Here is a 55,188-nt window from a genome sequence, read left to right as displayed (position 1 = left end):
GGGTTGCTCTCCAGCAGAGCCCTATCCCCCTGGCAGATAAGAGCCATTTATAGTATTACCAAAACAAAGTTACAATTTACACTACCCGAAGAGTCATTCTTGTCTTAGTGCATTTCAGATATATCGTTATGAAAGCGTTCCTGATATCTCTTTTCAAGGATTGTCCGCCATTCATCCTTGATGAGTGGTTCCGGCCACATTTCAGGATTCATGATGGTCTGAAAATAAACCGCATATCCAAGGTCGTCAAAATCGTACTTTAGAATCCATTTTAAACTATAAAACAGATAATCCGAATCAGCCACGAATTCCATCGGTTCTATCATTTGATTATAAAACCACTGCCATTTGAATTCATCAAGGTTATCACAGTAGCGCCTTACATAGTTTGGCACTTGCGAACTGCACATATATTCCTTGAAGATATCCAATGATTTCATTAACTTTTCCATAAGCTATATAGATATGATTTATGAATAAAAGCACTGGAAATTGTATCCGCAGGGATGCAACAACCAGTGCTTTTGTCATATCTCCTCCTTATCAGGAGTGTATATGAAACATCTTGATTTTATAATGCCCCTTTTTCAAAATGTCCTTGACATGGGGACCACTTTAAAACTTAGTTTCGATACGGCCCCTTCTCTTAGATAATAGCGAATGGATACTATTAAAAACAGAGCTGACACCTCTAGCGATGAGGCATCGGCTCTGCGCATGAACTATTATCGTGTGATTCCTCTTTGAATATATGGGTCCCTTCAAACAAGTTTGTTACAGCTTTTGCTAGAAGTCAGCCTGATAAAAAGTATCTGGGCGTATATCTTTAGGGAGTTTATCTGGGCAGCATTCTTTATCTTGGATGGTAATCCATTCTTTTATTCTATGGCAATGGTCAAACTCAACAAAAATTCTCGTAGCCCCCACTATTACTTCGGAAAATATCTCCATAAACTGCGGTGAAACTTCTCTAAAGGCAATAGCACCTGTTTTGCAAAGCTGAACAACCCAGAAAATTCTATGCCGTCTAACAACAAACAAGCTGTCTTCAACAAGCCCTTGACCGCCCTTTGGACAGGGACAAAAAACCCACTTTGGCTTACATTGTTTTACGCAACCTTGTATTTCTAGAAGGAGCTCATCGTCTGATCCTATCCCTTGAAATTCTAGTTCCGACATTATTTTTCCTCCTTTTTTTTGACTGAACAGCTCTTGAGTTGTCCATCTGCTCCATTATATGCTTAGCTTTATCAAAGTGTTCATAACTGCTGTAAAGATCCTCTCTCTACCCTCGTTCAACTATCTTACTCATTCTGGAAAAGTACAAATTCTAATTATCTAAATCTATATTACTGTTGAAAGTACCATGTCAGAAATCCCGCAGTCCTGTTTAAGGAAGCTTTAGCTCCTTGAACACCTCTTTCGCCTTTTCAAGATCAGCCGGTGTCCCGATGTCAAACCAAAGGTCTTCACTATCATAGCTTACAACTTGTGCATGTTCAGAAAGGAGCGCTTTAACTAGATCCGGCATATCAAAGCGTTCATTTTCAGGAATTAATGATAGAACTCGCTTATTGATGACGTATATCCCCATGCTGGCCCAATAATTGAGGGTTGGTTTTTCAGAATAGGCGGTCACTTGACCATCCTTAATCTCTAAGACCCCGAATGCTGAATAAACGGCCTTTTTGTGTACAGCGACCGTCATGTCTGCTCGGCTCGCAATATGGTGTCCATACAGCGCTCCAAAATCCAAGGTGGTTAATTCATCTCCATTGACCACTAAAAAATTATCTTCTAAATCTGCAACAATTTTCAAAGGACCTGCCGTACCTAAAGGTGCAGTTTCAATCGAATAACGAATATTAAGGCCAAAGTGACTGCCGTCCTGAAAGTAAAGCTTTATAAAATCTGCGAGATATCCTAAACACATTACTATTTCAGTAGCACCCGCGCATTTTAGTTGATGCACAAGGATATCCGCTATAGGTTTATCCCCAATGGGAAAAAGGGGTTTTGGCAAAATTCGGGTATAGGGATCTAGTCGTGACCCTCTGCCCCCAGCTAGAATAATAGTCTGCATAATCTCCCCCCTTACCTTCTAAATCTGATATTTCCCAACCTGGAAACGATTCATATGGCTGGCAATCCAGGCGACAGTTCTTTTGACCCCTTCCTCCAGTGACACCCGAGGTACCCAACCGATCGTTTCTTTAGCCAAACGATTATCCGCTAAAAGACGGTTAACCTCGCTTCGGCTCGGGCGAACTCGCGCCTCATCCACTACGATTTCTGCCGTACTCTGAATGGTCTTTATAATAATCTCGGCTAGTTGACCAATCGAAATTTCCCTTCCCGAACCAATATTTATTACCTTTCCAAAGCCCTCTTTACTCTGCGCTGCTTTTATAAAGCCATCTGCTGTATCCGTGACAAACGTAAAGTCACGCAGGGTTTCTGTGTTGCCAAGACGAATTTCTTTACACGCCAGAGCCTGAGTAATCAACGTGGGTATGACGGCCCGAGCAGATTGTCGCGGTCCATAACAATTAAACGGTCTTACGGTTACTACCGGCAAATCGAAAGAAGCGTAAAAACTCTCGGCTAACTTATCTGCCCCGATTTTGCTGGCTGAATATGGGGACTGACCTTGAAGAGGATGAGACTCGTCAATTGGGACATAGAGTGCAGATCCATAAACTTCACTCGTTGAAGTGTGTACGATTCGCTCCACTCCACGGTCGCGTGCTGCCGTCAAAATATTAAACGTTCCCATAATGTTTGTTTCAACAACCTCTCGAGGATTTTTATAGGAATACGGAATTCCCACCAAAGCACCAAGATGGAAAACTGCGTCACACCCCTTAACCGTTCGTTCGATTACATCTGCATCACGTAAGTCTCCGGCAATTATTTCGATCTGGTCGAGTAACTTTGGCTCTAAATCCTCTAGGTTCCCACGTCCATCTCTAGAATTATATCTAATAAAAACACGAACTTTTGCTCCCGCTTTGACCAAGGCCTCCGTCAAGTGGCTGCCAATAAATCCCCCTGCTCCTGTGACCAAGACCTGCTTTCGCTCCCACATTACGCTTTCCCATCCCCTCTTATTCAGTAATTCATATATGGTATGTCAGTTTTTGTCTATCTGACACCGTAGTTATTTTCCCTTAACACGCTCCAAGAGGGCAAGATATCTAGGCGCAAGCTGAGACCACTTAAACCTTAATGCATTCTCACGACCTTTGATGGAGAGTGATTTTTGAAGAGATGGGGTATCAATTAGGTTTGCTAGAGCTTCTGACAACTGAGCGACATTGCCTGCTTCAAAGGTTAAGGCGCAAGCGTTTGGTACAACTTCTGCCAGACCCCCAGCATTTGAGGCTATGATAGGAGTCCCAATCGCCATTCCCTCTAAGGCCACTAATCCATAGGCTTCACGTCGACTAGGAACAACAAGAGCCGTAGAACTCGCCATCCATCTCCGTACCTCTAAACTTGGTGTTCGACCGTGAAAATGAATGTAAGCCTCTAGCTTCAAGGACTTAACAAGCTGCTTTAGATAACTTTCATAAGAATCTGTTCCCTTACCCACAATATTCAGAAGAATTTTCCGACCACTTCTCTGCCGAATTGAAATGGCCTTGATCAGATCCTCAATCCCTTTATAATCTATTAACCTTCCAACATACAAAAGCTCATTGATACTTCCTGGCCGCCAACGTTCCAAAGGTATGGTTATACCGAGCGGTAAAACCTCTGTTTTGGCAAGATATTGAGGAAGATAATTTGCCAAATAATGTCTTTCGCTCTGACTTATGAGTTGAATCCGTTGACAACGCATGAATAGCTCTTCCTGTATCTTAAATTGTGCCTGTAACTCAGACTCTGGTGAGTCTCCTAACTCTTTGCGTAAAAAGGAATATACCGAATATAAAATTGGAACGACCTCTTGGGACAGGGTATAGGCCAAAGGTGTAAAATTGATGGCATGACTATGAATTATATCCCATCCTTGACAAATCTCCGGAAACTCCTGACACACCACATCTGCCTTAATCATCCCCAGGTAACCGAAATAATGACTGTTACGAGGCAGCCACAAAACTTTAATCTGTTGTCCTAATAAAGCCCATCTCGGCATATTCCAATCACTGCGTGGTACTATCACGGTTTGTTGTACACCCATACGATCAAGCACATGCACCATTCCAGTAACTGCTGTTCCCGCGCCACCAAAACTTTCATCTTCAAATTCGTTAGTTAAGGTTAAGATCTTCAAAGAATCACCCCCCTATCTTTTGGCGGTGTCAACAATTCTCAAGGTTGACTATTTGTAATACTTTATGCACAAGCCTTCCGACTTGTTAGAGTTATTATTTCAATTACCTTAAAACTTCTTTTCACGCAGACACGGGGACGGTTCTCTTGTCTAGCCCTGAGCTTAGACAAGAGAACCGTCCCCGTGTCTGCTTTTCCTGAAAACCTATTTTTGAAAGCAAAAAAATCTGCCTGTTGCTATACTGGCAGACTTCTTTTGCTTTTAAGTTTCCTGCTTATACTAATGGTTCCAAAGAACATTCACTATTGTCGCAAATGCTCCGGCCAAGGCTATGACAAAACCCGACCACCAACGACGGTTATTTTCAGTTCCCTTTTTATAATCCTCAAAGTCCTGTTTTGTAATATAGTTACCCGCTAGTAGCACACGCATATCGTTTACGACTGTTGATACGTCCTTAACCGCCTCCTTGATTTCCGCAATATCCTTCTTAATCGTCTGGACCTCCTCTTCCATAACCCACCCCCTGCTCAAAACAAGGACATCCCTTTACTTTATAATATGATCTCATTTAACAAATGGTACAAGACTTTCATTCCCGCTTAATCTCTTTCTGCATATCCTGATACTATGTACCGACCATTTTCGGTAAACGGTCAACGAGGAGGTTACAAATGCCTACGATTATTTACCCTCCCTCAATTCCCTGGAATTGGATGTTTCAACGCCCACAACAGTTATTCGGTAGATTTTCTGCATCCGGCCAAACTGTTCTTTATGAAGACCTTGGCAACTTTTCAAACCCTAAAATCACCCTATTATCTCCGTCTCTTCTCATCTGCCAAGGATCGCCAGCAATGGCTGTTCCCCACCCCAGGCCGCGAATCCTTTGGTTGACTGTTCCTTCTCATATCAATTTAATACAAAAATATGACCCAGACCTTGTTATTTATGATGCGGTGGATGAGCCTAAAGAGGAGTTTGCCAGTTGGGCACCCTATTATCCCACGATCATTGAAAGAGCAGATCTAATCTTTTGCAGCAGCAGCAGTATTTATGAATATTTTCTTAACCGGCATCCTCATGTCTACCTAGTCCCCAATGGTGTAGACTACGTCCATTTTTCGCCCGCCCCTCCTTACCGCCCAACAGATCTTCCATCGGGTAAGCTCGTTGTTGGATATAGTGGAGCAATTGCCCCTTGGGTAGATTGGGAGCTTCTTGAGGTAGTGATCCAACAAAATCCGGAAATAAACTTTGTTTTTCTGGGGGCTCTCTTTCAGCTTAATAAGTTCCCATTAAAGTTTAAAAATGTTTTCTATCTAGGACTAAAATCTTATCAGGAACTTCCAAATTATCTCCATAACTTTGATTTGGGTCTGATTCCCTTTCGTCAAACAGAAATGACCAAAGGGTGCAATCCGATCAAACTTTATGAATATTACGCAACGGGAATACGAGTTTTGGGGACACCACTTCCTGAACTGCTTACCATTCCCAAAATCAATCTTGAAAGCAGCCCTCAACTTTTCTCTCTGCGCCTGCGACATCTATTAGAAGAAGAAGATTTGAACAAAGCAGAAAGAATGGCCTTCGCTCAAGCAAACGATTGGAGCGAACGGGCCGGCCGAATGCTTCAGTATATTTTTATTAGGGCTTATACAATCAAGAATAGCGTGTAACACCCTAATCGACGAGCGAATAGTATACGTTGAAGCTACTAAGTCTTACTCGTTTCTCGAATTAAAAAAGGGGGGAATACACACATGCTATTTGAAACCCATGCTTGGGTAACACTCGACAACGCAGTCGCCATATATAATGTATACAGCGATGTGCTAGTCGCTACCATTCCCGTAGGGATCGCGCCCGCTTTCCCAAGACGTACGCCGGATGGTACCAAGGTTTTAGTCCCTAATTTCGGTAGTAACACAGTCTCCGTCATTTGCACCGCCGGAAATCTAGTCTTAGCTACGATCCCAGTAGGTCTTGCCCCAACGTCGGTCGCTATTGACCCTACTAGTACTACAGCATATGTGACAAACTCTGGAAGTGGAACTGTTTCCGTTATTAGCATTCCAACTCATACTGTAGTAAGCACCATTACGGTTGGCTCAGGGCCGATCGATGTCACTATTGCCCGTGATGGCAGTCGTGTCTACGTAAGCAATAGCGACAGTAATACAGTCTCTGTCATCAATCCAGTAACCAATACCGTCATCGCAACGATCCCAGTAGGAACTTCACCTAATGGTCTGGCTGTTAGTTTAGACAATACTAAGCTCTTCGTAGTCAACAGTGGCAGCAACAATGTCAGTGTCATTAACACCGCAACAAATGCTCTATTAAGCCTCATCCCGGTCGGCTCGAACCCGCAAAAGATTGCTGCGAACCCTGTAAATCCTGTTTTCATGTATGTAAGCAACTTCGGATCCAACAGCGTAAGCGTGATCTCGACCACAGGACTTAACGTTATAACTAATATACCAGTTGGGATAAACCCCCTCGGGCTAGATGTTACTGGTGATGGCACACAATTATGGGTTGCTAACGAAGGCGACAGCTCAATAAGCATCATCAACACTCTAACCAACACCATCGCCGCTGCATTACCAACATCATTCCCACCACGAGGTGTTACCGTGGGAAGAGTGGGTTCAGCCTTATCACCTAGTGACCCCATCGATTTGACGGACCCTTATCAACTTGAGGAAATAACCGAATCTGTCTGCATTATCGTTGAAAAAGTTTATGCCAGCTGTTTGCAAAGGGAATGCTTCCCTGCCTTCATCGTTACCTTACCAATTGGTGGTGTTCCTCCTTTCACCTTTGTAAGCATGACCTTTTCTACTGGTGTGATTGTTCCTGGCAGTGTCGTTATTACACCCATTCCTGCGCGGCCAAACTTCTCCAGAGTTCAATTCACAATTCAAATTCCCTATACGTTAACTTTAAGGGATTCAACCGGAGTCTTGTTTACAGTCACAGGCACCCTTCCAGATATCAACAAAGATATCGTCATGTACTTCCCACCAACACGACCAGAATTCGACTTTAATTTGCGCGTTGAAACAAGAACAGAAGTATTAACGAGCCCACTTTTTACAACAACAACAATTCAAATTGCCATTGGAAGCTTTGTCATCACTAAAGTTACAGGCCTCGTTCAACTTCTCATTCCAGCCTTTGGATTCTGCCCTGAACCTCCTATTTGCGAGGAATTCCCTGATATTCCAGAAAATCCATGTGTCAATTTCTTTGATACAACCCTTACCCCATTCCCAAGTGATTTCTTCCCACCACAGCAGGATACTTGTCGGTAACCGCTCTTGATGTGTTATTCACCCTCTTCTTATAAATCATTGCCCTTCTTAAAGAAAGGGTCGTCCATAAACGGCCCTTTCTTATACTAGTCAGAAAGTTGAGCTTATCGTTATATACTTTCTAGAAGGTCCTTCATGCCATCCTTGGCTACTGGGACACTCGGCCCATCACGGCGCCTTGCATCCGTGGCAACGCTCTAATCTCGAACGTCCTGTAGAGTCATGGCCAGCGCATAAGTTCAACTAAGGCGATCTCCGGCGACCAAAATCTTGGCGCTAGCCAAGTTTTCTATACACGGGATGGATCACTTAAATAATGAAAAAAGGAAGTGATCGTATTGGCTTTCTTAACTCGAAACACTTTTAACCCCCTCCTCTTAACCTATGAAAGTGAATCTTCATACTTACATATCGACTCTCAGGGCTGCGCGCTGTTTAATGCACACAGTCATGAACCCTCTTATCGAATCCAGGAACCTCTTCTTTTGGCTCATGGGATTATGACTGATTCTAAAACCGTTCATCTTGTTATACTCAAATCTAGTGGAGATCTGTGTTACACCCTTATTACTGGAGCAGGTACACCCCAGACAACCTTAATTGCTAAACTGGATGTACGTGGCAAACGCTATCGCAGGCTCTTTCTGTTTCCACAAGGTAAGGTAATACATATCTTTTACGCTTCCACGCACCAATCCATACCCGAACTTTGGCGTATTGAACACCGATTCTGGAATGGAAACTCTTGGCACAGTAATCATATGGGTGAGGTCGTTCACCCCCGAGAACCTCTTTATCACGTTAACTTAGATAGTCAAGGCAATCTTCATCTTTGCACCGTAACATTCCAAGGACGACATTCTCTTCTCTTTACAAATCGCTTTAATGGAACGTTTCACATATGGGGATCTCCAACCGAAACATTGAAAATACCCGGTGAGGTCGTGGATATGGCTGCACTTATGACAACCGACAATGTTCATCATCTCTTTTGGGTCGTTAAAACATCCACAGGTCAGTTCGAACTCCGTTCAGCCCAGAAGTTGGATGCCCACGAACTAGCTAATAATTGGCATCCGTCACTAGCCCCAATTAAAACGTTCAATTTACCTTGCAAAAGTATCGGTGCTTTAGAGATAGGAGGAGTATTGTGGCTCCTTGTTTCTACTGGAGAAGAAATACTTATGCAAAACGATGGCAAAGGGTGGAAAATGCTCGCTTCCCACACCCCTTTTAAACAAATCCTACAATGGGTTCATAATGACAGAAAATATTTTCATCAGACTTACTGGTTAGAAGATCAAATACTGAGGCACACTCCGGCATATTACCGCGAATTAGGATTCATCGTTAATTTTCAGACTCCGTCACCTACACCCCATTACACTATTTCTAACCAGGTTAACTCTCCGATTTCTTCTCCCACGCCTACTCCACCTCCCGTACCGGCCTTCTATCCAGACCAACTCTCTTCACATAGTGACCCTCTTACGGGCATCCCTGCAACAATACACTTGCGTGAACTAAATTCACCAAGCCAGCCAGAAAAACCACCGTTACCTGATGTAATCGAATTACCCGGAATACCTGAAGCCGTAGCGGAAATACCTAAAACCTCTGAAACTCCCGAAAGCCCTGAAGTACCCAAACTATTTGAAACACCCGAAACTCATGAAACATCTCAAATATCCGAACCATCTGAGAAGTCTGAAGTTCTCGAAGAAACTCTAGTTCCTGAGAACCTTACCGAGGAGGTCCTTCATTCGATGCCAAGTAAAGAACCAGATCAACTCCAATCTTTGATCAAAACAGTCGCCCATCTCGAACAAGAAAACACACTCCTCAGTCTTGCAGTTCAAAATATGCTCTCCAAGTTTGACCAAGTAATAGAAGTAATTTCCGAAAATGCTCTTCAATCCAAACAAGAAGATCCACCACCCTTTGATGAACTTGAACCGGTCAAGGAAGCCATGTCCAATCTGGAAAAGGAAACCCAAAGTCTATCACAGGTTCTCCGTGTCATGCTTGTTAAACAAGAAGAGAGTGACTCATCACTTGAAAAACTAGAAACACAGATTTGTCAACTTCAATCAGAAAAGGACGATGCTAAGAACAAAGGAGGATTTTGGAATAAATGGATCACTTAGATTTAACCACCAACATCGCGGATATTCTATGTAAATATCCTCAGACAGCTAAAACACTTCGTAAGTTCGGAATACTTTCATCTGGTTGAGGGGCGAAAAGCTTACTCAATATGAGTGTTGAGCAGGCTGCTCAACAATACCGAATTAACTCCGCAACCTTGATTAAAACCTTAGAAGTTGCGATTGAACAATCTAAACATCAATGGAGACACTATTAATGAATGTTCTCTTTTTGAATAATTCATCTTTGTTGTGCCAAGGACTGGCCTCAGGTTTTTCCCCATTAGATGACATTCGATATATTCCCGTTCACCAATCGGGTTGGGAAGACCGTTTGACTAATTTATTAAAGACCTGGAAGCCTAAATTTGCTTTAGCTGAAGGAGTTTCGATCTCCACAGTGGCCCAAAAACTTTTCCCACTTTTACGCCGACATTCCCTCCCATTAATCTATTGGGCCATTGATGATCCCCCAGACTGGCGCCTTATGTCTCGTCCTTTGGCACGAGGGGCTAGTCTGGTTCTTACACCCGCCAAGGAATGTCTACCTCTTTATCAGCGGGATAAAATACCAGCTCTCTATTTTCACTTTGCCTGTAATCCTTCTTTCCATCGGCCGACAGAACCATCACTTCAGTATTCTTGCGATTTACTTCTCGTTGCCAATTACTATACTTCGTATCCTCAAAGGAGAATTGGACTAGAAACAGTCCTTTCTCCGTTGCGGTCAGGACCATTTGATTTAAAGGTTTTCGGGAATAGGGACTGGATAGCAAACAAAGATCACTACACTTTGGAACCCGAATTGTATCAAGGCTATTTACCCTATGATCAATTACCATGTGCTTATTCTTCTGCTAAAATTGTATTAGGCTTAAATTCTGTGATTGACTCTCCTACGATGATGAGCATGCGAACTTTCGAAGCCTTAGGTTGTCGAGCCTTTTTTCTAACCCATTGGACGCCTGCCGTTGAAAACCATTTTAAAAACCATGTCCATCTCGTCTGGAGCCGTCATCCTGATGAAACGTTAGAGCTTGTCCGTTTTTACTTAGGCCGCGAAGACCTAAGAGAAAAAATAGCTCGCCAAGGTCAAGAAGAAGTTTACCGTAACCATACTTATCAACACCGTATCCAGTCTGTCCATAAGTTTCTACAAAAGCTATAATTCGTCTTACTCATTTATAATTTTTAATTCCTATAGTTCTTAGTTAGTAGTTTTTTATCTTGATTTTTTTATATTCTAATATTCTTCACACCTTTACATTTCTTATAACGAGTTATCTTTGGGGAGGATTCTTTATGAAAGTACTTTTCCAAGCTCGCCCGGACTTTCTGAAAACCCCTGCCGGTGATACTGTGCAAATAGTATTGACCGGGCAAGAGCTAAAAAAGCTTGGCGTTGAAGTGCATCTTTCCGCTGATCCTAATCTTGATCTTACTCCCTATGACTTAGTTCATATTTTCAATATCACGCGTATTAAAGAAAGTTATATGTTCTTTCTTAATGCCCAAAAGCAAAGAAAAGGAATTATCCTCTCTCCCATTTATTGGCCTCCAAATGCTTACTTTAAGCGAGAAGGTGCAAGTCCCAATGCTCTAGCAGCCTGGAAACATATGCAACCCATGCGTGCTCGACTCGTGGGCGAATGTGATCTCTTACTCCCCAATAGTCAAATTGAGATGGACGTTCTCCAACAAGATTTTCTCAAATCTGCATCCTATCAAGTGGTTCCGAATGGGTTTCCAGATTCATTCATCGGCGCAAATCCTAAGCTATTCCGGGAACAGTTCCCTAATCTTCCCAAAGATTTTGTGCTCTGTGCTGCAAGAATTTCCCCACGGAAAAACCAACTTTGGTTGGCAAAGGCTTGTCAGAATCTTGATCTTTCTCTCGTTCTCCTAGGGCCTGTTAATGACCTAAATTATTATAAAAGTGTAGCATCTCATTCAAACGTCACCCATATTGGCACTCTGCAGGGAGCACTACTTGCTTCGGCTTATTCGGCGGCCAAAGCACATGCCTTACCCAGTTGGTTTGAAACCCCAGGATTGTCGAGCTTAGAGGCTGGAGCGTGCGGGACTGTCGTGATCTCAACAGACCAAGGAAGTCCTAAGGAGTATTTCCGGGATATGGCCCTTTATGTGCACCCGCAAGACGATCTAAGCTTACGTACTGCCCTTGAACAATCCTTTAATGCCTCTCCCCTGCCCTTAATGCAGCACATACACAACCTATATACTTGGTCTAAAGTTGCAGAGATCACATTAGAAGCTTATAAAACAGTCATTGGTAGAGAGAGTATGTACAATGTAAGAACGGAGGAAATATCCCCTCCACTGGCATAAAACAATTGTCCTTACAAGTCCGTCTATGACTATCCCTATTTCAGAATACGATCAATCTAAAAATATAGGGAAGGATTTCTCCCTCCCTTTTTTAAAACAGGTCGCCGTGATGATGTTCGGTGGTTAGCCCCACTGCGCAGGCATATCTCAAAAAACTATTAACACTGGCAATTACGATACGAAGATCGACGGTTAAAAGTTCTATACCGACTAGAGAAACCCTCACATATCCGTCGATGACTACTCCTTTTTCCAAAATACGGTCAACAACTTCTGCTAAGCTTGAGGAATCGACGTCCTTTTTCATGCATTTCCCCTCCTCTCCCTGTCTTACCATAGCATATGTCCAACAACGGACAAGGGTGATTAATAATCTTTATTCTTTCTCATAAAGGAAACTTTGAGCTGAATATATCCACAAACGTTTAGTCATGGATAAAATTAACATAGTGAGAAAAGGGAAGGCTTTCACCCTCCCTTTTCTCACTATGTTAATTTCGATATTTTGGTCTTTTAAATATCGATTCTTTCTCTTCTCTGGGCATTGTGCAATCTTCCGAGACCTCATCCGATTGAATCTGAACTGGTTCTGCATTTACAGCAATCGCTTGTTGCTCAGATACTCTCGCGCGTGATGAAAGATAAGGATCATGCGCCCACCAGTCAATTCCCATTTCTTTAGCTTTGTCCACGGATGCCACTAGCAAGCGTATTTTGATATTTAATAACTCAACATCAGCCAACGATATTTTTATATCCCCGGCGATTACGATCCCCTTGTCCAATATTCGTTCTAAGAGATCTCCCAAACCACTACTGTTGTTCGAATGTTGAATTGCCACGTTTCTCCCCACCCCTCCCTACATAAGATTTCCCAAAGGCCCTAGATCCAGGTTTAGATCATCCTCTTTTAGTCCAAATATCTCACGCATTTCAATCATTTTGTTATCCAGCTTCAAGAAAGTTTCTCCCATTTCTTCTATTTCTCTTTCCGTTAAAGTCCCACCATCAATGCGCCGCAAAGCTTCATGCTCCATAACTCTCCTTAATAATTCCACCAAAGTGAGTACAAGCTTCGCGAGCCCCTGATCCGCATTATCTTGATTAGCATTAACACGCCCAGCAGCACTTTGTCCTTCAAAACCTATAACGCACTCTGCGATTTTTGCACCTGATTCGTCTTCCTCGATCATGAGGTAACCCTCCCTTTGCCCCAATTCAAAGATTCGTGAATAAGGAACCTTTCCGGTTTTAAAGTAAATGAACTGAAATGAAAAGGAAGCCACGGTCCCGTCCATTTATCCGTGACATTAACTTCAGCCAAAAGTAGTTTCAATTCATTGATAAACTCTTGTTGACATGCATTAGGCACTAAAAAGCTCAAATTAATTCCTTCCCCCTGAGTTTGAGGGGTTTCAGACCAACAGTCTTTAATCCACGGGGTTAACCGTAAGCAAAAATTTAAAATTACCTCTCTAGCCTGCAATACTTCCCTTTCCATCATCTGATGCCACATCCTTACCCGATCAAGGTACTCCTTTCCACTACTCACATTTTCTCGCAACGAAGCATATGATAAATGAGCGTAGCCCTGATCCCTCTGAATGATGGTCAAACAATACTCCGAGCACCCTTCCACTTTGTCAAAACATAGATCCAATTCTCTTTTATAAATTCGTAGAAGCCCTTCCAAGTAGCCCTCATTTAAAACACTCACCCCAGACTGTATCGGTAGCACCGTTAATTCAAGATGTTGGATTTTCTCAAACCACTGCAACATAGCCAATAGAAAGTCCTGTTTTGTGGTAAAAGTCTCCATTGGGGACTTACACCAAATTACACTGTGCTTTCCTACTGTTGTCAATCTTGTGAACAATGGTGGCTCGCTGGGTAAATCGACACAATTACGTACAAAACCCAAAAGATAGGGCAGTTTCATAGATTCACATCTTTCTTTATGGCGTTTCCTTCGAGCATCGTCTGTACAGAGGTGAGAATAAGTTTTAAATTCAAATACACTAAATCGACATTACCACAGCTAAGAATAAGATCACCAGAGATAACGACTCCTTTATCGAGCAATTTCTCCACAACTTCAAGGAGCGTAACTTGTTTTGAATTTGCAATATCACCCACTCATAGTTTCCTCCTTAATTAATTGAGAAAAATGATAGGGAGGCCAAGGACCTGATACATCTAAAATAAACCCTAATGAATCAGCCGCTTCGTCAAATTCTTTAAGCTTTTTATCCCATTCTTCTCGGCTTTCCTTAGCCATTAGGTATTGCACCGCAAAGACAACCTGTTGTCCCTCCGGCGCAACAACTCCCGCCTTATCTAAGAGGATTACTTCCGCAGAAATATCGTTTAAATCTTGATAAAGAGATTCGCCATAGTCATTCATGACTCGTTCCATTTCCTCTTCGATCTTTTTCTCCCATTGACGTTTTTGAAAATACCCCCCTCCGCTTTGCTCACCTGAATAAGGTAGCTCTTCATGTAGCTTTTCTAAAAGCTGTTTACGATCGACAAAGAGTTTAACATGCATCTCATTGTGGTTTCCTAGCCTTTGCAAATCAGCTTGAATCTCCTCCGCGTTCTGTGCTAATTGTCTTTTGATATTTTCCTCATCGGTAAATATGGTGCAAAATGGAAGGGGGATGATAGACCTACCTTCCAATGTTTTCAATAAAGTTTCTTCGTGACGCCGCGCATGACTCTCCACCCAGGCCATATCCTCCATATAAAGATGGAGGGACTCTTCACTATACTCTTTTTGAAGGACTGGGCAGACAAGCATACCCAGGTTTCCATTTTCAACAATACGACAGGGTCTGTCTTCCATGCCAAGTAAATCACCCATGCTCTCTTGATTTACCTGAATAATGCCAAATGCGTATAAAACCTCTTCATCCAATCGTGAGACTCCTACTTCTACAAGTGGGAGCGGTACCCCGTACTCTGCTTCGGAGGGGGTAGACTCCTCCTTCGCCGCTAAGAGTTCTTTTTGGGACGAGCGGCTTTGGCGAAGCCCTCCACTGGAGGCTTTCGTCACCGAAGTCTCGATGTTTAACTTTGGTTGAACGAGTTCACTAGCTAATGGTGCGTAACCAGCTTTGCTAAAATCACGCACCTCGTTGACTTGACTAGTATTCTTGACATCAATGGGAATACTTCTTGGGTCCTCTTTATCCTCCTCAAAGTCTTCTCTTTGCTCAATTCCTGAAAACCCTATCTTCACTGGAGCCTCAAGAAGACCTTGGATGACAGTTTCACCTGCCTCTCTCAAACGAGCCATAATGATTTCTTCTAATTCTAGGATAACCTTGTCCTCGCATTGATTGATAAGCCTTTCAACTTTCTGTTCCCACCCTTGAGGGGACCACTTCATTCTTCTATCCCTCTTTCCTGACCCTCCATCAATCGTGCAAATAGTCGCTTTTCATGTTCGCGATATTCCTCTGGGGTAATCTCTTTATTTTCTAGCATATACTGCCGTTGGCTGAGTTCTCGCCGTATGGCTTCAGGACTATAGTACTCTGCTTCTGCATGTTCAATAACTTGTCTGATTGCCCAAATCGGAAATCTAAACATACCTTATCCGTCCTCCAGGCTGAGATTAACCTACCATTTATTTTTCTTCTACAAAGTGGTGTGGTGCCCAAGGGCCTGTATATTTAAAAATCATCGTTGCAGTATACTTTTCGTAAAGAGTTCCAACGGCTTGATCAAAGTCCTCTTCCTTTTGGCGTTCGACCAAAAATACTCCATCAAAGGCTTGGAATTCATCCATTGGATCTTTGACCAACCACTCGTCGGCTAAGGGACGAAGCGTTGCGATAAATATCTTTTCTACTTCTTTACGCTCATAATCCGCCACTTCCATAATTGCCTTGCCAAACTCTACAACATCGTAACCCTGGCCTTCTCCTCTTTCGATCGCTTTTTTCCGACGCCCTAAGCGTTTGTTTTTCAGCATTGTTTCTTGGAAACTCTCTTTTTTCCACCAAACCTTGAGTTCGACTTCTATTTTGTTGTCTAAATTAGTGAGAAACCTCAAATAACGCTTTTTCTCTTTTTTAAGAACTCTATGAATTTCTTCTTCTTGATCAAATAAGGTTCCGAAACGCAAAGGAACTACCGTGGTGTGCTTAATAACTTGGCAAAGTACTTCCGTGTAGCGACTCATACTCTCTCTCGTCGCTGTTGTCATCAAATCACCTTCAATCTTAGCACAGAGCATCCCAAGATCCCCTTCCACTATGAGGCAGGGAGGCTCTTGCTCAGGGCCTAATTTCAGCAATTCAACTTCCATAGAGTTTGCTCGAATGATACCGTAACAGTAATACAAATTTCCCTCCCCCTTATTTAGAAAACCTGGCCAGCGCCCGAAGACACTGTCTTCGCACGTGTTAACTTAGCGGAGAAGTCTTCAAGCGCAGTCGGTAGCCTTAGTTGCACTTAAGCGCTACCCATGACTCGAACAGGACGTTCGAGATTAGAGCGCCGCCACGGATGGCAAGACGCCGTGATGGCCGAGTGTCCCTGCAGCCAAGGATGGCGAGAAGGGACTTTCCAGAAAGAATACAACGATAAGTTATACTTTCTGACTACCCTAAAAACAGCCCATTTTCAATACTTTATTGGTACCGTTAGCGGCATGGGGGTCTAGTATAACGAAAACTTGGCTAGGGGTTAAGCCTTTTGAAGACGACCGCCTAGTTGCACCGATCTGTTGGTCATGCCCCAAACGAGGTTGCTCAGAATAGAACACCGCCATAAAAGGCATGCTGTCGTGATAGGGATAAAGGCCGAGCCGAAATTAGACTTTCTGATTGGTGCCTAAAAAAGAAAGTCATGTCACCCACACGACTTTAACTCCCTATTCCTCGTCATCTATTTGACCAATTTCGTCTCGTTCACGCAATCCGATCCTTTTGTACCCTAAAATTTCTAAATTTCCACTGACTTCTACCTCGTAAAGCCCGACAACGTCGTCAAGTGCTCTGCGCCGCTGATAGTCTGAATCCTCGATCGTTTCAACTTGTACTATCCAACCGTTTTCTCGCCGCCTAACGCCAATGACACTTGCCTCCTTTTCCAAAACACTTTGAAAGAAGGTTTTTACGTCATTAACCAATTGTTGAATATCCATGCTTCATCTCCTCCTTTAATTCCTCATTATCGAGGAAGAGTCAGCAAGGGTAAGCCCTATGGCGGAAGCGTATTTTAAATAGGTATCCACTGAAGCGATCACAATACGCGCTTCAATGGTAATGAGTTCGATTCCAACCAATGAAATTCTGACAAAAGCATCAATAACTATTCCCTTGTCAAGAATACGGTCAATGACCTCCGCTAAACTACTTGACTCTACGCTTTTACTTAATGCCATGATCTGACCCCCTCCCTAACCTTGCCTATGACATATATATGATAGGGATCAGAAATCATGACAAAAGTTAAAAATTCATGTTTTATTTTAAGGCCAACAGTAATGCTCAAAGCTACCTCACGAGTGATGCACTTCTTTTAAGCATCCGCTCTATTTTGAGTAATTCCTTCTGAACGATCTTTACTCTTTCCTCTATCACGTTAACTCTTTTAGCTATCTCAGCTCGCTCTGCCACGAGTCGTTGTAATTCCTGGTCGTATACATGCATCTGAAAGTAGCTAGGTTTATGATCGCGTATTGGAGGTCGTATTAGCTTCGGCCTTAAAGGTAAAGGCTGACGCATCATTTTCACTTCCTATTCTCTGGGGTGTATTTATCTAATTCCATTTCAATACGTTTAATTAGTAAAGAATTGTTTTCGCCGTCATTTTCATAAGAAATTTCTGAACCAATGACATCCATTAAAATCTGATAGAATAATGGGTTTGAGCTGGAAGGTTTTGATCCTTTTGTAGCCAAGATTGTAGCGACCATGATCGCAGCACGAATACTAGGCTTCTTGATATCATTTCCTCGAATTCCTCGAATGATATCAACGATTCTAGCTGCTTCCCGCCAGGGCAAACCTGATCGGCCTGCAACAATAGCCACCTCAGATTCACGATCTAAACCTTTTATCGCTATAGTGATAACACGGTCTTTCAACGCATCCTGAAGCACGTGTACCCCTGCATATTCTGATGGATTACTGGTAAAAAGTACTGAAAAATCCGGGTGGACAGTTAACCTTGTTTCTCCTTTTTGAATTGCCGATAAATCTAGAGTCTTTTCCTGTAAGACAGAAAGGAGTACATTATTGGTTTCTGGTCTGGAGCGTGTGAAGTCGTCATAGACAAAAGTATGACCGTTTCTGCAGGCATGAGTTATTCTTCCGTCATACCAAATACTATCCATGGATTCTTCAGCCTTCCAAACAGAATGAACATAGTTATCGAGCAATTTCTTCCTGCGCATTCCCGAGTTCCCTCCTACCAAGTCAGAGGGTTTATACTCGTCGTTGCCCTGAAGTGTTACTACCGGGCGACCCAAAAGCTCAGCGACATGCATTGCCAGAGCAGTCTTTCCCGTTCCAGCCGGTCCACAAAAATGAACGGCATAACCGGCTTGGAGATAGAGCAAAGCGCGGTTCGTAAGGTCCTTGAAATATGCGGTTTCAATAAATGCATCCGGCAATTGCCTTACCTCCCTGTACGCTTTCTTAACAGATGACCTTCCGCTTTATACCCGCCCTTTGATTCTTTAGGCTTTCTTGACATATAACCTCCCGCTTCATACCAGCCCTTCAATTCTTCTCCCCGCTCATTAATCCAGGTTTTTATTTCATTGATTTGCGAAACTCTTTCAGCCTTCAAACCCTGCACCATGGTCTTCCTGTCAGCTCTGTACTTATCTAGCAAACCACTTGCATCTTCCAGAATTTGTTTTTTTGCTATCTGTTGATTATCACTATCAACATTTCGCAACTTAACAAGTTCTTTTTGTTCGTTTATTACCTTTTTCCGAACTTCCGTATGGAGTGTGTTCAATTCCAGCTGCCTTTGGTCAAACTCCTGACATAACACACGTCCTAATTCGGCAAGATTTATGCTCATCATTTTTTCTCCTTTGCTATTAATTATAGAAAACTTAGCTGGAGCTGAGCCTTAGATAAGGCGGTCCCTTCTCGCAATCCTTGGCAACAGACTGGTATAAATAAATGGGAGGGAGTTTCTCCCCCTCCCTAACAAAATTCATCCAGTTTAGAAGTCGTGATGAAGCTCTGTTAAGCCAACTGCTGCTGCATATCTCAGCCAGGTGTTTACACTCGCAATAACTACACGAGCATCGATCGCAAGAAGTTCGATTCCCACAAGAGATACACGGACATAAGCGTCAATAACAATACCTTTGTCTAAGATGCGGTCCACAACTTCTGCTAAGCTTGAAGAATCAATGTCTTTTTTCATTCTGTTTACCTTCCTTTCTAAATTAAAAAGAGTTTTTGGAGAAATATCGCGTCCAGTGCTCTTCTACTCTTCTCTACTCCCAATTTATGTCTCTTTTGAGTGAGTTGTGCAAGCTTTTCAGCAATTAAATTCCCCTCTCTGTTTCCTTACACTGTATGTGTCAAAGAGAATCGCTGTTACAAAGTCCAAAATTAAATATTAATCTCCCCTCAAGAATTGATTTTTCAATAATAGACATATATAGAAAACTTGTTAAATTCTGTCTCAATGGTTTTTGCCGGTCCCAGAAAAATATATATCTACTAAACTAACAACAAACAGAAGAAATCTAACTAGTTTAGAAGGTTGTACTTATTCCATTTTTGTATTAACTTATTTGCAACTTCTATAAAATCTGATTTTGTAGTAAAAACAACTTCATGCTCACCATGTTCATCCTTAACCTCAATGCAAAGATATTGTTCGTCTACTTCAGCTACAGCAGTTTTTCTACCATTGTTTAATTTGATAGGCAACTGAGAGATAATCTTAATTGAACTGATCTGGGAAAATAGAAAAACTTTGCGATTGAAAGCTATTGCATCCTTGGGATGAAGTGAAATAGCCATCGACCCTCTTTTTAGGTCCGGGTGACCACCGATTATTTTTACTATTTTCGAAAAATATGGTTTTCCAAACTTTTCATCAACCTCGCCAAATCTAGCACGTACTTTTTTGAGAATAATAAGTATTAACAATAAAACACCACAGAAACTAATAGTAGCAACACCAGCCACCTCTACCTTACCTCTCTTTCATATAAATTATTTCTTCAGCTTTGAGTTTAGTAGGCTTATCCAGGGGGCTAGCGCCACTTATCTCCTATAAAGAAAATGGAAGCAGTTTTGCCCATTGGATAAACCTTAAATATAAAGTCTCCCATTATCTTATTTTCCAAATTAATAATTTGCTACCGAAATTGAGTACATCCAATCTTCTATCACCATAAACGTCAAGATACCAAGCAAAGAGGGGCTGCCTTTTCATGAATGTCCTCAGACATCATTATGAGACAGCCCCTCTTTACTTGGTATCATTTATTCGATCCAACACTTTTTCAGCCATCATTCTCAGATCATTTTTCATGCGTTCTGCTTTCACGCTAATATTATGAAAATCTAGTACCCCGACGACCGATCCGCAGTCTGTGCACTGAACGAAGAGCACGGCTCGAGTAGTTCCTTCGAGGTTATTGGCGTGGACAACCTCAAATCTGTTGCCTCCACATTTTATACAGCATGATTGTGCCATACTCCCACCCCCTCCTTTACAGTAATATTCTATGTCTCTGTGCCCAAAATGTATCGGCATCTAGCATAAACATTACTCCAACTAATTTGCTTTGAAAATTCACTCTATTAAAGGTAGTCGACAGCAAAGGAGACGTGAATTTCCCGTCTCCTTGCGTGGTATCTACAATTCTCCCTGGAAGAAAACATTTAGAGTGACTGCACTTGCTGCATTCACAGCACTATAGTAGACTCGCGCATACTTTAAAAACACTGATGAGATAGTTATTGTGGATACCGGGTCCATTGATGATACCGTCAGCATTGCTCAGCGTTATACCAAAAATGTATTTTTCTTTCCTTGGGAAAACGATTTTAGTGCCGCTCGAAACTTTGCTATTAAACGCACTTCAGGTGATTGGATCTTGGCAGTAGATGCCGATGAAGAAGTTGAGTGGCAAGATATAACCTCCTTTCATACCTTTTTAAATCTAGAAAAGGACAAGGAAGCTTTCTTGCTCCCTCTTCTTAACCCTCTCTCAGATTCCACGAACGAATATAATACGTTTTACGTGCTCAGGTTGTTTAGAAACAACGGGAGTTATCAGTATGTGGGCCAGATTTATGAACAGGTCCCCCTACCGAGACGATACATTTTGGCAGGCTCACCAATGGTATCTTCCCTTTATCGTGCGTAATATTCCCGGTTTTCAAGCAAAATGGCAAGAAACCCCGCAACATTGTGGGAGGTTTCCCAAAAATATTACAGACTTGCGTGGTGGCACCAGTCCTCTCCGCATCAAACACCTTAGCTGGGTTAGACCCCAAGACCGCTTGGCGAAGTATTTCCGATATAAACTACTCGATCCCAACGCACTTATGGTAATTTGGAACAATATCGCTCGATCTTAGATCCCAGCCCAAATCTAGTCGAATGGGGATGGGGAAAGTGAAGGCGATTCCTTATAGTGTAGTTGGAAACAGGAAGTAAAAGTGAAAAACTGACTGACATTAGACTTGACTAAAACAATAGCGCGATATAATATAACCCTAAATAAATAAAAAAAGCACAAAATGGGGTACACCACCGAAAGGGTGTATAGTTTATTTTGTGCTTTTTTATATGAATTTTTAAGGAGGCAGACAATGAAAGTAAATGGTACTATCATTTTATTAGCTGAAAATACAACTTTATTGAATTTTTTAAAAGCCCAAAGCTTTGATATTAATACTATTGCTGTAGAACGAAATGGGGAGATTATTCCGAGATCAGCTTACAAGAATGTTATCCTTTACGACGAAGATACTCTCGAGATTGTTAGATTTGTGGGTGGAGGCTAATATGATAATAGAAATCAATGGAAAAAAGATGGACCTAACTTATCAGACAGCATTTGAGGCAAGAGAACAAATCGGGAACGAGACAGATATCGTAATCTTAAATGGTTTTCAAATAGAAAACGACTGCAAATTATCTGCGAATGATACATTAACCATCATTCGCAAAGGTACCATGCCTAAAAAGGCAGAACTCGAGAGCATGATGATGGCCAGGCATACGCCAACTGTACACAAAAGAATAAAAAAAGGCAAGGTAGCCATAGCTGGATTAGGCGGCCTCGGGTCCAATATTGCAGTTATGCTTGCCAGAATTGGTGTGGGAGAGTTGCTTTTAGTAGACTTTGATATTGTTGAGCCAAGCAACTTGAATCGACAAAATTATTATATCAGTCATTTGGGAATGCCAAAGACTGTGGCACTAAACAAGCAACTTAAGGAAATTAACCCCTTTATTAAGATAGAAACTCAAAATAAAAAAGTTACAGAAGCAAATATTCTGGAGCTATTCAATGGTTATGATATTATCTGCGAAGCATTTGATCAACCGGAAGCGAAATCAATGCTGGTGAATTTAGCCTTAAATCAGCTTCCTAATATCAAAATAGTCTCAGCTTCCGGCATGGCAGGATATGAAAGTTCCAATTTAATTAAGACGATGAAGCCTATGAAACGTTTATATGTTTGTGGAGATATGGAAAACGGTGCAGAAATCGGAAAAGGCTTGATGGCGCCTAGAGTTCAAATCTGTGCCGGACATCAGGCTAATTTGGTTCTTCGCTTATTGTTAGGTATTGAAGATATTTAAGAAAGGGTGTTTTGGAGTGAGCGAAAAATTAATGATTGGCGGACATGAGTTTCAATCAAGATTTATCCTTGGATCAGGTAAGTTTTCTCTGGATTTAACAAATGCAGTTATTGAAAATGGAGGAGTTGAAATAGTAACTCTTGCCTTGCGTCGTGCTAATTTAGACGGTCAAGAAAATATCTTGGCTTATATACCAAAAGGAATAACATTATTACCAAACACCTCCGGTGCAAGAAATGCTGCAGAAGCTGTTCGAATTGCACGTCTGGCAAGAGAAATCGGCTGCGGAGATTTTATCAAATTGGAAGTGATTCATGATTCCAAATATTTAATGCCGGATAACTATGAAACAATAAAAGCAACAGAAATTCTCGCTAAGGAGGGATTTATTGTTATGCCCTATATCTATCCAGATTTAAATGTTGCTAGATCATTGGCAAATGCCGGTGCCGCATCCGTGATGCCTTTAGGTGCGCCCATCGGAAGCAATAAGGGGTTATGCACCAAAGATTTTATACAAATCTTAGTCGATGAAATAGATTTGCCGATTATCGTAGATGCTGGTATAGGTCGGCCATCTCAAGCCTGTGAAGCTATGGAAATGGGGGTCGATGCTATTATGTGTAATACTGCAGTCGCAACAGCAAATGATGTTGCTTTAATGGCTAAAGCATTTAAACTGGCTATAGAAGCAGGTCGAGCAGCTTTTCTGGCAGGCTTAGGAAGAGTATTAAATTATCGAGCAGAGGCATCCAGTCCTTTGACTGGATTTTTGGAGGACTAGTTATGAAATCAGAGCATGTAAATCATCTGAACTATTTAGATGGAATGGAAGCCATTGATTCAGATATTATGGAAAAAGTATTAGCACTAGTAAATAAATATGATTATCATCAATATACAAGTAAAGATGTAGAAAGAGCACTGATGAAAGATCTGCTAACGCTAGAAGACTATGCGGCAATATTATCTCCTGCAGCTATGCCCTATTTAGAAGATATGGCGAGTAAAGCTACAACAAAAACAAAAAGGCATTTTGGTAATTCTGTTAGCATATTTACTCCATTATACATTTCTAACTATTGTGAAAACCATTGCATATACTGTGGATTCAACTGCCATAACAAAATAAAACGAGGGATGCTTTCCTTTGCAGAGATTGAAGAAGAACTTAAAGAAGTAGCGCGGACAGGTTTGAAAGAAATCTTGATTTTAACAGGAGAATCTCGACATAAATCTGGGGTAGAGTATATTGGCGAAGCAATTAGATTGGCAGCTAACTATTTTTCTACCGTTGGCATTGAGATATATCCTCTAAATACTGATGAATATTCATTGCTAAAAGCCTGTGGTGCAGATTTTGTGTCCGTTTACCAGGAAACCTATAATACGGATAAGTATGAACAAGTACATTTAAGCGGGCCAAAAAGAATTTTCCCCTATCGTTTCAATTCACAAGAACGTGCCTTATTAAGTGGAATGAGAGGAGTTGCTTTTGGAGCACTGCTTGGGCTGGATAACTTCCGGAAGGATGCCTTTGCTGTAGGCCTGCATGCATTTTTCATTCAGCAAAAATATCCCCACGCTGAGATCTCCTTCTCAACCCCACGTCTAAGGCCATATATCAATAACGAGAAAAACAACCCCAATGATGTCCATGAAAAGCAACTTTTACAGGTGATGCTTGCCTATCGCTTGTTCATGCCCTTTGCCGGTATTACAATTTCCACCAGAGAAAGAGCGGGTTTTCGCGATAACGTCATAGGAATGGTGGCTACAAAAATATCTGCAGGCGTATGTGTCGGGGTTGGAGGACATAAAGAAGATGAAAAAGGGGACGAACAATTTGAAATTTCCGACTCACGAAGTGTGAGCGAAGTACATCAAATGATTCTCAACCGAGGGCTACAGCCAGTTTATACAGATTATATAAGGGTTTAGAGAAAACATATGTTAATTTGTGTAACCAATCGAAAAAATTGCAAAGATGATTATTTAAGTCGAATAAGTCAATTGGCTAAAGGAAAACCCCATGCCATCATGTTGAGAGAAAAAGACTTGGGCTTGACAGAATATGAATACCTGGCTTCTAAAGTAAATGAAATCTGCAACTTGCATGATGTCACCCTTATGATCAATAATAATATTACTACCGCCACTAAACTGAAACTTAAAAATATCCATTTATCACTCTCTGACTTAAGACTCTATAAAAGCGAAGTCAGCGAACTTACATTTGGCGCCTCAGTGCACTCGGTGCCTGAAGCCAAGGAAGCACAAGCATTAGGTGCTTCCTACATAATTGCAGGGCATATATTCTCTACAGACTGTAAAAAAGGTGTTCCTCCAAGAGGGCTTTCATTTCTTAAAGAAGTCTGTGCTTCAGTCACGATCCCTGTTTTTGCTATTGGCGGAATTACAAAAGATAAAATAGAGGATATTAAAAAAACAGGGGCAAAAGGAGTATGTGTTATGTCCGAATCTATGACTTGCACAAATCCAGTTAATCTTACAAACGACTTTCGATTCTAAGAAAATATCGGAGGTAAGGCAACGTCTCTAAGAAAGTCGCTTAGCAAACTTCCAGTTAAGCGCGTTCCCAATAAGACATCCATTGACGATGCACATGAAATGCCTTCACCCAACCCTTCCGTTCTCAGGACCCAAGCCCGGGACGCAGTATGACACGAGCGCGACGTCTTTACGTAAGCAGCTTAGCAAACTTCCGTTTAAGCGACCGACCCGAAACACGGGGCAGTGTACAGGGATGTACGCTGCGGCCAGTGAGCCACGGCCCTTTCTCGCCGTCCTGCAAGAAGGCTAATCCGTGCGAAGACAGTGTCTTCGGGCTACAGGGGCACTAGACCATCCATGGTCGTCGGATGGCTCATCTGACGGCACCCCGCTCCCCAAAGCCAGTCGCTTAAACGGTTATTTTGCTCTGTGTCGTATGACCGAGCGCTGTGTCATACAAGTCCCCTCTATCGCTTATTACCCTTACTAAACGAATGGAAAAAATCATGTGCAAAATTTGCTCCCTTTCCTATAACAAGTCCGGTAATCACAATACCTACCCCGGGGTTAGAGATCTTAACATCTAATAATTCTAAGGCATTAATATCACTCTGAAATGCAAGAAGAACCCCACATGCTAAACTCAAAAGTTCCAGAGTAAGGGGCCTAAACTTATCCGGGAAAAAGGGAATAGCATAAACTATATCTTTAAAAATCTCAACGACTTTCTCCACCAGAACCGCTAACATAAAAACCAAAGCTAGTCCGTCCATAAAAATCTCTCCTCCAAATCAACTTCCCTCCACATCTCCATAATATTCCTACTCCCTTGTAATGTTCTTAGGAGAAGCGAGGGACGGTCCTTTGAAGTGAAAACGCCTATCCTTGGGCCTGAAACCATACAATTAAAGGGTTGGGCGATTGAGAGCGATAAATAAGGCGGACATAACGAAGAAAACGATTTGGGGTAAAAGCTGAAAGTGCTCCCGGTAATATTTTGCATTCCAAATCATCTGCTGTCCAGATTGCTCCATCTGGGCTTATTTGTAATTGTACCACGACGACTTCTGTTCCCGTATTATGAACCGCATAGGAAAAGACAGTTACCTCAGACACATCCTTTGGCATGGTTGCAATAGAAACATTAGCTGAAGTCACTGATTCAACACTTTGGAGATACTTTCTTCCAGACATTTTAACTTGCAAGGAACCATCCAACGTTGACTCAATAGAGTCTCTATTACTGCTGTAGATTTTTATACCCTCACGGGAAGGTATCAAATTACGTACATCAGCTTTAATGGGAGTTTTTATATCTACAGGCATGGGAAGCGGACTAACCAGGTATCACAACATTATTCTCAAGAATAATCCCCGCTCTCGGTCCCGACGGATGCATAATCTTTATAGCTCTTGAACCATTTGGGGTGCAAACCCACTCCCACTTAGTTGCACCGTCTCCACTGGTTTGAGCCCATCCATCTGGAAAATAGGGATTACTCTCTTGTTCTAATAGGAAATGACTATTATAAACTTGGTTTTTATCAGTCATTTCCGTCCCACCTTAAATGCATTTATAATCTAAAATTAAGAATCTGATAGTATGACATATTAACAGGTTATGTGAATATTGTTAGTTTTGAGCTTGAACCCAAATTCTCAAGGAAGTTAAATTCTCTGCCTTGTACGTTAGTCTCGTATATCGCAAAAACTTTTTTGGGGAAATGATCACTAGTTTTCCGGGGCCGACCTCGTGTGGATTATCCTCTGCAGTCCAATGGATTCCGTCAGGGCTAAGCTCTGCATCTACATATGCGAGGTTGCTTCCAAAATTGCAAACAGCAAAGGAGCAACGAAGAAGTGCTGAAATATCGCGAGTAATGGTTGAGGATATTGTATCACTAGCGGTAACATCTTCGAGGCTTTCATAAAATCCATGTCCGTTAATCTCCACTTGAACTCGTCCGGATGCTGATGTCGCTATTGGAACTTGGCTATTTCCGAAAATCTGCACTTTGTCTCGAATCGGCGTCAGGTTTCGTACATCAGCATTCACATGTGCTTGGACATTGACCGGAATCTTCAGGGGAATTGGGGTAGCAAGTTGAATCGGTTTAATTATTTCTCCAATCGTCTGTATAGAATTTATATGCAGGATCTCTTGCTTAGGCTTCTTCACGCGCCTTTTCATACGGTTCGGAGAGAGAGAATATGCAATTATTTTGTATATACAGAGAGACCCTTCCCCTAAAATCCCTGTCTCCAGACGTAAGAAATCCACGTCATAATCAGCACTAATGACTTGCTGAAACTGTTCCTGCTCCACCCCGGCTCCAAAGCAATACTCCCAAGGCTTAGCTACATCCCCTTTTGAAGAGATGGGATAAATACGTAAATAAGCTTGTGCATTAGGCCTATCTGCTTTTAGGATAATTTTAATGATCCATTCCTTAACGTTATCAATCCCTAGAGAAGCCTCCGGACTTTGGATGATCCCAGCGCGAATGGCAGTATTATTACTAATCTTCAAAGCTGACATATCCCAAGGTTCATGCTTGAAATTCCAACTAGATTCCTTATTTCCACCGATTTGAAACCAAGCTTCTGGAAAATAGTCTTTAGTTTCGCTTTTTTTTAGGAAATTACCATTAGGTACTCTATTGAATGTCCCTTTTATATTTCGTTTCATACTTAACCCTCCTATGATTGGACGATTAATAAAGTACTGTCAACTTATCCTATAGTGTAAAGTTTAAAAATATCACTAAACTGGAAAACCCAGAAAACAGTGAACTCGTTCAGCTAGAGCTGAACATCGAGACTTCGGTGGGGGAGTCTACCTCCTTCGCGCCAAGTGTTCCTATTGGGAAAGGCGCCCGGCGATACTCTCCACTGGAGACTATCGCCACCGAAGTAAAATAAGGAAGGAACACCCACTTGAAAAAGTGGGTGTCTCGGAATTGATAAACCCTAACCTCCTACGCTCAATAAGGCAAAAAGTTGCTTTTGAACACAAATAAAGGGATTAGCTTAGAATAGCTAATCCCTTTAACTTATGTTGGGGCTTATGATTAAGTATTACTGGATTCCTCTGTTCGATTAAACGGCGTACCCAGTTGCTTTTGCGTCTGCGCCAGAACTTGTTTCAAAACCGCCAAATCTGAACTTTTAAGATAAGGATCCTTCCCCTCCTGCACCTTGCGAATTGCATCTTCGACCGCTACAACGCGAAAACGACGGCGCCCTTTATCCAGATAGCTATGTGAATAGGTTGGAGTATACGATACATTTTTCAGAACGGTTTGTCCTCCCGACATGTCCTTTTGAAAGTTTAAGTTTAAAATAACTCCACTGTTCCTTTCAACTCCACGTTGATCTCCTATAAAATTGCCCATTGAGTAAATAACAAACTTATCTTGATTATTGATTTTCATAACTTCCATAGGCTGAATTACATGTGGATGACTGCCAAGGATGACATCCACTCCGGCCTCTAGAAATATCCGTGCCAATTCTCGCTGTTCCTCAGTGGGCTGGAGGCTATACTCAACTCCCCAGTGCAATACGAGAACGAGAACATCCACTTTCGGTCTTAATTGATTAATTTCCTTTAAAACAGTCTCTTTATTGATGAAATTAAAAAAATAGGGATGTTCTTTTGGTACAGGGATACCATTGGTCCCATAACTATATGCTAAATAACCGACGCGAATTCCGTCTAGATCCTTAATTAAAAAGCTTTCCTTCTCTTCTTGGCTTTGATATGTCCCAACGATGTCTAAACCTGCATTTCTTAACACGCCCATGGTCCGGATTGCTCCCAAGTAACCCCTGTCTAATATATGGTTATTCGAAGTAATAACTACGTCATATCCTGCTTCTTTAAGAGTCGCAGCCATTTCATCAGGACTATTGAACTTGGGATATCCGGTGTACCCAGAACCTCCACCAGCCATTGCCGCTTCAAAGTTAGTTGAAGCATAATCTCCATACTCAATCAAGGATCTAACAGGTTTGAAAAAGGAATCAAATTGGAATGATCCATCAGCCTGTTGCCCTGATGCAATTTGAGTATTATGCATCAGAATGTCCCCAGTCGCTACTAGGGTAACCGTTTTTTTGACAGGGGGTTTAGCTTTTGTTGCGTCGGATAACTCTCCGACTTCATCAGCGCCTTGCTTTGAATTTTGAATTGGAGTTGATGAAATAACCGATTGGACCCCACATCCCATTGATGCTAAACATAAAAATCCTATAATAAGAAGAATAAGTCTCATGCGTTTCAGAAAATATCACTCCTTTACAATAATTTCTATATGCAACAGATTGTCTCCTTCCTATTTCTAGAATTTATATAAAAAAGTCTTTAAAGTTCGCTTAACCAACAAATTAACTGCCTTTATTGAAAACTCCTAAAAACTGGGCATTGATTCCTCCTTCAATTCGTGCTAAATTTGTATTGTACCAGTTATATAAAAGAAATTTAAGACATTAGCGCAAAAACTTAAACCTCCCGACGGGGAGGTTTCTTTCTTTGTGTCTTTAAATTTAATTTAGAAATTTTGTCTAGACACCAAACCATTAGCGACGGTCATGACTCAAAAGGGATGATCGAGATTAGAACATCCCTGGTCGGCTTTATGCGATGATGACTTAGTGTCATAGTAGCCAAGGATTGCGTGACGAGACCTTCCAGAAAATCATCACTGACTAACACAGTCAGTTTATACTTCCAACTAATATCAAAGGGAGGGATTTGCCTATTGGCCAATCCCTCCCTTTGGACGCCCAAAAGAAATGGTATTAGTATTATTTCTCTGTCCTAATAACACGTTTAAATAAATCATGGTCATCCTAAAATTCAGGCCTTGATTGGCAACAGCTTTACACTTCCCCAGACCGCTAAACGGTCATCTTTGATGACCAAGATACCCGTAACCCCTTCAATCTGAGATGCAAATGCAATGGCCCTTTCTAAATCATCCGTCGTCTGAACAAGGTTCCCAGTTGCAGTAGCAACAGCATCCGCTAAAGGCACCGAGGGAGAAAGCACGACTACGGCGTCAGCTTTGCCATAGCTCAAGGAATGACCCACTTTACCAGATGAAGTACATATTCCTAGCGGAGTTTGGTTCGGTCTGATTTCAATTGCAACACGATTAGACAACGGTGAATCCCCTGCAAAAATCCCGACTTTACGAATCCGGCTTGTACGCATGAAGATATCCCCACCGTTTTCTACGATCACATCCCGGGAGCGCTTCGCAATAGATTTCCCAACCCACTCTGCTACCGCTCCTGCAACCGCTGCCATCGGCCCAACTCCAGCAAGTCTCCCGGCCTCCGCCATCCTCTTAACAATTATAGGAGCATCTGGTAAAACTGTATATGGAGTTAAAGAACTTGCAAAACCAGGATCCTTTTGAATATAGTCTTCTAGCGGTCTGCGACAGTCTCGAATGATTTCTGCTGCCCACTCAACCAGTTCGGAAGTAAATCGTTCTTTCCGTATACCAATATCCAAATCAGTTTCTCTTACGGCAAGCTGGAAATGAACTAAATCCTCTTGACGATGATCTTGGCGATAACTGCGTTCCGTAAAATCCAATTACAGACGAACCTCCATAGCCCACATTGGGCAGACTTTCACACATAGTTGGCAAAAAACACATTGATCCCCATCAAAGCGTACTTCCATAGATGGGCGTTCCATATATAAGGCACCTGTTGGGCAAACCCCTGTACATGCTCCACACATGACGCATTTTTCATCATTTCGCACGATTTCCTGAGTGAGATTCTGTACCAAAACTCCTAAATTACGCAAATAGTTAAGCCCGTCTTCACTTTGATCTCCGGTAACCTCTAAGATCATCGTACCTTCTTTTTGAGGGTTGACGTCTGCTTTCACAATATTAACCACTAAATCATAATCCTTAACCAAACGATAAACGATGGGTTTTACCGAGATATCTGTTCCAAAACGCAACACTATTCTCTTTGGCGACACAATAATCAATCCTCCTTTATACTGTGAGCGGTAAAGCCATCAGCGGGTGAGGGAAGAGTTTTGACTGGTTCAGTCAACTGAAATTCCCCTTTCTGAATCCACCCTTTTAAGGTTGCAGCGATTTCACGAGCCCGAGGCATACTTGACAAAGGAGCAGTAGATATTTCCTTGCCATTGACAGTGATCTTCCCACTCTTTAGGTCTGCATAACTGACATATCCCAGATTACCCGGTGTAAACGAAGGATACGCTTCTCCATAGTCGACAACAGGTGCAAATAGCTCTTCATCCTTTTTAGCGGCATACCGAGCAATTTCTTCATTTAGAATCGGTATGGGTATGCCAATTCCAACACTTAGCGTTGCACCATATCCTAGATAACTTGTACCCACAAGCCATCGCGGGTTCATCTGTTTTAGATCCCCAGTGACAGCCAGTGTCCCTCCTGCACTGCCGAGTTCTTTTCCCTCAACATCAATCATTGATGGAAAATGTTGAGTGCCATTCCACGCAACATATCCGATCCCGCCGCCGAGAAAGATCTTAGTACCCACTCCAATTGTCTTAAAATGTGGATCTTTCAAAAGTGGACTCAGTTGTCCGGCGGTAGAATAATTGGCGTTTCCCATATGAGGTTTGATCATTCCCATATATGTGTAAATGGTACAATCAGTTAGATTTACCGCACAGTTATAGTTCTGATAGGCATTTCGAGGATTAAATAGAATAGCCTCATTTATATCATCAAGGGTTATGGTTGTTTCTAGATTTCTACGCGGGTAACAGTCTGTACCATATGCCAGCGCTTTCAGTTTAACTGGCTTACGAGCAACGAGGTCCGCAATTACATGACCCCCGCCATATCTAAATTCACCTGGATAGTTGCTGTTTAGCGGGTCATCTTCGTGCATCTCAGTTGCCCCGATATAAGCGTCAACAGCAGCAATCCCTGTATAAGCGGCAACACCGTTCAGCCAAACTTTCTGCATTTTCATCCGTGGCTTCGTGTGCCCGAAACTTAAAAAGGCACCTGAAGAACACATTGGAGCAAAAGTGCCGGTTGTTACCACATCAACTTCTTGAGCTGCTTTGGTAAGGCCTTTTTCTTCCACCAGGGTGATAAGCTCTTCGGCAGTCACAACAATTGCTTTGCCTGCTTTGATTTTAGTATTGATTTCTGCGTAAGTCTTTTCAACACTCATGACTATCTCCACCTCCAGATTTGTTGAGCCAGTAGATTAACTGTTAATTACTCATGGAATTTTTCCACTAGAAAAGACCTCTTCTGTGATAGAAGAGGCCAAAATTTCATTATTCGACACTCCTCTTATCTGCCAGGAAAATCTTCTCCTGCAAGAATTAGCACCATGCTTTCTCCACGCTAAGACATAAATCGCGCGTATCAAGCTGGTTGCCGGGTTTCATAGGGCTAGTCCCTCCACCACTCCGGATAAGAGCCTATTAATTCAATTCATTATGCTGAGTCTAACATTTAAGCTAATGTCCTGTCAATATGATTTCTAGATGTTTTTCCCAATCTTAAATCAAATTAATTGTAAATTATTACATATACTGAACATAAATAATCGACATATTCCTACATATAATAGTGTTAAGTTTATTCTCATTTTCTTCATGTAGTTAGTCCTCTTCTTTGATCTCCTTAAAATTCAGGGAGATCTCTTTTCTATTGTGTTAGATTCATGTCAAGGCACCCTGGGAAAGCATATTTTAAGAGAGAGTATTTTTCAGGGAGGTTAAAGAAGATGATTAGTCCAACCCAACATGCTCCGGATTTTGAAGCAGAAGCATACGCCGGTGGCAACAAAGTGACGATCCGACTCAGTGATTTTCAAAACCAATGGGTTCTCTTATTCTTCTATTCGAGTGATTTCACCTTTGTCTGACCGACTGAATTGGCAGCCGTGGCTGCCCAGCAAAAAATATTTCAAAAACTTGGTGTTCAAGTTTTAGCCATTAGCACTGACAGCGTTTATTCTCATAAAATCTTTGCAGAAACATCCCCCTCTGCACGCACCATAAATTATCCATTATTATCCGACCGTTCTCATTTCATCACTAATCAATACGGAGTCCTTAGAACAGACTTAGGAATTTCCTACCGAGCAACTTTTATTATTTCTCCTGATCGCCAAGTAAAGTACACCAGCCTCTATCCACCCGAGGTTGGTCGTAACGTCGCTGAGATTATTCGCGTTATTCAGGGACTGATGTATGAAGAAACGACCGAGCTAGGTGTACCCGCGTACTGGCAACCTGGAATGACTGGAATCTTAAAAGATTTTAAATTCGTTGGGAAAATCTAATACAAAGCTCAACATAAATACCTGTTCATAGGGTATCCTAAACGTATTCCAACCTTAAGGGAGGTTTTCTATGGATCAGGATCAATCCCAACAAAACAAACGAAGGTTTCCAAAGCGTGAAGATCTGCCCTACAGTCATCAACCAGATCAAGATGGCAGAACTGATTATGGCAAAGATCAAGAGACGACCCATAAAGGATAAAAGCATCTCAAAAACTTGATATTTTCTAAATATCTAAATGTAAAAGGAGGAAACACATGTCTAATCGAGCAACCGATAAAGCGCAGACAGGTAAACCTGATCGAGGTAAAAACTCTCCTTTCAAGAAAAAAACTCCTCAGAGCCGGGCATAAGCCCGGCTTTTCGTTTAAAAGAGATGTAATCTAAAAAAGCATTCTGATATAATGGAGTAACCTAGACCCTTTTCTGTCTAAGAATAAACAATTAAGGTGGTGGTAGTTATGAAAAAGATTGAAGCAATCATTAGACCAGAGAAACTTAATGACGTAAAGATCGCTCTATCGGACCTGGGTGTTAATGGGATGACTGTCTCTAACGTTTCGGGGTTTGGAAATCAAAAGGGCTACACTCAAATTTACCGCGGTCAAGAAATCGTCACAAAGCTTTTAGCAAAGATAAAACTGGAAGTAGTGGTTTCATCTAAGAAAACAGATGAAGTCATCGAAGCCATTGTTAAAACATCGAAAACCGGTGAATTTGGAGATGGTAAAATCTTCGTTTATGACGTAGTGGATTCAGTCCGCATTCGAACAGGCGAACACGGTGAGGCGGCTCTTTAGATATACACATTTTCGCTAAGTTCAAAGTCTGGATAGGCCTTTTCTCTATGTTGAGTTAAATCCAATCCATTAACTTGTTCGTCATCGCTTGCTCTAAGGGGGGTAATCAAGGCTATTCCCTTTAGAATGAGAAACGTCATCATTCCAGCAAATATATATGTAGTTAACACCGCAAGTAATTGTATTAAAACCGGTTCAAATCCGCCTCCATTAATCCAACCGTTTTTTCCTTGTGGGTTAAGGCTTAAATCAGCAAAAATCCCGGTAGCAATTGTCCCCCATGTTCCTCCAATTCCATGAATTCCGAAGACATCTAAGGCATCGTCATATCCTAGCTTTGCTTTAAGAATGCTGACTGCTAAATAACATACTCCTCCCGCGATAAATCCAATAAGCAGAGCACTAACCGTCGAGACATATCCCGCTGCTGGTGTGATGGCTACCAGAGCAGAAATAATCCCACTGACCGCACCGAAGACGGTTATTTGGCGACGATGAATCCATTCAACCAGCGCCCATCCGATCATGCCGGTTGCTCCGGCTATTTGAGTTGTAGCAAGCGCAAGTACCGCGACGCCATTTGCTCCCATTGCACCTCCGGCATTAAATCCAAACCAACCAAACCATAATAGCCCGCCTCCAAAAAGAACGTTGGGCATATGATGGGGAATATTCCACTCATACCCTACCTTTAAACGCTTACCTACTACAAATGCTGCTACTAATCCGGATACACCAGAAGCTACCTCAACGACCGTACCTCCCGCAAAATCCAATACTCCCAGATTGCGCATCCACCCGCCGACTCCCCACACCCAATGGGCCAGAGGTATATATACGAACGTGCTCCAAAGAATGATAAACAGTAAAAATGCTGTGAAACGCAATCTTTCTGCAGTTGCTCCACTTATCACAGCCGGTGTGATAATCGCAAACATTAGTTGGAACAGGAAGAATAATAAATGAGGAATAGTCGGAGCATAATCAGGGTTGGGAGAAAGCCCCACTCCTCTAAGTCCTATCCAATCAAGACCGCCTATTATATGACCGTGATCCGGTCCGAAGGCTAAGGAGTATCCAAATAATACCCAAATAACTGTGACTACCCCCATGGCAGCATAACTTTGCATCATAATGGAAAGCACATTGCGTTTTCTAACCATTCCCCCATAGAATAATGCCAGGCCGGGCGTCATTAGAAAAACTAGCAGAGTACATATAACCAGGAAAGCAATATCCCCAGTATTTAATGCTGTCATTATTAATCCTCCTCGTCTCTTTAAACTTACTAAATAATACCCTAGTGAACTTTGATTGGCTCAGAATAAAAAAGAGGCTCTAAAAGAGCGTTTTAATAAACGCCGTTTTAGAGCCTCTTTGCTCTCTCTAGATCCTGCCATTTGCTGTTAACTTTATTATAGTTGCCAAAAATAAAAGTGTCTATAGATTTTTCAGATTTACTAATATTCACAAAGTATAATGCTTACTTGATAAATAAAAGGGAAACTCCTCCCAGAGTTATAATTGCTCCAAAAATCTCTCTTGGCAATACCTTTTCTTTAAAGATAAAGATTGCCATTGGGATAATAAGTATAGGCGTAATTGAAGTAATTGTCGATACAATTCCTGTTGGTGCATGCTGTACAGCCAACAGTCCTAATGACACTCCGATAAACGGACCAAAAAGCGACCCTATGGAGATATATTTCATCGCCTGCATATCTTTCAGTGCTGAATACACACTTTTCCAATTTTTCGTTATCGTAATTACGAGAGCAAATCCTATAATAGCTGAGATAATGCGAATTTGAGTTGCTGCAAAAGCATTGTAAGAGCCCATGCCAAATTTACTAAAAACAAGTCCGAAAGCTTGTCCTAAAGCACCAATAAAGGCGTATACTAACCCTTTTATCGGATAAGAAAACTTAACCATCCTGTTCTCTGGATTTCTAGTCAAGATGACCAAGGCGATCCCACAAATCGTCAGCATCATACCAGTTAAACCCAATAATGAAATTCTTTCCCCCATCATTATAAAACCAGTTATAGCTGTGATAGGTGGTACGGTTGACATAATTAACATCGACAGACGCGAACCAATTAATACAAACGCCTGAAATAAAAACAAATCTCCGATCACAAAGCCAATTGTTCCCGAAATGAATAACCAGAACCAGGTTGAACCTGAGGCATCCAGTGGAAGCATCATTCCTCGAGTAAATAAATTAAAGACAGAAATTAAGAGTAAGGCTATGACAAGTCGAATTAGATTTACTGATATTGAACCTACTCTTTTTCCTGCTGATTCAAATGCAACGGCTGTAATAGTCCAACACAGCGCAGTTACAAGTGCAGCAATTTCTCCTAAATGTGATTGGAACATTTCTCTTCCTCTATTCCATTTTAGCTCAATTGTTAGCCTCTTTAACTCAGCAATTATAACATAGTTAGTTATATATTAAACCCCCCGCTTAGTAACAAATTCAATTTTTAAACATCATTTTACACACCTTTTCATACAGCTTATATCCAAAGAACCATTCGAATTCAACTACTATAAGAATATTAAAGGCTTTCGGCATTTGTCATTGCCTAAAGCCTTGTTTTACGTCATAGAATTAAATTCTCTGCTAAATAATTCCGATTACTTATATCAAGTTATTTCCCATAAAAATAATTCGAAATAATTTGGGATATCTTCCTCAATATAGATGTTTCCTCACTGTCTGATATCGTCTCCTTAGCCATTTCACCGTAGATTCTGACTACGTCCTGACCGTACCCATTCCCTGGAACTGCCCAACGGCCGTTAAGATCCTCCCAGTTTGGACAACTTCCTCTCTCAACCAAATCAAAGCGAGGATCTACCTTCTGTACTCCTGCTGGCAAAGGTTGCGTTGTGACGTATGCAAAAAGGTGTTCTAAGTGGGCCAACACACCTTCTTCCTGTGACGAGAACGACGCACCTTGAATCCCATTTCCAACAGCTCCGATTCCACCGAAGTTATTTTGATCAGCCTTCACAACCCCAGTATATCTTAGGTAGCCAGTTTCTCTTATCATTTGTGCTACTGCGTAACCCCATCTTATGCCAAGATTTTCTCCAATCTTCTTGTAGAAGGGGATAATATCTGGTGCATTAGAATTATTCTTCAACAAAAACTGTCTACACTGCTCAATTGTAATGGTTTCTTCACCCATAATGGGAGTTTTCGAAACATTTGAGTTAGCCTCATACTCAAAGACGTTTATATTATCGGTTGTTCGCTGTACCACCCCCCCTGAAACCTGCCCGCTGTCAACCGCTTTTTTCACCTCAGTAATTGCACTCTCTTGAGAACTTAAAGCCATAGTCTGCTTGCCATCTAAAATGACACGATACATGACACTAGGGGTTGGTTGCGTTGAACTTGCTTCCTTGTATAAAATCCCAAAGTAATCACAAATCCCTTTAGCGTGAGCTATTGCAAGCGCCTGACGAAAAATGGGTTCCTTTAATTTTGCCGCATCGGTTGCTGTATCGATAAACCCATTTTCCGTTAAAATTGCAGGCATACTTGTTTCCCTAAGCACCATGACATTCTGAGTTTTTACTCCACGATTTGCCCAGCCACCAACCTGAACAAGATATGGCAAGACCTTGTTGGCTGCTATTTCCGCTCGTCCACCAGTACTTATAACGAGTACCTCAACCCCTGTGCCCCCACCAGCATTTATATGGACCCCAACAAATAGATCTGCTTTTCCTAATTCTGCGCTGTTAACTCGCGCTCCCAAATCTCCTTTTTGGTCATTCTCATAATGCCCAGGAGCATAGTCTCCGTCACGAGTCAGAATAACACTTATACCGTTGAACTCAAGCAATGGCTTTAATTTAAGGCATACGTCCAGTGTTAAATCCTTCTCTTTCAGTCCGTTTCCGATACCCCCTGGATCATAACCGCCATGCCCTGGATCAATACATACTTTCATGTCAAAACCTCCCCTTTCACTCTATTCGACGAGATTGGGAAGTGTTACAAACTTCGTGGTTTTTTTTGCTACAAGCAGGTATTCCATAAGATATGACGAATAGTTAATTCTATTATAAAACACAATCAAATTAAGGACGGTGTATTTGTAACAATGAAAAAAGGGCTTACAAAATGGTTTACTGGAATGATGATTGGAACACTGCTTTTGACAACAGCGGGATGTGGAGGAGGTTCCGCTCCGGCTGCGAATTCTGAGTCAGAAGGTGCAGGGGCTGCTAAAATCGGTGTCGTTGCCTATCTGTCTGGGGGGGGAGCCGCCTATGGTCAGTCACAGAAGGAAGGTCTGGACCTCGCTAAGGATGAAATTAATGCCCTAGGAAAGGTCAAAATCGAGCTCGTCTACGAAGATTCCCGTGGGAACAATACCGAAGCAATTAATGCGGTCAATAAATTAATTAACAAAGATAATGTCGTAGCACTTATTGGGCCGACCCTGAGTGGAGAAATGTTTGCGAGTGGGCCGATTGCTAATCAGTCAGGAGTTCCAATCATGGGAACTTCAACCACGGCTGAAGGGATAACTGATATCGGGGAGTTTGTCTTCCGAAATGCTTTGCCAGAGTCTTCAGCAGTTCCCCAGGCCGTCAAGATGGCTGTTGAAAAGTATAACCTAAAAAAAGTAGCTATCATGTACTCCAGCAATAACGACTGGGCTGTGTCCGGTTATAAGACGATGGAGCAAGCCCTTAAGGATAATGGGGTGGAAGTGTTAGCTACCGAGACATTTGCTGATAAGGATACGGATTTCTCCGCTCAGCTGACAAAGATTTCCTCATTAAAGCCAGATGCCGTCATGGTATCAAGCCTCTATCAGGAAGCAGCTCTCGTTTTAAAGAAAGCCCGAGAAATTGGGATTACTGTCCCCTTTGTCGGTACGAATGGCTTTAACTCTCCAGAGTTGATCAAGATCGCCGGAAAAGCAGCAGATGGGGCGATTGTTGCGAGCCCTTGGTACCCAGGTAAGGAAAATGAAAAAATCACAAAGTTTGTGACCGATTATAAAGCAAAATACAATAAAGTACCCGATCAGTTTGCTGCCCAGTCTTATGATGCGCTATACATCTATGCCAGCGCTTTGGAGAAAGCCGGGTCAAGCACGGATCGCGCAAAGCTGCGTGACAGCCTTGCAACCATTAAAGATTTCCAAGGTGTAACAGGAAAGTTTGCTTTTGATGAAAAACGGAATCCCTTGATGGACGCAACTGTTTTGATCGTTAAGGACGGTCAGTTTACGGAACTAAAATAAACTTTGGGAGTGAACGTCTTGTTCTGGCAACAATTGGTCAATGGCTTAACATTGGGAAGCACATATTCATTAGTCGCTTTAGGATATACCCTGATTATGGGGGTCCTAAATATCATCAATATGGCTCACGGAGAGGTATTTATGTTCGGGGCCTTCGTCGGATTATTTCTGGTGAATTATCTGAAGGTAAATATCTTTGTGGCCATGGCTGGTGCCATGGTGGCCAGTGCGTTGCTAGGTATTCTTCTGGAAATGCTGGCCCTGCGTCCCCTGAGACGCCGGGCCGTTTCCGATCTGGCTCCTTTAATTAGCACAATTGGGGTATCGATCTTTCTGGAAAATCTAGCTTTAAAGATCTTTGGGCCGCAATCACAGGCCTTTCCTGCGGGAGCATTATCAGGAGTTCAGTTGCAACTGGGGCCGATTCGAATTACCCTTGTCCAAATTGTAATTCTTGGGATATCCTTCGGCTTGATGTTTGTTCTTCGTTTTTGGCTGTCTAAAACTCGTGTTGGCAAAGCCATCCGGACAACTGCTGAGAGTATTGAGACTGCCAACCTGCTCGGTATAAACACTAACAAAATTATCTTATTAACCGTTGCACTCGCTTCAGCATTAGGTGGAATTGCAGGAGTTCTTGTTGGACTCTCTATTAATGCTGTGGAACCTACTATGGGATTAAGCATGGGCTTGAAAGGGCTCGCTGTTCTGATCCTTGGTGGAATGGGAAATATCACCGGAGCGATGCTGGGAGGTCTGATTTTAGGAATTGCCGAAGTATTCACTGTAGCTTACGGAGCATCTTCCTATAGAGATGCCGTAGCCTTTGGAATAATTATTTTGATTTTATTCATTCGTCCTCAAGGACTTTTTGGGAAACGACAAGGGGGACGATTTTAAATGGATATTATACTAAACCAATATTATCTTCAAATTGTTATATTTGTATTGGTGAATGCCATCCTTGGGGTGAGCATTTATATGACGCTCTCAACCGGACAGTTATCTTTGGGAAATGCCGGCTTTATGAGCATTGGAGCTTATACTTGTGCGATTCTGACCGTAAAAGCAGGCTTTCCCGTCTATCTGGCCGTCCCTATCGGTGGTGCTGCAGCAAGTTTCATTTCACTAATCATTGGATATCCGGCTTTACGACTCACTGGGATTTACCTGGCTATTGCCACGCTCGGATTTGGAGAAGTTGTTCGAGTAATCATTTTGAACTTAAAAATCACTAATGGTGCCTTAGGGATATCCGGAATTCCAACCCTTGGAACAAAGATCAGCAAAATGTTGTCTTCCTTTGGTTTATCGCGGTTTGGAGGATTAACCGCTCAGCAGACCAGTAACTTGCTGGTTTTAGTTGTTCTGATTTTCATTCTCGCTTTTCTGGTATTTTTCTGTACAAGACTTAACCGTTCACGAGTCGGTCGAGCTTTTGCATCTATTAAAGCCGATGAGTCTGCAGCCGAAGCTATGGGAATCAATACGACGTATTATAAACTGCTTGCCTTTGCTTTAGGAGCTTTCATCGCTGGGATGGCCGGCGGTCTGTCTGCCCATTTAACCTTTTTCATCGGGCCAAAGGATTTTGCTTACCACCGTACCGTTGAAATCCTTTCTTTTGCTGTCTTAGGTGGAAGCGACCTAATTATAGGTCCAATTGTCGGAGCATTACTGCTAACCATGTTGCCTGAACTGTTGCGTTCGGCATCTGAATACCGCCTGATGATTTACGGCGCACTAATGGTCATTATGATGGCCTTTCGTCCTCAGGGACTCATCAGTGAGGAGACGGTTCGTTTCTGGAAACGCAAGCTTGGAAGGAGGATTAAGCAATGACATTAGTCCTTGATCAAGTGAGTAAAAGCTTTGGCGGTTTGGCTGCCTTAAGTGACGTTAGTTTTAAGGTCAATGACGGGGAAATTATAGGAATAATTGGACCTAATGGTGCTGGAAAGACGACGCTCTTTAATCTAATTACTGGAATTTTCCCTCCTACTGAGGGGAAAATAAGCTACCACGGTAAAAACTTGTTAGGATTACGGCCGTATAAGGTTACAGCGTTGGGCTTAGCTCGGACATTCCAGAATATCCGTCTTTTTGGCCATATGAGTCCGCTGGACAATGTCATGGTCGGGGCACACTGCAGAACTAAAGCCGGCGTATGGAGAGGATTATGGCGTACTCCCGCTCAGCGTAAGGAAGAGAAATCAACCAGAGAACGAGCCCAGGCTCTGCTGCAGTTGGTAGGGATTGAAAATGACACAGATTCTCCCGCGGGGTCGCTCCCTTATGGGCAACAACGCCGCTTGGAAATTGCCAGGGCACTCGCAACAGAACCCGAGTTAATTCTTCTCGATGAACCCGCTGCAGGGATGAATGAGAGTGAAACCGAAGACCTGCGTCTTCTGATTAAGAAAATACAAATGATGGGGAAAACCGTCGTTTTAATTGAACATGATATGAACCTAGTAATGAACGTCTGCGACCGACTCGTGGTGATTAATTTCGGACAAAAGATTGCTGAAGGTACCCCGGCCGAGATTCAGAAAAACCCATTGGTCATTGAGGCGTATTTAGGCCGGGAGGAGGCGTAGAGATGCTGAACATTAGCGGTTTGTCAACGAGTTATGGCAGTATTAAAGCAATCAAAGGAATAGACCTGGACGTTCCCCAAGGCTCGATTGTGTCCCTCATCGGGGCGAATGGAGCTGGAAAGACGACTACAATGAACTCTCTTGTTGGGCTTCTCAAACCTCAGGTTGGGCAGATTAAGTTCCTGGGCCAGGAGATTCGAGGTTTAGCCCCCCACAAAATCGTAAACTTAGGAATGTCTCTAGTGCCGGAGGGACGTAAGATTCTAGCAGGGATGACGGTTCTGGAAAACTTGGAAATGGGAGCCTATCAGCGGAAAGATAAAGAAGTTCAGGCGGATTTAGCGAAGGTTTTTAGGCGTTTTCAAATCTTAGAGGAACGCAAACAACAATTAGGAGGAACGCTTTCTGGCGGACAGCAACAAATGCTGGCGATCGGCCGTGCACTCATGGCCAGACCTAAGCTTCTATTGCTCGATGAACCCTCCATGGGCTTGGCACCTCTAGTAGTTTCTGATATTTTCAAAGTTATTCAAGAGATCAATCAGGAAGGTACAACCATACTTCTCGTTGAACAAAATGTCCGTCAAGCCTTAAAGATTGCTCACTATGCCTATGTTCTGGAAACAGGAAAGATCGTCCTGCACGGAAAAGCTGAAGAGGTTGCCAAGAATCCTCGTGTTATGGAAGCCTACTTGGGCGGAGCGAAGGCAGATACCTAATAAATCAAGTTATTTCGTTTATTCATTGCTTTAATCCCCCCCTTATATCCATAGGCGTGGGGATTATTTTTTACGAAGGGTTTTTTTATTTATGCCTGCCGGTCCAACCAGTAAACCGAAGAGAGGAGATAGTTTACCATGGGAAATAAAACCTATAAAATCGTGAAAAGCAAAGTCACCGAAGGACTCCATGATATGGAATCTCGGAAGGGTAGATTTAGAGCTTTTGATGCGATTCGCCCAGCCATGTTGAAGATGGTCCCCAATTATCCCGAGCTTTCTAACCGTTTGCGTAAAATCAAAGAATACAGTATGGGGCATTTGGATGAAGTGATCGCAAAAGCACAACGATCATTGGAAGAAAAGGGCTGTAAAGTATATCTAGCTGAAACTGCTGAAGATGCTCAGAAGTATATTGCAAGCCTCATTCCGGATCAAGGCTTGGTCGTTAAGTCCAAGTCAAATGCCGGTAAAGAAATCAATATTTCACATTACCTCGAAGATCGTGGCGTGAAGGTCGTAGAAACTGATCTTGGAGATCGAATTAATCAGCTGGCAAAGTGTGAAGCGAGTCACTCACTGGCACCAGCTATCCATATTCCTATTGAAAAGATAACCAAGCTCTTTTCTGACGAGGAGGGAACCCAATTAGAATGCACTCCCGAAGCGCTGGTCGTTTCTGCTCGTAAAGGACTCCGTGATTTTTTGGTTAAAGCGGATGTGGGGATCTCCGGAGCAAATGCGATTGCAGCAGATACGGGGAGTGTTTTCGTAACTGAGAATGAAGGCAATATTCGGGCGGTTTCGATGATGCCTAAAGTTCACATTGTGATCGCAGGTGTGGAAAAAATCGTCTCTTCCCTTGAAGATGCTATGCAAGTTGTGCGAGCCGCAGCGGTTTACGGCGTAGGACAGGACATAGGAACCTATGTTTCCGTGATCTCAGGAGTGAGCGAAGCTCTTGATCCTGATCTTGAGGAATATACGCACGGTCAAGGCCCTAAAGAAGTGCACATCGTTTTATTGAAAAATGGACGTAAGCAAGCGATTGATGCAGGCTTTAAAGAGTCCCTTTATTGTATCAATTGTGGAAGTTGCTTGAACTTTTGTCCAGTCTATGCGGAAGTTGGCGGCAAATACGGATATAAGTATCTTGGGGGACGCGGCTTAGTCTTTGCTGCCTTCCATGGTGACTTAGAAAAGTCTGAAGAAAATGGCTTATCTCTCTGTATCGGTTGTCAAAAGTGTCAAACTGCCTGTCCCGTACAGATGGCGACCCCAGCAATGTTATGGAAACTTCGGCAAGATGCTGTAGCAAAAGAAGGGGTAGGTTGGAAGAAGGATTTAGTCTTCTCGATGTTAACCAAACCCCGAACACTGCCGGTAGTAAGTAAACTAGCAACAACCTTCGGGAAGCTGGCCTTAAAAGAGTCTGATATGGGGATGACTTCCCGTTTGACGTTCAATTCATTCGGGTTACCGCAAGAGCGCGTGATTCCTCGATTCTCAGACAAGTCTTTTATGGAAATCGCCAAACCTAAAACGATTGCTAAACCGATTAAAAAAGTCGGTTTTTATCCTGGGTGTGTAGTCAATTACACGGAGACAGATCTTGGAGAAGCTCTTCTTCATGTTTTAGGTGAAAATAACGTTGAGGTTAAACTTCCCAAAGAGGATGTTTGTTGTGGAATTCCTAGTATAGTGAGTGGAGATTTAGATCATGCCAAAACCATGGCTCTAAAAAACATCGAGACTTATAGTTCTTTTGATATGGATGCTTTGGTTTTTGTTTGCCCAAGTTGTGCTGTCGCTTTTAAAGAAGAGTACCCTAAACTGTTTGCGGAGGATTTCCCTGAGCTTCAGGAAAAGGTAAAAAGACTTGCTCTGAAAGTGAAAGATATCAATGAATTTCTTATCCAAGATATTGACTTAGAGCTTCCTGAACAGGGAGTTATGGAAAAAGTAACCTACCATGATCCTTGTCATCTCGCTCGAAGTATGGGTGTAAAAAAGGAACCCCGAGAAATCATCCAGATGATCCCTGGGGTGGATTATGTGGAAATGCAGGATGCCGATACGTGTTGTGGGTTCGGTGGTTCGTTTAGCTTAAGTTTCTATGAACTCTCGCAACGGATTAACGAAGGAAAATTAAAGACCGTCACCGACACCCAGGCTACCACCCTGGCGACGAGTTGTCCCGGATGTATGGTTCATTTCCGTGATGGGATTGCTCAGCACAAAATGAAACAAAAAGTTTCTCACGTGGTTCAGATTCTTAGCCGCGCCTATGGGAGGAGATAAGCAGAATGAGCAGTACGAAAGTTCGAACTATCTTAAAACAAATCAGTTCTCGCCGCGACACACTTCTTAAAGAGTATCCGAATTTGGCTAGCCAAGTACAGGAGATCAAAAGCACGACTGCGGCTAATCTTAAAGAGTATGTGAAAAAAGCAACTTCTTCCCTCAAAGGTAAAGGATGTCATGTGATCTTTGCTAAGAACTCCACAGAAGCTCAAGAGCAAATCCTGAAAATCCTGGCGGGTCATCAGAGCGTAGCCATGAGTAAAAACTCTGTTTTCACCGAAATTGCTCTGAGAGAGTATTTAAAATCAAATAATGTTGAGATTCTCAATACCGACCTGGGGGAAAGAGTTGCCGGGAATAAGGTCGAAGCACACCCTTGGATTGCCAGTATCAATACGCCAATCTCCAATAAAGAGTGGGTAGCCCAAATTAAGGATGAGATCAAGCAGCAGGCGGCCCACATGCAATATGGTATTACAGGTGCAGAGGCTATCATTGAACAAAATGGAACCCTGGCCCTGTTAGAAAGTGAGGGAAACGTACGATTTACCTCGAATCTTCCATATAACCATATCGTGGTGGCAGGAATCGATAAAATCGTCCCCTCTCTCGAAGATGCTTTGAGCATTTGTCGGGCGATCAGTGTATATGGATTAGGTAGAGATATTCTTAAGTATATTTCCTTTATCAGTGGCCCCAGCAGAACAGCCGATATTGAGTTTAGAATGGTCCAAGGTATGCATGGTCCCAAAGAGGTGTATGTCATTTTACTGGATAATGGACGTTTGGAAACATCTGAAAATCAGCAGTGGGATTTGCTTAAATGCCTGCACTGTGGAGGATGTCTCGTTGATTGTCCAAAATATCTTGAAGAGGGATTAGAGAGGGGTTATTATTACTCCGGCAAAAGAGCAAACGTCTTAGCAGCTTTTTTGGAGGGCTCCAAACAAGCTGAAGATCCGGATTGTGGAGACTGCTCATTGTGTAATGAAAACTGTCCTGCAGGTATTCAAGTTTAGCTCCGTGCGCTTATGGGAGGTTCCAATGCAGTTTGAAAAGATTACGAAACCTCAGCGAACGTCTCAAGAGGTTTTAAAACAAATCAATAACTTGATTATCGAAGAAAAGCTCCATCCCGGCGACCGACTGATGGGTGAAAGGGAAATGGCTGGCGAGTTGGGAGTTAGCCGGACCACTTTGCGTGAAGCGCTAAGAACTATGGAGTTCTTAGGATGGGTTGAAATTAAGCCTGGAGGCGGCACTTTCATACGGAATGCACAGTTAAATGACGTTATTAGCCCTTTAGCTTTAGCCTTATCGGTAGAGCCGACACGAATAGAGGAACTGTGGGAAACGCGTATTACCCTCGAAGTCGAATGTGCGGGTTTAGCAGCATTGCGAGCCTCGGAAGAAGATTTGCAGATAATTTCCCATGCCCTTCGTGATATGAAGTCATCGTTAGAAGATCTGGACGCTTATGCTAAAGCGGATATGCGGTTTCACTTTTTGATTACGCAAGCTTCCCAGAATTCGATGATGAATCGACTATTGCAGACGTTTGTAGTCCATATTTTAGAACTCATTAAGAAAGCCGGACCGCTCCGTTTTAGTCATGACATCGGGGGACTATGCACGATTCAAGAACATATCTCAATCTATGATGCTATTGTCAGTCACAACGCGGAACAATCCAAGATTCTTATGAGAAAGCATCTTGAGGGCTCAAGGAGCGAGGGCTAGTCCCCCACGAACATTCTCAGGACAAGCTGAATAGAATATATAAATCCCCCCTCACTCTTATGACCAAACCGTAAGGGGGTGAATTGACTTGATTCTAGGAGTGCTATTCCTAATTATTATATTGATTATAATAATTAGCAGGCTCAGAGAACCGGCTTAGTTTTATAGTTCGGGCTTAGGTATTAAACCTAAGCCTCTTTTTTTATCCTATGCATTGTTCTTTTAAAAACCATTCATGCTTACAAATTTTTGCCAGTATTCTTTAGACGAAAATAACAAAAAATAGATTTGTTACAAAGTTAAAAGGAGGTTTATATAAATGATGGGAATGATGAAACGCAAAAGCAGTTTATTCAGTCCTCGCTCTTTAGTTATCCATGCTATTGGTATTAGTGCAGCGGTTTGGTTAGGCAAAATCTGGGGAGATAATGATCGTATGTTTGACTGAGACAGAGCCGTCCGTAAGGGCGGCAATTTTTATTTACACCTGACGAACAAAAAGGAGAGCGATTAGGCTCCCCTTTACTGCTTCTCTACCTTTTACAATTTTCAGATTCTCTTAATCACCTTAACTAATCGATCATACATGTAGTTCGACATTAGCTTATACCCCTTGTCATTTGGATGAAGTCCATCTTTCATGAATGCGTCCAAGTCAACTAGATCTTTAGGAAATGCACTCCAGACATCTAATAAGTTTGACCCAGTCTTAGCAGACACATTAATAATTGCTGTTCTGATACCCATAAATGAAGATTCATCTAATGAAACCATCGGAGGTTCCACAATGCAAAATATATCTGCGTTAGGAGCTTTGCTTTTAATGATACGGATTAACTGAGTATATTTTCTACTGAACTGGGATGGAGTATAAAAATTTCTATCATTTCTTCCTACACATATAAATACAACGTCTGTACTACTTTCTATTTCTGTTGCTCTCGTTAAGCAATAATCAATAAGAACTCCTGATAAAGCTTTGTTATCCCAAACAATGTTGTTTGAATACGTCTTGTACAAAGATCTTCTAAGATCTTTATTCCAACCATTTTTTATGGGATCTGAAGCGCCTTGACTAACAGCAATTGAATCCCCAAGAATTACAGCTTTAACTCTATCGTTTTTTAACTTTCTAATCCCTTTCAAGGTCTGAACTTTAGCGACCGTTGCAGTATTCACTGCTCTCTCTGCTGCCTGTACTGTTTCTGGAATACCAAAACTTAAAGTAGTGAACACCAGTGTTGCGGATAATACATACATGATTATCTTCTTCATTGTCTTTACTCTCTTTCTTGTGCCTAATACTACAATTTTCTAAATTACCTCGTCATAAACCAAGCATTAAAAACCACAAATATTCGCTACTAATTTCAAATTGCTGAAGGGCTAACTAATAAATATCCTCTAATACTTTGACTTTCCAGTCCCAATCATCTCATAACTTTCTCGAGAAGTAAGGGGAAACTTGTCGAATTATAGCAAAAAACTCCCATCGTAACCAACGAGAGTCATAAGTACGCATTGTTCAGTCGATCCTACTATAGCTAAAAAAGCATTTTTATTTTAGCCTGGGTAGCACTATTTAGTACTATTGAATTTATCGCACTCAAAATAGGACACTTCAGATATTATCATGGATGGAATTTATATTGGTCTATCGGCTTTAATATCTATTCATTTCTGCTTTTAAGAATTCATTTTAAAAATCCTCTATTAGCATGGTTTTTTGCCGCTTTATTGGGCATCTCCATAATATTCCATTTTAAGATACCGATCAGCAGCATGAAATAAATTTATTCATTCACGCATTCAGTTTAAGTCATAAAAATAACGCCCCCTTTTTCAAGGCGTTTGTCACTTTTGCAAATGCTTAAGCCAAAAAACAAGCGCGACTCCAATCACCCTTGTTCCTCAATCTTCATCGTTCATGTGAGCTCCGTGATTAAACAATAATAGTAACCCAACTACAACTATGTAAGGGATTAACCATTTCATAAAGATTCCTCTTTCACCATTTTGTGACTTATTCCGTTAATATAGTGTTAAATAAGTATATTTCCTTTGATCATTTTCTACAAGGTCCGTTAGTCCTATCTTTGTAAAACAAGTCATTTATCCTCTTCTTTGACTCTCATCAGTATTCCTTGGTATCTATCTAAGGCGGTATGCAACTCATGACACGCAGCCACGACTTCTAGATTTGTATAGCATTTATCCTCTTTTACCTTGATCGTGCTTGAACGTAATTCTTCGATTTGATTTACTATTTCATCTAGTTCAGACAAAGTAATCCCTCCTAATTAGTTAGGTTATTAGTATGCCCATCTATAAAAATAAAATGGGAAAAACAATTCAAATTTCTTAGTGTAAATTCGAAGGAAATAAACATCATTCCTGCAATTTAGGAGATACTGTTTAAATAATAAGTTAAATAAAGGAGGGGTTCTTTTTGAGCCATAAAGATGAAGCTACAAGAGAAGCTTTAGCCAGTGAATTAGGAGAACTTAAGGATAAATACTCCCATTTGCAGCAGACTTATACTAAGTTAAGGCACCAAATTTCTGCATCACAACACGGACAACCTGAGGATAAACTTTATCGGGGGACAAATCTTGAGGCCGTCAGTGAACTAGGCCATTCTTGATAAAACAGAAGCCCTGTATATCAACCGTTCATCCTGACCCGTTGATATACAGGGCTTCGCTCTGCTGATTACCTTGCGACTTCCACTGCCAATTTTAAGAGATTGTTTAGTGGCTATCCTCTAAAATCGTAGGCCATTCACACTTAATGGACATGCAGCATAGTATATATCAGGTGCCTTCTCATCTTATGGAATCCCAAAATGAGGAGGTGAACAGATAATGTTTATCTTTGGATTCCTAGGGTTTTTAGCGTTTTTAATTGTATTATTACTATTAATTTCTCCATGGTTTGGGCTCATAACAACAAGAACAACTACAACAGCATAAAGGTTGGCCCAGGAAATACCTGGGCCTTTTACCTTGGCACTTGTTCCGATCATATCTACCGAGAACAACCAATGGACATCAAGGGGCTGGCGTCTGGTACTGCCGAAATCATGGTGAGGACCGAGGATGGAGGTTTGAACGAATTAATTAAACCTAAAAACAATGGGGAATATGAATGCAACAATTGCTGTCCAAATGAAATAAACATAGAGATAATCTGTCTGCCATTTTATTATCTTAGAGAAATCAAACTTCCTCTTGAAATACCCGATATATAACCAGGCAAGTCCGGCCAGGTTGCCCAGCAAAGCCAGATTCTCCCCCAGCGCGGCCAGCTTATTGGGGGTAATGCCAAAGGCGGACATGCGGAAAAGTATAGCCGATAAAGCAACCCCGTCGATAACCAGGGCCGTCAGGATCAGGGCTAGATTCAAGTAATCAAACAGGTTGGCTGGCTGGCGAATATCTCTCGCCGAAATGACGTACAATACCAACCCCAGTACTAAAGCCAGCATAAGATCGAATGCAATTAGGAACTCTCTTTCCATAAATGGACTATTACCGGTAATAATCATAACTATTAAGAATGCTGCCATAATTATCAGGAAGAGCGGACTGAATATTTTGGCCAAAATGGGTGCAAAGTTCTCCACCACGCTTTTTTTGGCCTCTACTAAATATACAGTAATCATGGCTGCCGCACACCCTCCATAAATCAGTAAATACTCTGCAAGAAATTTTTGGACGTCAATTTGGATGGCTTGGAAAATAACTAGCGTGAACAGGAATAACACCATTACACCTGCCATGACTAATACACCATAGATAAAGGCTTCACCTGTGAAGCGTATAAAATTCATTCTCCCTTTGCTGCCTTGCCACTCCCTGCCTATATATGTTGCTCCGACGACCAACCACAAAAACAAAGGAAGATGAAAGATGGTAAGAACTTCTGTATGGTGAGGATCAAATGACGGATACACATTGATAATCACCGCTGCTAGGATAAAAATCCCCAGTATCGTTACCCATGTTTTTAACTCTGATTTCCTCTTGATTAAGAAAAATGCCGATATAAAAGGCAAAATAAAGAAACTAAAGTTTTTAATGAAGACTATTTTAATTTCACCGTCTTGATCGAGTAATCCGAAACCAAAAAGCTCAGGAATTTTGAACAGTGTCCCGGCTAGCAACGCAAAAATCACCACCAGGGTAATATCGCGCCGATTCAGCTGCTTGGCCAGTGAATCTATCGGATCTACTAATAAATGTTTCCACAGGCTCTCAGTATTTACTTTGGCAAACTCATGTGAGATCGCAACGACATTTCCTAAACGTTTGACACTAATTAAAAATGCTTCATCTGGCGTGAGTCCTGCTACAATTAAGTCCTCGATTTCGTCCCGCAAATGATTCTCCAATTCATGAATATCGGCATCGCTTAAATTACCACGGGCTCTCAAATGATCGCTCCACGAATGAATCTGTGTTTCCAAATCAAACATCTTGATCCTCCTTACGAATTACTTTCTTCATTCCAGGTCCTAGCAAGAGCATTATTAACTATCTCCCACTGCTTTTTTTGGAGTTCTAACTCGGTTAACCCACTCTCTTTAATCCTGTAATATTTACGCTGCCGGCCTGCCTCCGATTTACTCAAGTAAGATTCAATTAACAGATGTTCTTCCAGACGATGTAATACCGGATACAACATACCTTCCGTCCAAATTAGTTGATTCTCAGACATCTCTTTCACGCGCTTGATAATCGCATAGCCATAACTGTCGTTTTCCTTGAGAATGGCCAAAATGAGTGGGGTAGCAGAGGCGGCTACCAAGTCTTTAGATACATTCATTCAATCCCCCCGCTATACCTAATACTTCTATGTATAGAATACCTAGATGCTCTATGTGTGTCAACTGTAAGTCCAAATAATTAACCATGAATTCGCACGCAAGGCCCCCGGCAATTCAAATCACGCCGAGGGCCAGTTTTGTTGAAAGTATTTGGTCAAATTAATTAAATGAACCCCTTCCTTAAATAATCAGCCATTTGGGAAGGGGTTCATTTATTTAATTAAAGATAATTATGGTTTGTTTTTATATATAATTTACTAGGCCTTTAGTCCTATTGCCAAAAGGAATTTCGTCTATAGATGTAGAATGTCATTCCGTTTGGAGAATTTAGATAGAAAGGTATTATCCTATTTTCTGTTTTTATTCAAAACTTAAACTTCAAATACCGAACCTATAATTGTTATATTAATGTTTAACTACCCAAGAGTATAAGAAACTCCATTTTTCACAACTAAAGAAAATGGTACAGGGTTAGGCATCCCAATGTGTTATAACATTGCACGAAGGCATTTTGCGAAGATAGAAGTGAAGAGTGGCTCAGAGGGAACCACCTTTTTGATCCGATTTCCCCAACATATCGGGAACGGAGCTATATGATAAATGTCATAAAAACCAGAGGAACCGATTTTTCGTCTGGTTGTTCAGCCTTGCACCGCTGCACTACCTAATCGAAACAGCTGTAGCAAATGGAGTGCGCGAGGCGTACTTTAACCTGGTCGAGGGAACGTAGAGTTGAAGATGATGTCCACGAAATACAGACAGCGAAAAAGGAGAGCAGGGCTATGCTCTCCTTTTTATGTACTTTACAATATCTTCTTCATTTGGCTCAAGTAAAACTGACTAATTAATTCGTCAAGCCTTTCACTAGCTCTTACCACTTTGGGATCCGTGAGATCTTTATCTGAAGCAATTTTTTGCATTTCTATTCTTAACTCTTCTATTTGTTCGGTGACTTTGAGTTTCATTTCTAGAACACCATCCTAAGCAAAATTGCACCCTTGAATATTCTAGTATTATGTATTACTAACTTCAATAGCATTAAAGGTAAGGTTTTGTCGAAAGGTATGATATGTGGCTACAGAGAAACTACCTCATAAAATAACAGCCTCTACTGTTTCCGATGAAGGCTAAGGTATGCTTTCACAGAAATATGGAGCCTTACATCTTATACAAAAACTACTACAAGTACTGAGAACAAGTTCGTAACCTTTTTGGACGAGCACACATATAGTATATCGTAGCTGCCATTTATTATTTTTCCTCTCAAAGAGATAGGGAGAGCCTGGGCAACTCTCTCTATCTACATCTTCCACAGAAACCACTTGCAGGTATTAACCTCATACTTGATCTCGAAAGGTCGGAGCTCTCCCTTAATCTCGCCCCGACATCGGAATACTAGCATTCGATTGCCAGCAAGCTTTTCTTCTGTCATTGAGATTACCTGCTCGATCTTGAGTTCTTTATCGTTAAACTTTAGGCGTAGTGGGTGCGATGTGCCGTTCTGTTCAAAGTGCGCAATTACCTCAATCGGTTTCATGAGAACTTTCATGGCTTCCCACTCCTTGTACTGATCTTCAATATACTTCTCTGAATCAACATAAGCATTTCTTAGTAATTTAATGATATTAAACCTTGGCTTAAGCTTAACAATCAAGTAAAATGGCATTAATTTTTTCAAAAAGAACCATATCTTTTACGAACCTAAAAAGTTATATTATTCCTGAATTATATATTCAATACCACTAAACTCTTAATTAATAATATAAAGGCGAGATATAAAACTCCCGCCCTTTATATTATCAAGTGACTATTTATCTAAATTAAACTACGAGGATTAGTTAGGATTCTTAAGAAATGATTGGCTTCCCTAAGCACGTGATCTCCTAACAGCGGGATAATTATCGATCTTATCTGACATGCTAAAAGTCCCTCAGTAGCAGTAGCTTTGAAATCCCTTATATCCCTTGTTGCCCTAGTTTCTTCCCTAATCAAACTTCCAAGTAAAAGTCTAGCTATAATATTTTCTTCTGCTCGCTGGACTTTACCTTGAAGCAAAGCAAACAAATCAGCAAACGTATCAGCTGTATCTATTAAGGCAACTTCGGTTGGATCCAATAAATGAGAAATAAATTGAGCATGTTCTTTCATTATTCTATCCCAAAAGGCTTTTTCCGAAATAATTTCCTGGGTAGGATTAACCTGTTCCCTTCTTTGGAGGCGTTCCAATTGTTGAACAAAAAAGATAGCTTCCCGTCTAATATGGTCTATCAACAAGGGAAAGTTAAACGTAAACAAAGTGCAATCTAGCATTTGATTAAGAATTCTAGTTTTAAACTGAATTAGCTCCTGGGTCAAGGCAATAGCTCTTTGGTTTAAGTTTGCTACCGCGTTCGCTAGGTTTGGGTTTGGTACACCAGGCTCAAGCTCTAGTTCCTCTAAAGTTAATTCAGTATCAATTAGTATGCCTGAAAGTTCAATAGTTTTTTGCTCTGCTCTGAGGGTTTTATCAGTAACCACTTCCCCGGAAGAAAGAACTATTCTGCTGATATTTCTATTAGCTAAACCTACAGTCTCCTGTAAAAGCGCATTAAATTGTTCCTTAAACTGATCCGCCTGACTGGCCAAGTTTAAATCCTTTGGTAAGAACCCTGCTTCAAGGAAAAACGAATGTTCCTTCATAATGCGTAAAAAAAACAAGTTTGCTTCTAAGGACAAACGCACAAAATCAGCCACTGATATCCTATGACCCATTTTTCTCCCCCCTATCCAAAGTCTTAGTACATACTATTACAATCTTAGGACAAGGGTGACAAACACTTACCATCGCTCCTCGGTCAAAGGCTTGTCCTTTTTCTTTATTCTGTAACCGTGAGTTATCTCATGGCATGCATGGCACAAAGGAATAAGGTTCCTTCTCTCTTCACCTTGGAATATATAAGTCTTACTCAAAGCTAATCGAGGATGCTTTCTAACATACAGAACATGGTGAACCGCATCAGCTCATTTGTAATACCCTCGCTCCTTACAATGCAAACATTCATATTTGTATTATGGAAGACTTCTGCTCGTAACTGTGAATGGTAAACTAAAGCATACACATTTACGTCAATGAAAGCATACAGGTTTCTGCCACAAAGCATACAACTTTT

General features: G+C 41.7%; 64 protein-coding genes, 2 pseudogenes and 1 riboswitch. Of the genes and pseudogenes, 25 read left to right on the top strand and 41 right to left on the bottom strand.

Annotated elements, in window-relative coordinates; translation table 11 throughout:
• Positions 1–104: 104 nt before the first annotated feature.
• The 6 genes from M8E35_RS22725 to M8E35_RS22700 form a co-directional block, all read right to left on the bottom strand.
• Positions 105–440, bottom strand: a complete 336-nt coding sequence (locus M8E35_RS22725) for a hypothetical protein (RefSeq protein WP_252472828.1) — start codon at positions 438–440, stop codon at positions 105–107.
• A gap of 346 nt (positions 441–786) precedes the next feature.
• Entirely contained in the window at positions 787–1,179 is a 393-nt protein-coding gene (locus tag M8E35_RS22720) for a hypothetical protein (RefSeq protein ID WP_252472825.1), read from the bottom strand.
• Between the two features lie 211 nt (positions 1,180–1,390).
• Positions 1,391–2,083, bottom strand: coding sequence for a sugar phosphate nucleotidyltransferase (locus M8E35_RS22715; protein ID WP_252472823.1), 693 nt, complete (start codon positions 2,081–2,083; stop codon positions 1,391–1,393).
• An 18-nt stretch (positions 2,084–2,101) separates the two neighbouring features.
• Positions 2,102–3,088, bottom strand: coding sequence for an SDR family NAD(P)-dependent oxidoreductase (locus M8E35_RS22710; protein ID WP_252472809.1), 987 nt, complete (start codon positions 3,086–3,088; stop codon positions 2,102–2,104).
• A gap of 72 nt (positions 3,089–3,160) precedes the next feature.
• The gene (locus M8E35_RS22705; RefSeq protein WP_252472807.1) at positions 3,161–4,282 is read right to left on the bottom strand and encodes a glycosyltransferase family 4 protein; all 1,122 of its coding nucleotides are present in this window, start codon (positions 4,280–4,282) and stop codon (positions 3,161–3,163) included.
• A 279-nt stretch (positions 4,283–4,561) separates the two neighbouring features.
• Positions 4,562–4,798 carry a hypothetical protein gene (locus tag M8E35_RS22700; protein WP_252472805.1) on the bottom strand — a complete coding sequence of 79 codons (237 nt, stop codon included), beginning with the start codon at positions 4,796–4,798 and terminating at the stop codon, positions 4,562–4,564.
• Between the two features lie 158 nt (positions 4,799–4,956).
• On the opposite strand from M8E35_RS22700, the gene M8E35_RS22695 reads away from it, so the two are divergent.
• The 5 genes from M8E35_RS22695 to M8E35_RS22675 all read left to right on the top strand — a co-directional run bounded on the left by M8E35_RS22695 (position 4,957) and on the right by M8E35_RS22675 (position 12,101).
• Positions 4,957–5,964: a glycosyltransferase family protein gene (locus M8E35_RS22695; RefSeq protein WP_252472803.1), complete on the top strand. Its 1,008-nt coding sequence runs from the start codon at positions 4,957–4,959 to the stop codon at positions 5,962–5,964.
• Positions 5,965–6,117: 153 nt separating this feature from the next.
• The gene (locus tag M8E35_RS22690) at positions 6,118–7,605 is read left to right on the top strand and encodes a YncE family protein (protein ID WP_252472801.1); all 1,488 of its coding nucleotides are present in this window, start codon (positions 6,118–6,120) and stop codon (positions 7,603–7,605) included.
• Between the two features lie 338 nt (positions 7,606–7,943).
• Positions 7,944–9,752: a hypothetical protein gene (locus tag M8E35_RS22685; RefSeq protein WP_252472799.1), complete on the top strand. Its 1,809-nt coding sequence runs from the start codon at positions 7,944–7,946 to the stop codon at positions 9,750–9,752.
• Between the two features lie 217 nt (positions 9,753–9,969).
• Entirely contained in the window at positions 9,970–10,920 is a 951-nt protein-coding gene (locus tag M8E35_RS22680; RefSeq protein WP_252472797.1) for a CgeB family protein, read from the top strand.
• A 134-nt stretch (positions 10,921–11,054) separates the two neighbouring features.
• Entirely contained in the window at positions 11,055–12,101 is a 1,047-nt protein-coding gene (locus M8E35_RS22675; RefSeq protein WP_252472796.1) for a glycosyltransferase family 4 protein, read from the top strand.
• A 91-nt stretch (positions 12,102–12,192) separates the two neighbouring features.
• Here M8E35_RS22675 and gvpA read toward each other — a convergent pair whose 3' ends face one another.
• The 16 genes and pseudogenes from gvpA to M8E35_RS22595 all read right to left on the bottom strand — a co-directional run.
• The gene (gene gvpA, locus M8E35_RS22670; RefSeq protein WP_229250374.1) at positions 12,193–12,408 is read right to left on the bottom strand and encodes a gas vesicle structural protein GvpA; all 216 of its coding nucleotides are present in this window, start codon (positions 12,406–12,408) and stop codon (positions 12,193–12,195) included.
• A gap of 184 nt (positions 12,409–12,592) precedes the next feature.
• Positions 12,593–12,943, bottom strand: a complete 351-nt coding sequence (locus M8E35_RS22665; protein WP_252472794.1) for a gas vesicle protein — start codon at positions 12,941–12,943, stop codon at positions 12,593–12,595.
• An 18-nt stretch (positions 12,944–12,961) separates the two neighbouring features.
• The gene (locus tag M8E35_RS22660) at positions 12,962–13,294 is read right to left on the bottom strand and encodes a gas vesicle protein K (RefSeq protein ID WP_252472792.1); all 333 of its coding nucleotides are present in this window, start codon (positions 13,292–13,294) and stop codon (positions 12,962–12,964) included.
• On the bottom strand, positions 13,291–14,040 hold the full coding sequence (locus M8E35_RS22655; protein ID WP_289710979.1) for a GvpL/GvpF family gas vesicle protein: 750 nt from the start codon (positions 14,038–14,040) through the stop codon (positions 13,291–13,293). Before M8E35_RS22655 ends, M8E35_RS22660 begins: the two co-directional genes overlap by 4 nt.
• Positions 14,037–14,237 carry a gas vesicle protein gene (locus tag M8E35_RS22650; protein WP_252472788.1) on the bottom strand — a complete coding sequence of 67 codons (201 nt, stop codon included), beginning with the start codon at positions 14,235–14,237 and terminating at the stop codon, positions 14,037–14,039. The genes M8E35_RS22655 and M8E35_RS22650 overlap by 4 nt, the downstream gene beginning before the upstream one ends.
• Positions 14,230–15,492 carry a GvpL/GvpF family gas vesicle protein gene (locus M8E35_RS22645; protein WP_252472786.1) on the bottom strand — a complete coding sequence of 421 codons (1,263 nt, stop codon included), beginning with the start codon at positions 15,490–15,492 and terminating at the stop codon, positions 14,230–14,232. Before M8E35_RS22645 ends, M8E35_RS22650 begins: the two co-directional genes overlap by 8 nt.
• Positions 15,489–15,695: a gas vesicle protein GvpG gene (locus tag M8E35_RS22640; RefSeq protein WP_252472784.1), complete on the bottom strand. Its 207-nt coding sequence runs from the start codon at positions 15,693–15,695 to the stop codon at positions 15,489–15,491. The genes M8E35_RS22645 and M8E35_RS22640 overlap by 4 nt, the downstream gene beginning before the upstream one ends.
• Before the next feature lie 37 nt (positions 15,696–15,732).
• On the bottom strand, positions 15,733–16,452 hold the full coding sequence (locus M8E35_RS22635; protein WP_252472782.1) for a GvpL/GvpF family gas vesicle protein: 720 nt from the start codon (positions 16,450–16,452) through the stop codon (positions 15,733–15,735).
• 531 nt (positions 16,453–16,983) lie between these two features.
• Positions 16,984–17,256 (bottom strand): gas vesicle protein GvpO, encoded by a 273-nt coding sequence (gene gvpO, locus M8E35_RS22630; RefSeq protein ID WP_252472780.1) that lies wholly within the window; start codon positions 17,254–17,256, stop codon positions 16,984–16,986.
• Positions 17,257–17,271: 15 nt separating this feature from the next.
• A complete protein-coding gene (gene gvpJ / locus M8E35_RS22625; RefSeq protein WP_135552872.1) occupies positions 17,272–17,496 on the bottom strand; it encodes a gas vesicle protein GvpJ in 225 nt (74 codons plus the stop codon).
• Positions 17,497–17,844: 348 nt separating this feature from the next.
• Positions 17,845–18,729, bottom strand: a complete 885-nt coding sequence (gene gvpN, locus M8E35_RS22620) for a gas vesicle protein GvpN (RefSeq protein WP_252472778.1) — start codon at positions 18,727–18,729, stop codon at positions 17,845–17,847.
• Between the two features lie 5 nt (positions 18,730–18,734).
• The gene (locus M8E35_RS22615; RefSeq protein ID WP_252472776.1) at positions 18,735–19,148 is read right to left on the bottom strand and encodes a hypothetical protein; all 414 of its coding nucleotides are present in this window, start codon (positions 19,146–19,148) and stop codon (positions 18,735–18,737) included.
• Positions 19,149–19,295: 147 nt separating this feature from the next.
• Positions 19,296–19,502, bottom strand: a complete 207-nt coding sequence (gene gvpJ / locus M8E35_RS22610) for a gas vesicle protein GvpJ (RefSeq protein ID WP_034140498.1) — start codon at positions 19,500–19,502, stop codon at positions 19,296–19,298.
• Positions 19,503–19,834: 332 nt separating this feature from the next.
• Positions 19,835–20,278: a hypothetical protein gene (locus tag M8E35_RS22605; protein ID WP_252472774.1), complete on the bottom strand. Its 444-nt coding sequence runs from the start codon at positions 20,276–20,278 to the stop codon at positions 19,835–19,837.
• A 286-nt stretch (positions 20,279–20,564) separates the two neighbouring features.
• Positions 20,565–20,792 (bottom strand): hypothetical protein, encoded by a 228-nt coding sequence (locus tag M8E35_RS22600; RefSeq protein ID WP_252472772.1) that lies wholly within the window; start codon positions 20,790–20,792, stop codon positions 20,565–20,567.
• A 162-nt stretch (positions 20,793–20,954) separates the two neighbouring features.
• Positions 20,955–21,062 (bottom strand): annotated as a pseudogene (locus M8E35_RS22595) (DUF6385 domain-containing protein); the annotation flags it as partial.
• Between M8E35_RS22595 and M8E35_RS22590 the strand changes: the two are divergent.
• The 6 genes from M8E35_RS22590 (at position 21,061) to M8E35_RS22565 (ending at position 25,448) form a co-directional block, all read left to right on the top strand.
• The gene (locus tag M8E35_RS22590; protein ID WP_252472770.1) at positions 21,061–21,468 is read left to right on the top strand and encodes a glycosyltransferase; all 408 of its coding nucleotides are present in this window, start codon (positions 21,061–21,063) and stop codon (positions 21,466–21,468) included. The pseudogene M8E35_RS22595 and the gene M8E35_RS22590 overlap by 2 nt on opposite strands.
• A gap of 448 nt (positions 21,469–21,916) precedes the next feature.
• Complete coding sequence (thiS, locus tag M8E35_RS22585) at positions 21,917–22,111, top strand: sulfur carrier protein ThiS (protein WP_252472768.1); 195 nt, start codon at positions 21,917–21,919, stop codon at positions 22,109–22,111.
• Position 22,112: 1 nt separating this feature from the next.
• Positions 22,113–22,916, top strand: coding sequence for a sulfur carrier protein ThiS adenylyltransferase ThiF (thiF, locus tag M8E35_RS22580; protein WP_252472767.1), 804 nt, complete (start codon positions 22,113–22,115; stop codon positions 22,914–22,916).
• Positions 22,917–22,947: 31 nt separating this feature from the next.
• Positions 22,948–23,700 (top strand): thiazole synthase, encoded by a 753-nt coding sequence (locus M8E35_RS22575; protein ID WP_289710981.1) that lies wholly within the window; start codon positions 22,948–22,950, stop codon positions 23,698–23,700.
• Between the two features lie 2 nt (positions 23,701–23,702).
• The gene (thiH, locus tag M8E35_RS22570) at positions 23,703–24,857 is read left to right on the top strand and encodes a 2-iminoacetate synthase ThiH (protein WP_252472762.1); all 1,155 of its coding nucleotides are present in this window, start codon (positions 23,703–23,705) and stop codon (positions 24,855–24,857) included.
• A gap of 9 nt (positions 24,858–24,866) precedes the next feature.
• The gene (locus tag M8E35_RS22565; protein WP_252472760.1) at positions 24,867–25,448 is read left to right on the top strand and encodes a thiamine phosphate synthase; all 582 of its coding nucleotides are present in this window, start codon (positions 24,867–24,869) and stop codon (positions 25,446–25,448) included.
• 449 nt (positions 25,449–25,897) lie between these two features.
• On the opposite strand, the gene M8E35_RS22560 is transcribed toward M8E35_RS22565, so the two are convergent.
• The 8 genes from M8E35_RS22560 to M8E35_RS22525 all read right to left on the bottom strand — a co-directional run bounded on the left by M8E35_RS22560 (position 25,898) and on the right by M8E35_RS22525 (position 32,642).
• Entirely contained in the window at positions 25,898–26,203 is a 306-nt protein-coding gene (locus tag M8E35_RS22560) for a hypothetical protein (RefSeq protein WP_252472757.1), read from the bottom strand.
• A gap of 106 nt (positions 26,204–26,309) precedes the next feature.
• Positions 26,310–26,756: a DUF6385 domain-containing protein gene (locus tag M8E35_RS22555; protein ID WP_252472755.1), complete on the bottom strand. Its 447-nt coding sequence runs from the start codon at positions 26,754–26,756 to the stop codon at positions 26,310–26,312.
• Positions 26,757–26,766: 10 nt separating this feature from the next.
• Complete coding sequence (locus M8E35_RS22550) at positions 26,767–26,982, bottom strand: hypothetical protein (protein ID WP_252472753.1); 216 nt, start codon at positions 26,980–26,982, stop codon at positions 26,767–26,769.
• 81 nt (positions 26,983–27,063) lie between these two features.
• Positions 27,064–28,119 carry a DUF6385 domain-containing protein gene (locus M8E35_RS22545; protein WP_252472751.1) on the bottom strand — a complete coding sequence of 352 codons (1,056 nt, stop codon included), beginning with the start codon at positions 28,117–28,119 and terminating at the stop codon, positions 27,064–27,066.
• A 382-nt stretch (positions 28,120–28,501) separates the two neighbouring features.
• Entirely contained in the window at positions 28,502–29,662 is a 1,161-nt protein-coding gene (locus tag M8E35_RS22540) for a CapA family protein (RefSeq protein WP_373887476.1), read from the bottom strand.
• Positions 29,663–30,291: 629 nt separating this feature from the next.
• Positions 30,292–31,038, bottom strand: a complete 747-nt coding sequence (locus M8E35_RS22535) for a UPF0280 family protein (RefSeq protein ID WP_252472747.1) — start codon at positions 31,036–31,038, stop codon at positions 30,292–30,294.
• Positions 31,039–31,440 (bottom strand): NIL domain-containing protein, encoded by a 402-nt coding sequence (locus M8E35_RS22530; RefSeq protein WP_252472745.1) that lies wholly within the window; start codon positions 31,438–31,440, stop codon positions 31,039–31,041.
• 5 nt (positions 31,441–31,445) lie between these two features.
• Entirely contained in the window at positions 31,446–32,642 is a 1,197-nt protein-coding gene (locus tag M8E35_RS22525) for a homocysteine biosynthesis protein (RefSeq protein WP_252472743.1), read from the bottom strand.
• 122 nt (positions 32,643–32,764) lie between these two features.
• Positions 32,765–32,897: riboswitch (SAM riboswitch) on the bottom strand.
• 309 nt (positions 32,898–33,206) lie between these two features.
• On the opposite strand from M8E35_RS22525, the gene M8E35_RS22520 reads away from it, so the two are divergent.
• The 3 genes from M8E35_RS22520 (at position 33,207) to M8E35_RS22515 (ending at position 34,568) form a co-directional block, all read left to right on the top strand.
• Complete coding sequence (locus M8E35_RS22520; RefSeq protein WP_252472741.1) at positions 33,207–33,767, top strand: peroxiredoxin; 561 nt, start codon at positions 33,207–33,209, stop codon at positions 33,765–33,767.
• Between the two features lie 70 nt (positions 33,768–33,837).
• Positions 33,838–33,969 (top strand): hypothetical protein, encoded by a 132-nt coding sequence (locus tag M8E35_RS26600; protein WP_289710976.1) that lies wholly within the window; start codon positions 33,838–33,840, stop codon positions 33,967–33,969.
• A 260-nt stretch (positions 33,970–34,229) separates the two neighbouring features.
• Entirely contained in the window at positions 34,230–34,568 is a 339-nt protein-coding gene (locus M8E35_RS22515; RefSeq protein WP_252472739.1) for a P-II family nitrogen regulator, read from the top strand.
• Here M8E35_RS22515 and M8E35_RS22510 read toward each other — a convergent pair.
• The 3 genes from M8E35_RS22510 to M8E35_RS22500 all read right to left on the bottom strand — a co-directional run bounded on the left by M8E35_RS22510 (position 34,565) and on the right by M8E35_RS22500 (position 38,540).
• Entirely contained in the window at positions 34,565–35,827 is a 1,263-nt protein-coding gene (locus M8E35_RS22510) for an ammonium transporter (RefSeq protein ID WP_252472736.1), read from the bottom strand. The two genes, M8E35_RS22515 and M8E35_RS22510, sit on opposite strands and share 4 nt — an antisense overlap.
• 224 nt (positions 35,828–36,051) lie before the next feature.
• Positions 36,052–36,951 (bottom strand): DMT family transporter, encoded by a 900-nt coding sequence (locus M8E35_RS22505; RefSeq protein ID WP_252472723.1) that lies wholly within the window; start codon positions 36,949–36,951, stop codon positions 36,052–36,054.
• Positions 36,952–37,226: 275 nt separating this feature from the next.
• A complete protein-coding gene (locus tag M8E35_RS22500) occupies positions 37,227–38,540 on the bottom strand; it encodes an N-acetylmuramoyl-L-alanine amidase (protein WP_252472721.1) in 1,314 nt (437 codons plus the stop codon).
• 153 nt (positions 38,541–38,693) lie between these two features.
• Between M8E35_RS22500 and M8E35_RS22495 the strand changes: the two genes are divergently transcribed.
• From M8E35_RS22495 to M8E35_RS26595, 9 genes are all read left to right on the top strand, one after another.
• Positions 38,694–39,848: an ABC transporter substrate-binding protein gene (locus tag M8E35_RS22495; protein WP_252472719.1), complete on the top strand. Its 1,155-nt coding sequence runs from the start codon at positions 38,694–38,696 to the stop codon at positions 39,846–39,848.
• Between the two features lie 18 nt (positions 39,849–39,866).
• On the top strand, positions 39,867–40,748 hold the full coding sequence (locus M8E35_RS22490) for a branched-chain amino acid ABC transporter permease (RefSeq protein WP_073032535.1): 882 nt from the start codon (positions 39,867–39,869) through the stop codon (positions 40,746–40,748).
• Positions 40,749–41,690 (top strand): branched-chain amino acid ABC transporter permease, encoded by a 942-nt coding sequence (locus M8E35_RS22485; RefSeq protein ID WP_252472717.1) that lies wholly within the window; start codon positions 40,749–40,751, stop codon positions 41,688–41,690. It begins immediately after the preceding gene.
• Positions 41,687–42,448 carry an ABC transporter ATP-binding protein gene (locus M8E35_RS22480; RefSeq protein WP_252472715.1) on the top strand — a complete coding sequence of 254 codons (762 nt, stop codon included), beginning with the start codon at positions 41,687–41,689 and terminating at the stop codon, positions 42,446–42,448. The genes M8E35_RS22485 and M8E35_RS22480 overlap by 4 nt, the downstream gene beginning before the upstream one ends.
• Positions 42,449–42,450: 2 nt before the next feature.
• Positions 42,451–43,167, top strand: a complete 717-nt coding sequence (locus M8E35_RS22475; RefSeq protein ID WP_252472713.1) for an ABC transporter ATP-binding protein — start codon at positions 42,451–42,453, stop codon at positions 43,165–43,167.
• A gap of 138 nt (positions 43,168–43,305) precedes the next feature.
• The gene (locus M8E35_RS22470; protein WP_252472711.1) at positions 43,306–45,468 is read left to right on the top strand and encodes an LUD domain-containing protein; all 2,163 of its coding nucleotides are present in this window, start codon (positions 43,306–43,308) and stop codon (positions 45,466–45,468) included.
• Positions 45,469–45,473: 5 nt separating this feature from the next.
• Positions 45,474–46,490, top strand: coding sequence for an LUD domain-containing protein (locus M8E35_RS22465; protein WP_252472709.1), 1,017 nt, complete (start codon positions 45,474–45,476; stop codon positions 46,488–46,490).
• A gap of 25 nt (positions 46,491–46,515) precedes the next feature.
• Complete coding sequence (locus tag M8E35_RS22460; protein ID WP_252472707.1) at positions 46,516–47,211, top strand: FadR/GntR family transcriptional regulator; 696 nt, start codon at positions 46,516–46,518, stop codon at positions 47,209–47,211.
• Between the two features lie 319 nt (positions 47,212–47,530).
• Complete coding sequence (locus M8E35_RS26595) at positions 47,531–47,659, top strand: hypothetical protein (RefSeq protein ID WP_289710975.1); 129 nt, start codon at positions 47,531–47,533, stop codon at positions 47,657–47,659.
• Between the two features lie 101 nt (positions 47,660–47,760).
• Here the strand turns inward: M8E35_RS26595 and M8E35_RS22455 are convergent, their stop codons facing one another.
• Positions 47,761–48,486: an SGNH/GDSL hydrolase family protein gene (locus M8E35_RS22455; RefSeq protein WP_252472705.1), complete on the bottom strand. Its 726-nt coding sequence runs from the start codon at positions 48,484–48,486 to the stop codon at positions 47,761–47,763.
• A gap of 833 nt (positions 48,487–49,319) precedes the next feature.
• Positions 49,320–49,496 carry an aspartyl-phosphate phosphatase Spo0E family protein gene (locus M8E35_RS22450; protein ID WP_252472703.1) on the bottom strand — a complete coding sequence of 59 codons (177 nt, stop codon included), beginning with the start codon at positions 49,494–49,496 and terminating at the stop codon, positions 49,320–49,322.
• Positions 49,497–49,660: 164 nt separating this feature from the next.
• Here M8E35_RS22450 and M8E35_RS22445 point away from each other — a divergent pair, with 164 nt between their 5' ends.
• The gene (locus M8E35_RS22445) at positions 49,661–49,855 is read left to right on the top strand and encodes a hypothetical protein (RefSeq protein ID WP_252472701.1); all 195 of its coding nucleotides are present in this window, start codon (positions 49,661–49,663) and stop codon (positions 49,853–49,855) included.
• Positions 49,856–50,326: 471 nt separating this feature from the next.
• Here the strand turns inward: M8E35_RS22445 and M8E35_RS22440 are convergent, their stop codons facing one another.
• Positions 50,327–51,688 (bottom strand): permease prefix domain 1-containing protein, encoded by a 1,362-nt coding sequence (locus M8E35_RS22440; protein WP_252472699.1) that lies wholly within the window; start codon positions 51,686–51,688, stop codon positions 50,327–50,329.
• A gap of 11 nt (positions 51,689–51,699) precedes the next feature.
• Positions 51,700–52,038 carry a PadR family transcriptional regulator gene (locus M8E35_RS22435; RefSeq protein ID WP_252472697.1) on the bottom strand — a complete coding sequence of 113 codons (339 nt, stop codon included), beginning with the start codon at positions 52,036–52,038 and terminating at the stop codon, positions 51,700–51,702.
• Between the two features lie 451 nt (positions 52,039–52,489).
• On the opposite strand from M8E35_RS22435, the pseudogene M8E35_RS27060 reads away from it, so the two are divergent.
• Positions 52,490–52,636, top strand: a pseudogene (locus tag M8E35_RS27060) (two-component sensor histidine kinase); the annotation flags it as partial.
• A gap of 206 nt (positions 52,637–52,842) precedes the next feature.
• On the opposite strand, the gene M8E35_RS22430 reads toward M8E35_RS27060, so the two are convergent.
• From M8E35_RS22430 to M8E35_RS22415, 4 genes are all read right to left on the bottom strand, one after another.
• Positions 52,843–53,004 (bottom strand): aspartyl-phosphate phosphatase Spo0E family protein, encoded by a 162-nt coding sequence (locus M8E35_RS22430; protein ID WP_252472695.1) that lies wholly within the window; start codon positions 53,002–53,004, stop codon positions 52,843–52,845.
• Positions 53,005–53,339: 335 nt separating this feature from the next.
• On the bottom strand, positions 53,340–53,717 hold the full coding sequence (locus M8E35_RS22425; RefSeq protein ID WP_309446499.1) for a hypothetical protein: 378 nt from the start codon (positions 53,715–53,717) through the stop codon (positions 53,340–53,342).
• A 137-nt stretch (positions 53,718–53,854) separates the two neighbouring features.
• Entirely contained in the window at positions 53,855–54,790 is a 936-nt protein-coding gene (locus tag M8E35_RS22420) for a DUF2935 domain-containing protein (protein WP_252472693.1), read from the bottom strand.
• Between the two features lie 200 nt (positions 54,791–54,990).
• On the bottom strand, positions 54,991–55,188 hold a 198-nt coding region (locus M8E35_RS22415; RefSeq protein WP_252472691.1), incomplete at its 5' end, for a hypothetical protein.

The sequence above is a fragment of the Desulfosporosinus nitroreducens genome, from assembly GCF_023897015.1.
In the GTDB taxonomy this organism is placed as follows: Bacteria; Bacillota; Desulfitobacteriia; order Desulfitobacteriales; family Desulfitobacteriaceae; genus Desulfosporosinus; species Desulfosporosinus nitroreducens.
Note: the sequence above shows the minus strand (reverse complement) of the source record. Positions and strands in the feature narration are given on the sequence as shown.

Bases quoted from the DNA above. Each gene is read 5' to 3' on its own strand.
- M8E35_RS22510 (WP_252472736.1), bottom strand. From the start codon at position 35,827: ATGACAGCATTAAATACTGGGGATATTGCTTTCCTGGTTATATGTACT.
- M8E35_RS22695 (WP_252472803.1), top strand. From the start codon at position 4,957: ATGCCTACGATTATTTACCCTCCCTCAATTCCCTGGAATTGGATGTTT.
- M8E35_RS22640 (WP_252472784.1), bottom strand. From the start codon at position 15,695: ATGTTTAGATTTCCGATTTGGGCAATCAGACAAGTTATTGAACATGCA.
- M8E35_RS22545 (WP_252472751.1), bottom strand. From the start codon at position 28,119: ATGAAACGAAATATAAAAGGGACATTCAATAGAGTACCTAATGGTAAT.
- gvpJ (WP_034140498.1), bottom strand. From the start codon at position 19,502: ATGAAAAAAGACATTGATTCTTCAAGCTTAGCAGAAGTTGTGGACCGC.
- M8E35_RS22645 (WP_252472786.1), bottom strand. From the start codon at position 15,492: ATGAAGTGGTCCCCTCAAGGGTGGGAACAGAAAGTTGAAAGGCTTATC.
- M8E35_RS22655 (WP_289710979.1), bottom strand. From the start codon at position 14,040: ATGAAACTGCCCTATCTTTTGGGTTTTGTACGTAATTGTGTCGATTTA.
- thiS (WP_252472768.1), top strand. From the start codon at position 21,917: ATGAAAGTAAATGGTACTATCATTTTATTAGCTGAAAATACAACTTTA.
- M8E35_RS22495 (WP_252472719.1), top strand. From the start codon at position 38,694: ATGAAAAAAGGGCTTACAAAATGGTTTACTGGAATGATGATTGGAACA.
- M8E35_RS26595 (WP_289710975.1), top strand. From the start codon at position 47,531: ATGATGGGAATGATGAAACGCAAAAGCAGTTTATTCAGTCCTCGCTCT.
- M8E35_RS22435 (WP_252472697.1), bottom strand. From the start codon at position 52,038: ATGAATGTATCTAAAGACTTGGTAGCCGCCTCTGCTACCCCACTCATT.
- M8E35_RS22680 (WP_252472797.1), top strand. From the start codon at position 9,970: ATGAATGTTCTCTTTTTGAATAATTCATCTTTGTTGTGCCAAGGACTG.
- M8E35_RS22710 (WP_252472809.1), bottom strand. From the start codon at position 3,088: ATGTGGGAGCGAAAGCAGGTCTTGGTCACAGGAGCAGGGGGATTTATT.
- M8E35_RS22675 (WP_252472796.1), top strand. From the start codon at position 11,055: ATGAAAGTACTTTTCCAAGCTCGCCCGGACTTTCTGAAAACCCCTGCC.
- M8E35_RS22550 (WP_252472753.1), bottom strand. From the start codon at position 26,982: ATGACTGATAAAAACCAAGTTTATAATAGTCATTTCCTATTAGAACAA.
- M8E35_RS22575 (WP_289710981.1), top strand. From the start codon at position 22,948: ATGATTGGCGGACATGAGTTTCAATCAAGATTTATCCTTGGATCAGGT.
- M8E35_RS22475 (WP_252472713.1), top strand. From the start codon at position 42,451: ATGCTGAACATTAGCGGTTTGTCAACGAGTTATGGCAGTATTAAAGCA.
- M8E35_RS22470 (WP_252472711.1), top strand. From the start codon at position 43,306: ATGGGAAATAAAACCTATAAAATCGTGAAAAGCAAAGTCACCGAAGGA.
- M8E35_RS22725 (WP_252472828.1), bottom strand. From the start codon at position 440: ATGAAATCATTGGATATCTTCAAGGAATATATGTGCAGTTCGCAAGTG.
- M8E35_RS22560 (WP_252472757.1), bottom strand. From the start codon at position 26,203: ATGGACGGACTAGCTTTGGTTTTTATGTTAGCGGTTCTGGTGGAGAAA.
- M8E35_RS22700 (WP_252472805.1), bottom strand. From the start codon at position 4,798: ATGGAAGAGGAGGTCCAGACGATTAAGAAGGATATTGCGGAAATCAAG.
- M8E35_RS22485 (WP_252472717.1), top strand. From the start codon at position 40,749: ATGGATATTATACTAAACCAATATTATCTTCAAATTGTTATATTTGTA.
- M8E35_RS22715 (WP_252472823.1), bottom strand. From the start codon at position 2,083: ATGCAGACTATTATTCTAGCTGGGGGCAGAGGGTCACGACTAGATCCC.
- M8E35_RS22525 (WP_252472743.1), bottom strand. From the start codon at position 32,642: ATGAGTGTTGAAAAGACTTACGCAGAAATCAATACTAAAATCAAAGCA.
- M8E35_RS22540 (WP_373887476.1), bottom strand. From the start codon at position 29,662: ATGGGATGTGGGGTCCAATCGGTTATTTCATCAACTCCAATTCAAAAT.
- M8E35_RS22555 (WP_252472755.1), bottom strand. From the start codon at position 26,756: ATGCCTGTAGATATAAAAACTCCCATTAAAGCTGATGTACGTAATTTG.
- M8E35_RS22515 (WP_252472739.1), top strand. From the start codon at position 34,230: ATGAAAAAGATTGAAGCAATCATTAGACCAGAGAAACTTAATGACGTA.
- M8E35_RS22565 (WP_252472760.1), top strand. From the start codon at position 24,867: ATGTTAATTTGTGTAACCAATCGAAAAAATTGCAAAGATGATTATTTA.
- M8E35_RS22465 (WP_252472709.1), top strand. From the start codon at position 45,474: ATGAGCAGTACGAAAGTTCGAACTATCTTAAAACAAATCAGTTCTCGC.
- M8E35_RS22720 (WP_252472825.1), bottom strand. From the start codon at position 1,179: ATGTCGGAACTAGAATTTCAAGGGATAGGATCAGACGATGAGCTCCTT.
- thiF (WP_252472767.1), top strand. From the start codon at position 22,113: ATGATAATAGAAATCAATGGAAAAAAGATGGACCTAACTTATCAGACA.
- gvpJ (WP_135552872.1), bottom strand. From the start codon at position 17,496: ATGGCATTAAGTAAAAGCGTAGAGTCAAGTAGTTTAGCGGAGGTCATT.
- M8E35_RS22505 (WP_252472723.1), bottom strand. From the start codon at position 36,951: ATGTTCCAATCACATTTAGGAGAAATTGCTGCACTTGTAACTGCGCTG.
- M8E35_RS22420 (WP_252472693.1), bottom strand. From the start codon at position 54,790: ATGGGTCATAGGATATCAGTGGCTGATTTTGTGCGTTTGTCCTTAGAA.
- M8E35_RS22660 (WP_252472792.1), bottom strand. From the start codon at position 13,294: ATGATCGAGGAAGACGAATCAGGTGCAAAAATCGCAGAGTGCGTTATA.
- M8E35_RS26600 (WP_289710976.1), top strand. From the start codon at position 33,838: ATGGATCAGGATCAATCCCAACAAAACAAACGAAGGTTTCCAAAGCGT.
- M8E35_RS22430 (WP_252472695.1), bottom strand. From the start codon at position 53,004: ATGAAACTCAAAGTCACCGAACAAATAGAAGAGTTAAGAATAGAAATG.
- M8E35_RS22440 (WP_252472699.1), bottom strand. From the start codon at position 51,688: ATGTTTGATTTGGAAACACAGATTCATTCGTGGAGCGATCATTTGAGA.
- gvpA (WP_229250374.1), bottom strand. From the start codon at position 12,408: ATGAAAAAGGACGTCGATTCCTCAAGCTTAGCAGAAGTTGTTGACCGT.
- M8E35_RS22460 (WP_252472707.1), top strand. From the start codon at position 46,516: ATGCAGTTTGAAAAGATTACGAAACCTCAGCGAACGTCTCAAGAGGTT.
- M8E35_RS22615 (WP_252472776.1), bottom strand. From the start codon at position 19,148: ATGAGCATAAATCTTGCCGAATTAGGACGTGTGTTATGTCAGGAGTTT.
- M8E35_RS22455 (WP_252472705.1), bottom strand. From the start codon at position 48,486: ATGAAGAAGATAATCATGTATGTATTATCCGCAACACTGGTGTTCACT.
- M8E35_RS22500 (WP_252472721.1), bottom strand. From the start codon at position 38,540: ATGAAAGTATGTATTGATCCAGGGCATGGCGGTTATGATCCAGGGGGT.
- gvpO (WP_252472780.1), bottom strand. From the start codon at position 17,256: ATGGATATTCAACAATTGGTTAATGACGTAAAAACCTTCTTTCAAAGT.
- M8E35_RS22480 (WP_252472715.1), top strand. From the start codon at position 41,687: ATGACATTAGTCCTTGATCAAGTGAGTAAAAGCTTTGGCGGTTTGGCT.
- thiH (WP_252472762.1), top strand. From the start codon at position 23,703: ATGAAATCAGAGCATGTAAATCATCTGAACTATTTAGATGGAATGGAA.
- M8E35_RS22600 (WP_252472772.1), bottom strand. From the start codon at position 20,792: ATGGCACAATCATGCTGTATAAAATGTGGAGGCAACAGATTTGAGGTT.